Origin of the sequence: Enterobacter sp. SECR19-1250 (genome assembly GCF_013391025.1) — a bacterium.
In the GTDB taxonomy this organism is placed as follows: domain Bacteria; phylum Pseudomonadota; class Gammaproteobacteria; order Enterobacterales; family Enterobacteriaceae; genus Enterobacter; species Enterobacter cloacae.
The window spans coordinates 1-57671 of record NZ_JACASJ010000017.1 but is presented as its reverse complement, the minus strand read 5'-3'; the positions used below and the strand labels follow the sequence as shown (position 1 = coordinate 57671).

51 protein-coding genes and 1 pseudogene (1 of these 52 running past the window's edge) are annotated in these 57671 nt (G+C 56.4%); 26 read left to right on the top strand and 26 right to left on the bottom strand.

Annotated elements, in window-relative coordinates:
- The 4 genes in view from pgaA to pgaD are tightly spaced (at most 8 nt apart) and all read left to right on the top strand, a layout consistent with a single transcriptional unit that may run on beyond the window.
- Positions 1–2184: the 3' portion of a poly-beta-1,6 N-acetyl-D-glucosamine export porin PgaA gene (gene pgaA / locus HX884_RS06990; RefSeq protein WP_178327900.1), read on the top strand. 255 nt of this gene lie to the left of the window's left edge; the window shows 2184 of its 2439 coding nt (coding positions 256–2439); its start codon lies beyond the left edge, outside the window; the stop codon is at positions 2182–2184.
- Between the two features lie 8 nt (positions 2185–2192).
- Positions 2193–4130 (top strand): poly-beta-1,6-N-acetyl-D-glucosamine N-deacetylase PgaB, encoded by a 1938-nt coding sequence (pgaB, locus tag HX884_RS06985; RefSeq protein ID WP_178327899.1) that lies wholly within the window; start codon positions 2193–2195, stop codon positions 4128–4130.
- Positions 4123–5454 carry a poly-beta-1,6-N-acetyl-D-glucosamine synthase gene (pgaC, locus tag HX884_RS06980; protein ID WP_178327898.1) on the top strand — a complete coding sequence of 444 codons (1332 nt, stop codon included), beginning with the start codon at positions 4123–4125 and terminating at the stop codon, positions 5452–5454. The genes pgaB and pgaC overlap by 8 nt, the downstream gene beginning before the upstream one ends.
- On the top strand, positions 5451–5879 hold the full coding sequence (pgaD, locus tag HX884_RS06975) for a poly-beta-1,6-N-acetyl-D-glucosamine biosynthesis protein PgaD (RefSeq protein ID WP_038420574.1): 429 nt from the start codon (positions 5451–5453) through the stop codon (positions 5877–5879). Before pgaC ends, pgaD begins: the two co-directional genes overlap by 4 nt.
- A gap of 47 nt (positions 5880–5926) precedes the next feature.
- Here pgaD and gss read toward each other — a convergent pair whose 3' ends face one another.
- Positions 5927–7789 (bottom strand): bifunctional glutathionylspermidine amidase/synthase, encoded by a 1863-nt coding sequence (gene gss, locus HX884_RS06970; protein WP_029882959.1) that lies wholly within the window; start codon positions 7787–7789, stop codon positions 5927–5929.
- A 184-nt stretch (positions 7790–7973) separates the two neighbouring features.
- Here gss and yghU point away from each other — a divergent pair.
- Positions 7974–8552 (top strand): annotated as a pseudogene (yghU, locus tag HX884_RS06965) (glutathione-dependent disulfide-bond oxidoreductase); the annotation flags it as partial.
- A 267-nt stretch (positions 8553–8819) separates the two neighbouring features.
- Here the strand turns inward: yghU and HX884_RS06960 are convergent.
- Positions 8820–10367: a methyl-accepting chemotaxis protein gene (locus HX884_RS06960; protein ID WP_020689507.1), complete on the bottom strand. Its 1548-nt coding sequence runs from the start codon at positions 10365–10367 to the stop codon at positions 8820–8822.
- A 246-nt stretch (positions 10368–10613) separates the two neighbouring features.
- Between HX884_RS06960 and HX884_RS06955 the strand changes: the two genes are divergently transcribed.
- Complete coding sequence (locus HX884_RS06955) at positions 10614–11654, top strand: aldo/keto reductase (RefSeq protein WP_178327897.1); 1041 nt, start codon at positions 10614–10616, stop codon at positions 11652–11654.
- Between the two features lie 358 nt (positions 11655–12012).
- On the opposite strand, the gene HX884_RS06950 is transcribed toward HX884_RS06955, so the two are convergent.
- Positions 12013–12501: a TIGR00645 family protein gene (locus tag HX884_RS06950; protein WP_013098707.1), complete on the bottom strand. Its 489-nt coding sequence runs from the start codon at positions 12499–12501 to the stop codon at positions 12013–12015.
- 72 nt (positions 12502–12573) lie between these two features.
- Positions 12574–13077, bottom strand: coding sequence for an ESA_00282 family adhesion-associated protein (locus tag HX884_RS06945; RefSeq protein ID WP_013098708.1), 504 nt, complete (start codon positions 13075–13077; stop codon positions 12574–12576).
- Between the two features lie 104 nt (positions 13078–13181).
- Between HX884_RS06945 and HX884_RS06940 the strand changes: the two genes are divergently transcribed.
- Together HX884_RS06940 and HX884_RS06935 are read left to right on the top strand one after the other, a co-directional pair.
- Complete coding sequence (locus HX884_RS06940; RefSeq protein WP_020689505.1) at positions 13182–13586, top strand: hypothetical protein; 405 nt, start codon at positions 13182–13184, stop codon at positions 13584–13586.
- Position 13587: 1 nt separating this feature from the next.
- Entirely contained in the window at positions 13588–14037 is a 450-nt protein-coding gene (locus HX884_RS06935; protein WP_029883022.1) for a hypothetical protein, read from the top strand.
- A gap of 42 nt (positions 14038–14079) precedes the next feature.
- On the opposite strand, the gene exbD is transcribed toward HX884_RS06935, so the two are convergent.
- Positions 14080–14505 carry a TonB system transport protein ExbD gene (exbD, locus tag HX884_RS06930; protein ID WP_014833267.1) on the bottom strand — a complete coding sequence of 142 codons (426 nt, stop codon included), beginning with the start codon at positions 14503–14505 and terminating at the stop codon, positions 14080–14082.
- A 6-nt stretch (positions 14506–14511) separates the two neighbouring features.
- Positions 14512–15243, bottom strand: coding sequence for a tol-pal system-associated acyl-CoA thioesterase (gene exbB, locus HX884_RS06925; protein ID WP_013098712.1), 732 nt, complete (start codon positions 15241–15243; stop codon positions 14512–14514).
- A 251-nt stretch (positions 15244–15494) separates the two neighbouring features.
- Here exbB and metC point away from each other — a divergent pair, with 251 nt between their 5' ends.
- Positions 15495–16682: a cystathionine beta-lyase gene (gene metC, locus HX884_RS06920; RefSeq protein ID WP_129327844.1), complete on the top strand. Its 1188-nt coding sequence runs from the start codon at positions 15495–15497 to the stop codon at positions 16680–16682.
- 142 nt (positions 16683–16824) lie between these two features.
- The gene (yghB, locus tag HX884_RS06915; protein WP_014833270.1) at positions 16825–17484 is read left to right on the top strand and encodes a DedA family general envelope maintenance protein YghB; all 660 of its coding nucleotides are present in this window, start codon (positions 16825–16827) and stop codon (positions 17482–17484) included.
- Positions 17485–17529: 45 nt separating this feature from the next.
- On the opposite strand, the gene HX884_RS06910 is transcribed toward yghB, so the two are convergent.
- Positions 17530–18429, bottom strand: coding sequence for an AraC family transcriptional regulator (locus HX884_RS06910; RefSeq protein ID WP_023619917.1), 900 nt, complete (start codon positions 18427–18429; stop codon positions 17530–17532).
- A gap of 195 nt (positions 18430–18624) precedes the next feature.
- Here HX884_RS06910 and yqhD point away from each other — a divergent pair, with 195 nt between their 5' ends.
- Complete coding sequence (gene yqhD, locus HX884_RS06905; protein ID WP_013098716.1) at positions 18625–19788, top strand: alcohol dehydrogenase; 1164 nt, start codon at positions 18625–18627, stop codon at positions 19786–19788.
- A gap of 105 nt (positions 19789–19893) precedes the next feature.
- Positions 19894–20721 carry a 2,5-didehydrogluconate reductase DkgA gene (gene dkgA, locus HX884_RS06900; protein ID WP_013098717.1) on the top strand — a complete coding sequence of 276 codons (828 nt, stop codon included), beginning with the start codon at positions 19894–19896 and terminating at the stop codon, positions 20719–20721.
- Between the two features lie 96 nt (positions 20722–20817).
- Here the strand turns inward: dkgA and HX884_RS06895 are convergent, their stop codons facing one another.
- The gene (locus HX884_RS06895; protein WP_061771388.1) at positions 20818–22995 is read right to left on the bottom strand and encodes a YgiQ family radical SAM protein; all 2178 of its coding nucleotides are present in this window, start codon (positions 22993–22995) and stop codon (positions 20818–20820) included.
- 200 nt (positions 22996–23195) lie between these two features.
- Between HX884_RS06895 and HX884_RS06890 the strand changes: the two genes are divergently transcribed.
- Complete coding sequence (locus HX884_RS06890) at positions 23196–24671, top strand: TrkH family potassium uptake protein (protein WP_013098720.1); 1476 nt, start codon at positions 23196–23198, stop codon at positions 24669–24671.
- A 30-nt stretch (positions 24672–24701) separates the two neighbouring features.
- On the opposite strand, the gene ftsP is transcribed toward HX884_RS06890, so the two are convergent.
- The 4 genes from ftsP to HX884_RS06870 all read right to left on the bottom strand — a co-directional run bounded on the left by ftsP (position 24702) and on the right by HX884_RS06870 (position 29853).
- A complete protein-coding gene (gene ftsP, locus HX884_RS06885) occupies positions 24702–26114 on the bottom strand; it encodes a cell division protein FtsP (RefSeq protein WP_013098721.1) in 1413 nt (470 codons plus the stop codon).
- A gap of 58 nt (positions 26115–26172) precedes the next feature.
- Positions 26173–26910 (bottom strand): 1-acylglycerol-3-phosphate O-acyltransferase, encoded by a 738-nt coding sequence (gene plsC, locus HX884_RS06880; protein WP_013098722.1) that lies wholly within the window; start codon positions 26908–26910, stop codon positions 26173–26175.
- 164 nt (positions 26911–27074) lie between these two features.
- Positions 27075–29333: a DNA topoisomerase IV subunit A gene (gene parC, locus HX884_RS06875; protein ID WP_020689495.1), complete on the bottom strand. Its 2259-nt coding sequence runs from the start codon at positions 29331–29333 to the stop codon at positions 27075–27077.
- Between the two features lie 118 nt (positions 29334–29451).
- Entirely contained in the window at positions 29452–29853 is a 402-nt protein-coding gene (locus HX884_RS06870) for a YgiW/YdeI family stress tolerance OB fold protein (RefSeq protein WP_020689494.1), read from the bottom strand.
- Positions 29854–29992: 139 nt separating this feature from the next.
- Here HX884_RS06870 and qseB point away from each other — a divergent pair, with 139 nt between their 5' ends.
- The 5 genes from qseB (at position 29993) to lysM (ending at position 33544) form a co-directional block, all read left to right on the top strand.
- Positions 29993–30652: a quorum sensing response regulator transcription factor QseB gene (gene qseB / locus HX884_RS06865; RefSeq protein WP_020689493.1), complete on the top strand. Its 660-nt coding sequence runs from the start codon at positions 29993–29995 to the stop codon at positions 30650–30652.
- Positions 30649–31986 (top strand): quorum sensing histidine kinase QseC, encoded by a 1338-nt coding sequence (qseC, locus tag HX884_RS06860; RefSeq protein WP_178327896.1) that lies wholly within the window; start codon positions 30649–30651, stop codon positions 31984–31986. The genes qseB and qseC overlap by 4 nt, the downstream gene beginning before the upstream one ends.
- 105 nt (positions 31987–32091) lie before the next feature.
- The gene (locus HX884_RS06855; RefSeq protein WP_013098727.1) at positions 32092–32673 is read left to right on the top strand and encodes an NAD(P)H-dependent oxidoreductase; all 582 of its coding nucleotides are present in this window, start codon (positions 32092–32094) and stop codon (positions 32671–32673) included.
- Between the two features lie 30 nt (positions 32674–32703).
- Positions 32704–33018, top strand: coding sequence for a putative quinol monooxygenase (locus HX884_RS06850; protein WP_013098728.1), 315 nt, complete (start codon positions 32704–32706; stop codon positions 33016–33018).
- 85 nt (positions 33019–33103) lie between these two features.
- The gene (lysM, locus tag HX884_RS06845) at positions 33104–33544 is read left to right on the top strand and encodes a peptidoglycan-binding protein LysM (protein ID WP_013098729.1); all 441 of its coding nucleotides are present in this window, start codon (positions 33104–33106) and stop codon (positions 33542–33544) included.
- Positions 33545–33574: 30 nt separating this feature from the next.
- On the opposite strand, the gene HX884_RS06840 is transcribed toward lysM, so the two are convergent.
- From HX884_RS06840 to HX884_RS06830, 3 genes are read right to left on the bottom strand one after another with little or no spacing between them, the layout of a single operon-like run.
- Positions 33575–34762, bottom strand: a complete 1188-nt coding sequence (locus HX884_RS06840) for a glycoside hydrolase family 88 protein (protein WP_178327895.1) — start codon at positions 34760–34762, stop codon at positions 33575–33577.
- 17 nt (positions 34763–34779) lie between these two features.
- Positions 34780–36045, bottom strand: coding sequence for an oligosaccharide MFS transporter (locus HX884_RS06835; protein ID WP_178327894.1), 1266 nt, complete (start codon positions 36043–36045; stop codon positions 34780–34782).
- A gap of 32 nt (positions 36046–36077) precedes the next feature.
- The gene (locus HX884_RS06830; protein WP_178327893.1) at positions 36078–37880 is read right to left on the bottom strand and encodes a DUF2264 domain-containing protein; all 1803 of its coding nucleotides are present in this window, start codon (positions 37878–37880) and stop codon (positions 36078–36080) included.
- A gap of 166 nt (positions 37881–38046) precedes the next feature.
- Between HX884_RS06830 and HX884_RS06825 the strand changes: the two genes are divergently transcribed.
- On the top strand, positions 38047–38886 hold the full coding sequence (locus tag HX884_RS06825) for an AraC family transcriptional regulator (protein ID WP_058678713.1): 840 nt from the start codon (positions 38047–38049) through the stop codon (positions 38884–38886).
- Between the two features lie 23 nt (positions 38887–38909).
- Here HX884_RS06825 and HX884_RS06820 read toward each other — a convergent pair whose 3' ends face one another.
- The 5 genes from HX884_RS06820 to HX884_RS06800 are packed head-to-tail and all read right to left on the bottom strand — an operon-like array spanning position 38910 to position 43583.
- Positions 38910–39797: a MurR/RpiR family transcriptional regulator gene (locus HX884_RS06820; protein WP_178327892.1), complete on the bottom strand. Its 888-nt coding sequence runs from the start codon at positions 39795–39797 to the stop codon at positions 38910–38912.
- Positions 39794–40744, bottom strand: a complete 951-nt coding sequence (locus tag HX884_RS06815) for an iron-siderophore ABC transporter substrate-binding protein (protein WP_029883033.1) — start codon at positions 40742–40744, stop codon at positions 39794–39796. Before HX884_RS06815 ends, HX884_RS06820 begins: the two co-directional genes overlap by 4 nt.
- Before the next feature lie 9 nt (positions 40745–40753).
- Positions 40754–41794: an iron ABC transporter permease gene (locus HX884_RS06810; RefSeq protein WP_178327891.1), complete on the bottom strand. Its 1041-nt coding sequence runs from the start codon at positions 41792–41794 to the stop codon at positions 40754–40756.
- Positions 41791–42774, bottom strand: a complete 984-nt coding sequence (locus HX884_RS06805) for an iron ABC transporter permease (protein ID WP_038983470.1) — start codon at positions 42772–42774, stop codon at positions 41791–41793. Before HX884_RS06805 ends, HX884_RS06810 begins: the two co-directional genes overlap by 4 nt.
- Entirely contained in the window at positions 42771–43583 is an 813-nt protein-coding gene (locus tag HX884_RS06800; protein ID WP_058680866.1) for an ABC transporter ATP-binding protein, read from the bottom strand. Before HX884_RS06800 ends, HX884_RS06805 begins: the two co-directional genes overlap by 4 nt.
- A gap of 381 nt (positions 43584–43964) precedes the next feature.
- Here HX884_RS06800 and HX884_RS06795 point away from each other — a divergent pair, with 381 nt between their 5' ends.
- Positions 43965–46106 (top strand): TonB-dependent siderophore receptor, encoded by a 2142-nt coding sequence (locus HX884_RS06795; RefSeq protein WP_048971850.1) that lies wholly within the window; start codon positions 43965–43967, stop codon positions 46104–46106.
- A 102-nt stretch (positions 46107–46208) separates the two neighbouring features.
- Here the strand turns inward: HX884_RS06795 and parE are convergent, their stop codons facing one another.
- From parE to nudF, 5 genes are read right to left on the bottom strand one after another with little or no spacing between them, the layout of a single operon-like run.
- Positions 46209–48101, bottom strand: a complete 1893-nt coding sequence (gene parE, locus HX884_RS06790; RefSeq protein WP_178327890.1) for a DNA topoisomerase IV subunit B — start codon at positions 48099–48101, stop codon at positions 46209–46211.
- Between the two features lie 28 nt (positions 48102–48129).
- A complete protein-coding gene (gene yqiA, locus HX884_RS06785) occupies positions 48130–48711 on the bottom strand; it encodes an esterase YqiA (RefSeq protein ID WP_014833291.1) in 582 nt (193 codons plus the stop codon).
- The gene (gene cpdA / locus HX884_RS06780; RefSeq protein WP_013098742.1) at positions 48711–49538 is read right to left on the bottom strand and encodes a 3',5'-cyclic-AMP phosphodiesterase; all 828 of its coding nucleotides are present in this window, start codon (positions 49536–49538) and stop codon (positions 48711–48713) included. Before cpdA ends, yqiA begins: the two co-directional genes overlap by 1 nt.
- Before the next feature lie 27 nt (positions 49539–49565).
- Positions 49566–49988 carry a DUF1249 family protein gene (locus HX884_RS06775; RefSeq protein WP_003862516.1) on the bottom strand — a complete coding sequence of 141 codons (423 nt, stop codon included), beginning with the start codon at positions 49986–49988 and terminating at the stop codon, positions 49566–49568.
- Positions 49985–50617: an ADP-ribose diphosphatase gene (gene nudF / locus HX884_RS06770; RefSeq protein WP_013098743.1), complete on the bottom strand. Its 633-nt coding sequence runs from the start codon at positions 50615–50617 to the stop codon at positions 49985–49987. The genes HX884_RS06775 and nudF overlap by 4 nt, the downstream gene beginning before the upstream one ends.
- A gap of 203 nt (positions 50618–50820) precedes the next feature.
- Here nudF and tolC point away from each other — a divergent pair, with 203 nt between their 5' ends.
- The 3 genes from tolC to HX884_RS06755 all read left to right on the top strand — a co-directional run bounded on the left by tolC (position 50821) and on the right by HX884_RS06755 (position 54306).
- The gene (gene tolC / locus HX884_RS06765; protein ID WP_020689478.1) at positions 50821–52287 is read left to right on the top strand and encodes an outer membrane channel protein TolC; all 1467 of its coding nucleotides are present in this window, start codon (positions 50821–50823) and stop codon (positions 52285–52287) included.
- A 190-nt stretch (positions 52288–52477) separates the two neighbouring features.
- The gene (locus HX884_RS06760; RefSeq protein ID WP_013098745.1) at positions 52478–53143 is read left to right on the top strand and encodes a DUF1190 family protein; all 666 of its coding nucleotides are present in this window, start codon (positions 52478–52480) and stop codon (positions 53141–53143) included.
- Between the two features lie 2 nt (positions 53144–53145).
- Complete coding sequence (locus HX884_RS06755) at positions 53146–54306, top strand: glutathionylspermidine synthase family protein (RefSeq protein WP_178327889.1); 1161 nt, start codon at positions 53146–53148, stop codon at positions 54304–54306.
- A gap of 83 nt (positions 54307–54389) precedes the next feature.
- On the opposite strand, the gene ygiD is transcribed toward HX884_RS06755, so the two are convergent.
- The gene (gene ygiD, locus HX884_RS06750; RefSeq protein ID WP_058684386.1) at positions 54390–55178 is read right to left on the bottom strand and encodes a 4,5-DOPA dioxygenase extradiol; all 789 of its coding nucleotides are present in this window, start codon (positions 55176–55178) and stop codon (positions 54390–54392) included.
- A gap of 196 nt (positions 55179–55374) precedes the next feature.
- Here ygiD and zupT point away from each other — a divergent pair, with 196 nt between their 5' ends.
- From zupT to HX884_RS06735, 3 genes are all read left to right on the top strand, one after another.
- Positions 55375–56148, top strand: a complete 774-nt coding sequence (gene zupT, locus HX884_RS06745; RefSeq protein ID WP_013098748.1) for a zinc transporter ZupT — start codon at positions 55375–55377, stop codon at positions 56146–56148.
- A 424-nt stretch (positions 56149–56572) separates the two neighbouring features.
- The gene (locus tag HX884_RS06740) at positions 56573–57148 is read left to right on the top strand and encodes a fimbrial-like protein (RefSeq protein WP_178327888.1); all 576 of its coding nucleotides are present in this window, start codon (positions 56573–56575) and stop codon (positions 57146–57148) included.
- Between the two features lie 78 nt (positions 57149–57226).
- Positions 57227–57631: a FimD/PapC N-terminal domain-containing protein gene (locus HX884_RS06735; RefSeq protein WP_249166323.1), complete on the top strand. Its 405-nt coding sequence runs from the start codon at positions 57227–57229 to the stop codon at positions 57629–57631.
- The last annotated feature ends 40 nt before the right edge of the window (positions 57632–57671 follow it).

Genomic DNA, 57671 nt, shown 5'->3' with positions numbered 1-57671 from the left:
ATTGAGGTGTGGTTGCGTTATCACGTTTATATGCCCCTGCCCGCCCGGGGAGTGGCCGCAGCCGCGCAATCCAGGAGAAATCAAAAGCAGTGGCAATCTGCGCTCGCGCTCTGGAAGCAGGCCTGTAGCCTTGCACCGGAGAACGACGACTACCGTATCGGGTATATCAAAACCCTGGCCGATGCCCGCATGGATCGGCTGGCCCTGCAGGAAGCGCAAAAACGGGTAACAGCGCACCCCAGCCAGATAAACCTTGAGACGCTCGCCTATGTGTACTTACGCCAGGGGAAAAGCTGGGATCGTCTATTAGCGGACACCCGCGCCCTGAAGAGCGCCCCCGAGTATCACGTACTGCTCAGGGCGCTCGTCGACGCCCTGAACGATAACCGGGTCAGTACGCCTGCCCTGCGGCTGTCACAGGGGATTTCTCTGCCGCCCGCACAACGGCGCCAGCTTGAACTTAACGCCGCCGCCGAACAGGTACGCCTTGCCGATGCGCCTGGGCGGACGGAAAAAGAGCGCCTGCGTCTCGCGCAAGCCGCACTGAATCGCTATGACGCCCTGCTTGCCCGCTGGCAACACGACCCGCAGGCGGCAGAAGATATCATTCGCGCCCGCGTCGACCGCCTTGGCGCGCTGTATGCGCATGGTGATTACCCGCAGGCGATCGCTGAATATCGCGCGCTGACGTCAGCTCACCATCCGGTGCCGGGCTGGGCAATCGGCTGGGTGATCTCTGCGTATCTGCAGGAGCAAAACGCCGATGCAGCCCTGGCACTCCTGCAAAAGTACCCTGACTATGCGCGTAACCCGCAGGATGAAGAACATCAGCTTTTCTATGCATATCTGGACACCGGTCAGTATCAGGCCGCCCGTCACTATCTTGCGCAGATAACCCGCAACGTTCCCTGGGCTCGCTACGATTACGGCTCGCCAACCGCCCAGCCCAACGATCAATGGCTTATCGGCCAGTCGCTCACGTTTCAGTATTTGCTGGCAACCCATGCCCTGCCGCAAGCAGAAGCCGTGGCGCACCGTCTGGCTGCCACGGCACCCGGCAACCAGGGGCTACAGATTGATTATGCCGCCCTGCTTCAGGCTCGTGGCCTGCCACGGGCGGCAGAGCAAAAGCTCAAAATGGCGGAGGTACTGGAGCCGTCAAATACAGAGCTGGAGCAGCAGCAGGCTTACGTCGCGATGGATCTGCAGGAGTGGCGACAAATGGAACTTCTGACCGACGACGTGCTCGCCCGTGCGCCACGTGACCGCAGCGTCCAGCGCCTGGACAGGCTCAGGAATGTGCATCATATGTCTGAACTGCGTCTGAACGCAGGCAAGGGATTGCACTCCGACAACCCGGTCAGCGGGACACACGATCTGAACTGGGACGCCACGCTCTATGGCCCACCAGTCGCTGATAACTGGCGACTGTTTGGCGGCACCCGCTTTGCCGAGGGCAATTTTGACGAAGGCAAAGGCACCAGCCGCCATCTGGTCGGCGGCGTCGAATGGCGATCACGGGATATCTGGCTTGAAGCGGAGCTCTCCGGCAACCGTTATCACGGCACCCACACACCTGGCGCTCGCCTCTCCGGTCAGTACAGCCTGAACGATCGCTGGCAATCTGGCGGCAGCCTTGAACGGCTGTCACGCACCACGCCGTTGCGGGCGTTACGCAATGGGATCCGTGCAGACCGCGCAGAAGGCTGGGTGCGCTGGTATCAGAACGAGCGTCGTGAGTACCAGCTCAGCGCCGCCATCAGCCATTTTTCCGACCATAACCGCCGACAGGAGTACACCCTCACCGGCAAGGAGCGGCTCTGGCAAACGCCGACCCTGACGTTGGATCTTGAACCGGGCATCTCCGCCAGCGCGAATAGCCAGCGGGATACGCTCTATTACAACCCCGAGCGGGATCTGTCCGCGACGGCTGCGTTGTCCGTCGATCATCAGCTGTACCGCTATTACGACACCCTCTGGAGCCAGCAACTGGTCGCCGGAGCCGGAGGATACTGGCAGAAAAATCAGTCTGCTGGCGCCATCACCCTGCTCGGCTACGGGCAACGCGTTCAATGGAACAACGTCGTGGATACCGGCGTGATGTTGAACTGGGATAAGCGCCCTTACGACGGCAAACGAGAAAGCAATCTCGCCGTCACTTTCGATGCGACTTTACGGTTTTAAGGATGAATATGTTGAACATTCGTTTTCCTGTGGGCCTGCTCATCATCGGCTGGTTATGCCTCAGCGCGAGCGTCTGTGCCCAGGCTATTTCGTTTATTTCGCCCAACGAGAGACCTCAGCCGGAAGCCAGTAAACCCTGGCCGAAGAATCACTTTCTCGTGCTGGCCTATCACGATGTGGAAGATGACGCCGCCGATCAGCGCTATCTCTCCGTGCGGACCAGCGCCTTAAACGAGCAGATAAGCTGGCTTGTGCATAACGGGTATAACGCCATCAGCGTGCAGGATATTCTGGATGCCCACGACGGTAAAAAAACGCTGCCGCCAAAGGCCTTTCTGCTCAGTTTTGATGACGGCTACAGCAGTTTTTATACCCGCGTCTGGCCGTTGATCCAGGCCTGGAATGTGCCGGCGCTGTGGGCCCCGGTAGGCAGTTGGGTGGATACGCCAGCACATCAAAACGTGAATTTTGGCGGTTTGATGACACCCCGGGACCGTTTCGCGACGTGGGACATGGTGCGCGAGTTAAGCCAGTCCCCGCTGATTGAGATCGGCTCGCATACCTGGGCTTCGCATTACGGTATACCGGCCAATCCACAGGGAAGCCGCGAACCGGCTATTGCCAGCCGCTTTTACGATAACGCGACAGGGCGTTACGAAACTGACCAGCAGTTCAGCCAGCGCATCGGCGATGACGTGCGGAAAGTCACCGAAAAAATCGCGCAGGTGACGGGCAAAGCGCCGCGTGCCTGGGTGTGGCCCTACGGTGCTGCCAACGGCACGTCGCTCGCCATTGCCAGACAGCAGGGTTATCAGCTGGCCTTTACCCTTGAGGACGGGCTGGCAGATGTGCGTCACCTCGACAACATCCCGCGCCTGTTAATCTCCGGGAATCCCTCGCTTAAAGCCTTTGCCAGCAGCATCGCGCAGATTCAGGAGACCGACCCTGTGCGCGTGATGCATGTCGATCTGGATTACGTTTATGACCCCGATCCGGCTCAGCAGACCAAAAACATCAACACGCTGATCCAGCGGGTCTACGACATGAAAATCAGCCATGTTTTCCTGCAGGCATTTTCCGATCCCCTCGGCAACGGTACGATTAACGCGCTCTACTTCCCCAACCGTCGGCTGCCCGTGCGTGCCGATCTCTTTAACTTTGTCGCCTGGCAACTGCAAACCCGCGCGGGCGTAAAAGTCTACGCGTGGATGCCGGTTCTCTCGTTCGATCTCTCCCCTGCACTGCCGCGTGTGCAGCGTCGGGATCGGCAAACGGGCCAGGTACGCGTCGCCACCGAGCCCTATACCCGGCTTTCGCCGTGGGATCCGCAGGTTCGACAGCAGGTGACCGAAATCTATGAAGATCTGGCCCGCTATGCCAGCTTCAATGGGATCTTGTTCCATGACGATGCGGTGCTGACGGATCAGGATGATGCCGGGCAGCAGACAACGCGCCAGAAAAGCCAGACGCTAATCGGGTTTACCCACGCCCTGAGCCTGGCGGTGAAGCATATCCGCGGTCCGCAGATAAAAACCGCGCGCAATATGTTCGCCCTGCCGATCCTCGACCCGGCGAGCGAGGCGTGGTTTGCGCAGAATCTTGATGACTTCCTGGCGGAGTATGACTGGACGGTGCCGATGGCCATGCCGCTGATGGAGTCCGTCCCGGCAGACGAGAGCAACGCCTGGCTAACGCGCCTGGTTAAGACCATTGCCACTCGCCCCGGCGCGCTAAATAAAACCATTTTTGAGCTGCAGGCCCGTGACTGGGCGCAGACACCGCAACGCGCCGTACCCGATAGTCGCCTGGCGGAGTGGATGCGCGTGCTCCAGCTTAACGGCAGCAAACATTACGGTTACTACCCCGACGATTTCATCCATAACCAACCTGATCTTTCCCGTATCAGGCCTGAATTCTCTTCGTACTGGTATCCTGACAATGACTGATCGCCTTATCGCCTTCTCAATTTTATGCCTGGTATTTGGGTTGCCATTAGGCGTGGCCGCCCTCTTTACCGGCGAACTGATTCTGGATTTTGTCTTCTTCTGGCCCCTGTTCATGTCCGTATTCTGGATCACCGGGGGGCTCTATTTCTGGTTTCAGCTTGAACGACACTGGTCATGGAACAGAAAAACGCCCGCCCCGACGTTAGAGGGCGATCCGTTAATCTCGATCCTCATTCCCTGTTTCAATGAGGAACGCAACGCCCGGGAGACGATCGGTGCCGCGCTGGCCCAGCGTTACCCGAATATCGAGGTCACCGCCATCAACGATGGTTCTTCCGATAACACCGCGCAGGTGCTGCAACAGCTGGCGCAGGAGCAGCCGCGTCTGCGCGTCATTCATCTGGCGGAGAATCAGGGGAAAGCCGTGGCGCTGAAAGCGGGCGCAGCGGCGGCCCGGGGAGACCTTCTGGTCTGTATTGATGGCGATGCCCTGCTCGATCGCGATACCGCCGCTTATCTGGTTGCCCCGCTGATCCACTCCCCCCACGTGGGCGCCGTGACCGGGAACCCGCGTATTCGCACGCGCTCCACGTTGATTGGCCGCATTCAGGTGGGCGAATTCTCCTCCATCGTAGGGCTCATCAAACGCACGCAGCGGATCTATGGCCGGGTCTTTACCGTCTCTGGCGTCATCGCGGCCTTTCGCCGTCAGGCGCTGGCGGACGTGGGATACTGGAGCCCGGATATGATCACCGAAGATATCGACATCAGCTGGAAGCTTCAGCTTCGCCACTGGGATATTTTTTTCGAGCCGCGCGCGCTGTGCTGGATCCTGATGCCGGAGACGCTAAAAGGGCTGTGGAAACAGCGCCTGCGCTGGGCTCAGGGCGGCGCGGAGGTGTTTCTGGTCAATCTTCGCAAGATCGTGCGCTGGGAGCATCATCGCATGTGGCCGCTGTTTTTAGAGTACGCCCTGTCAACGCTGTGGGCGTTTGCGTATGCGGTGACGGTGCTGTTATTTATCATCAGCACCCTCACGCCGCTTCCTGCCAACCTGACCGTCACGAGCCTGTTCCCGCCGGAATTCACCGGGCTCCTGCTGGGGGTGATGTGCCTGCTGCAGTTCCTCGTCAGTTTGTATATCGAGCGACGCTATGAACGTAACGTGGCGAGTTCGCTTTTCTGGATCATCTGGTTTCCGATGGTGTACTGGATGATCGGCCTGTTCACCACCCTCGTCGCCTTCCCAAAGGTCATGCTTAAACGCCAGCGCTCACGCGCGCGCTGGATCAGTCCGGACAGAGGTAAAGGGAGCATTCAATGAACGAAAACACGTTAATCCTGACTGAACATCGGCTGGTGCCCCGGCTGTTTGATGCAGCGTTAACCCTGCTGGCCTGGGGAGGATTTCTCTTTTTCCTCTATGCCAACCTGTGGATGCAGATAACCAACGAGAGCGACTACCGCTGGGGCGTGATTATTGCCTCCTTTAAGACGGTGCTGATCTATTTACTGATCGCCGCGCTAAACGGCTGGCTGCTGATCCTGTGGTATCAATATAATCGCCGCCGCGCGCATGCAAGACGACATCACCGCCCTGCAACGCTTAAGCACGACGAGCTGGCCCGCAGCTTTAACGTGACGCCGCAAATCATCTCAGAGATGAGCCAGTACAATTTGCTGACGGTCTATCATGACCAGATCGGTCGCATTATTGATTTGAAAATCAGTCAGCAGGACGAGGAATAAACCTCAGGCATCCGCAGGTTATCCCTGCGGATGCTGATTCTGCACGGTTACTTATCCTTCACCACAATCAGCGGTTCAATATCGCTCTCTTTTTTCACCACCAGCGTTTCATCCCCACGCAGACAGGTTCCGCCGTAATTCCCGCCCACGGTAAAGGTACAGACCTGAATATATTTGCCGTCCACCTTCGGCAAACACCACAGTTGCTGGTAGATATTCTTGCGATCGACAAACTTGCCGCTGGATTTATCCAGCAGTTCATCCTGGGCGCTGATCAGATCGATATTGCTGCCGCAACGGCCGGCAATGGGTTTGACGGCATAACCGGTCTGCTTCAGCAGCGCGTTAACCTCAAAATCGGTATCGAGCAGGTAGCGGTGGTTCGGGAATAGCTGCCACAGCACCGGCAGGATCGCCTTATTGCCTGGGATCACCGTCCACAGCGGTTCAAACACCAGCACTTCCGGGCGCAGCAGGACGTCAATCAGCCGCACCTCGCCTGCCGGGTGGCCGGTGCGGATCGGCACGGCAGCGTATTCGGTTTCGCTGACCTCCCGGATCTGCTCGATTGCCGTCTCCCACGCCCAGGTTTTCCACACGCAGTTGACGTGGCGACCTTCATCGTCGATTAACTGCCCGGCAGCATCCCAGCTCAGCGCGCCCAGACCGTGCAGAATTTTGGTGTCAAACCCGGCCTGCAGCAGCGAGCGCTGAATAAAGAGCGCGTGGTAGTCTTCTTCGACATCGTTGTCCTGCATGATGTGCACGAACGGACGCGCATGGCTGTGTTTCCATGCGCCGGTCAGCTCTTCCAGCAGACCTTCTGCCGGGTTGTGCCCATTGCCGCGATAACCGTTTTTGACCCACTCTTCCAGAATTAACCCGCCCTCGGTGTGGCAGGAGGCAGAATCAGCGTTGTACTCGTAAACCTTAATGCCGCGCTCATCCATACAGAAATCCATACGACCGGTGATCATATGGTGGCGACGCCACTGCCAGGAGAGACGCAGGCGCGGCCAGAGGATTTTGGGGATGTCGAAAAGCGCCAGTAAATTGTCATCTTTCAGCACTTTGTCGGTGGCGTGCAGGTACATCAGATGCAGTTCATTGGTCGCTTTAATCAGCTCCTGCTCGGCGCTTTCAGTAATCGTGAAATAGTGGCAGGGATCGTTATTAATAACGTGGCCGTTGGCGCGGATGTAGGCCTGCTGCAGGGCGTCATTTTCGTTGAGCCATTTTCCGTCGTATTGACGTTTATTCTTCAACCGCGCACCGCTGATTTTCAGCAGTTCGCCGTCAGGTTCGGGCTGGGGAATACTGTGCTCCGTGTCGTCCGTCTGGATCATCCAGCCAAGGATTTCGGTATCGCTGAAGGTGTCATGAAGCGTGTAACAGCCGTTCTCAACGGTCATGCGCAGTTCGCGGGTCCACTGCTGTCCGAGCGGAAGCGGGGAGTGAATAACATTCTGCTCGGCAATGCGGACCTTGCCATCTAAAAGCTGGGTGATTACCGCGACGTGGCCGGTTTCATGAAACTCGCCGCCCTTTTGCCAGATGAGCAGCGCCCCGGCCTGCGGCGCGCGTTTCGAGCCGTTGGCAAAAGCCTGTAACGGCAGAATATTATCGTTCACCACCTGGCGCAAAAAACGCAGGGAGAAGATCTCCCACGCCATCCCGACGTCGGTAAACACAAAGCCATAGTTGAGGAACAGGAAACGGCGGGCGAACTCCACACACTGCCACTTGTGGCCCATGTATTCGTTGCCGATATAGCTGCGGAAATCCGCGTCTTGCGGGTACTTACGCGGGTCCAGACTGCCGTAATTTGAAGAGTAAATCGCCACGCCACCGGGCGCATAGCCTAACAACGTCCCGAATGGCGCATCACTGCTTAACTTTCCTTTACGCATGTATCCAACCTAAAACAGGCAGGCGGCAATTTTTTGGAAGGGTTGTCGTCGTCTGCACGTTGTAATTAACCTGACAGAGGTAGGGTTATCATACACCTCCCCTGACCTTTGCGCTCAGTTCGTTAAACGGTCTATTCATCTCCTGCTACACTGCCTCAACACATCACAAAAAAGGCAGGCCAACATGTCAGACGAAAATACCTATCAGCCACCCAAAGTGTGGGAATGGAAAAAGAACGGCGGCGGGGCGTTCGCCAACATCAACCGTCCTGTTTCTGGTGCCACGCATGAGAAAGATCTGCCCGTCGGTTCGCACCCGCTGCAGCTTTACTCCCTGGGCACGCCGAACGGCCAGAAAGTGACAATTATGCTCGAAGAGCTGCTGGCGCTGGGCGTAACGGGCGCGGAGTACGACGCGTGGCTGATCCGCATCGGTGAAGGCGATCAGTTCTCCAGTGGCTTTGTTGAGGTGAACCCGAACTCGAAAATACCGGCGCTTCGTGACCACTCCACCACCCCGCCAACGCGCGTATTTGAATCCGGAAACATCCTGCTCTATCTGGCAGAGAAGTTCGGGCATTTCCTGCCAAAAGATCCGGCTGGCCGCACGGAAACCCTGAACTGGCTGTTCTGGCTGCAGGGCGCGGCTCCGTTCCTCGGTGGCGGTTTCGGCCATTTCTACAACTATGCGCCGGTGAAGATCGAGTACGCGATTGACCGCTTCACGATGGAAGCCAAGCGCCTGTTCGACGTGCTGGATAAAACGCCGTGGTTCTGACTTTCGAACCGGTAGGTTGAGTTTAATGACAAACCCCGCTATCAAAAAATGAACCGCCTGTTTTGCCGGGTGGCGCTACGCTGACCCGGCCTACAATCGACAACAATATCAATAAATTGGCACTGTTCGTTGTAGGCCCGTGCAAGCGTAGCGCCGCCGGGCGAGGGGCACATCTCGCACGATATCAGCAGCCTGAACCCAGCGCTTACGCTGGGTTTCTTGTTTTCTCTGGTCAGGCAACCAACCGCAACATTATGCCGTGAGACGGAACTTCTGCACCGAACGCTGAAGCTCTTCGGTCTGCCGCTCAAGTGCCGCTGCCGCGGCGGAGACCTGCTCCACCAGCGAGGCGTTTTGCTGGGTTACACCGTCCATCTGCGTAATGGCAACCCCGACCTGGGAAATGCCTTTGCTTTGCTCCTCAGAGGCTGACGCAATCTGCTTCATGATGGTGGTCACTTCCGTTACATCGCGCAGAATCGCTTCCATGGTGGTCCCCGTGTCGTTCACCAGTTGAGCCCCCTGCTCGACGCGAGCGACGGAATCGGCAATCAGCCCTTCAATCTCTTTCGCCGCGTTGGCGCTGCGGCTGGCCAGATTACGCACCTCACCTGCCACCACGGCAAAGCCACGGCCTTGCTCACCCGCTCGCGCCGCTTCCACTGCTGCGTTGAGCGCCAGGATATTGGTCTGGAAGGCGATACTGTTAATCACGGTGGTGATTTCAGCAATTTTCTTCGAGCTGTCGGAAATACCGCTCATGGTGGTCACCACCTCCTCCACCAGCGAGCCACCGCGGCTGGCCGTGGTCGATGCCACATCCGCCAGCTGGCTTGCCTGACGTGCGCTTTCGGCGTTCAGCTTCACGGTGGCAGTGAGTTGCTCCATGCTGGCTGCTGTCTCTTCCAGCGCGGCAGCCTGCTCTTCGGTACGGGAGGAGAGATCGTTGTTACCGCTGGAGATCTCGGTCGCCCCGCGCCAGATATTTTCACTGCCCGCGCGGATCGTGCTGACCGCCTCGCGTAGGCTGTCCTGCATGGCACTCAGCAACGGCACCAGCTGTCCCACACAGTTACGACCAAACGGTTCAATGGGCTGGCTGAGATCGCCCTGCGCAATCTGGCGGAACTGCTGACGAATTCGGTCCAGCGGTTTCACCAGCATCGCCACCAGGTAACGGTCGCTAAAGAGCAGGATCAGCAGACCAATCACGGTGGCGGCAATAATCACCGTGCGGGTCATGCTGGTCAGGCCATCCACCACTACGCGGGTACTGTCGAGGGCCTTCGCAGCGGCGTTATTGAACTCCTCAGCGGCCGCACCAAACGCACGGCTCAGCTGTGGCGTGACGTTATTAGCCTGCTGGCGATAACCATCCAGCGCGCCCAGCTTCGCCTGCTGCATTTGTGGCGTAACGCCCTGCTCGAGCAGCGCCTGCCAGGTGCCGATCACCCGGGAGGAGACTTGTTCATCCATCGGACCCGGAGAGATTGCTTTCATCTCGGCCAGTTTTTTGCCCATGTTATCCAGCGCCTGCTGGGCGGAGGCCAGATCCGGCGTACCGCCAGCGGCTTTGACTTCCATCGCGCGGCTCAGTCGGGTGACAAAGCGGAAATACTGATCGTTGCCCTGGCTGAGTATGGTCATCTGTTTCACCAGCTGGCGATCGACTTCATTGCCATCCGAAACGCGAGAGAGGGACCAGGTGCTGTAGAGTCCAACGCCTGCCCACATTAAACAAAAGATCCCCAGGATCGTCAGCATGACGAAACGGATCGTGAAATTACGGAGCATGTTCATAAGTGTTCCTTGCCGTGAGGGTGAGTTCGCCCAGAGGCGAGTACTACTCTCGTTATCGGCAGGAACCGCGGAAATTATAACCTTTTGTAACTATTTTTCGTTAGCGTGGCTTCACAGGTACCACAGCACCGATTAACGCTTAGAGGCCTTTCCCGCCGCGACATCGCTTCACGAGCAGATTTATGGTTTGATAATCAAAGAATGAAAACGCTGTTTCGAAAATTCATCGATAAGAAAGGAGACATCATGTCCTGGCACCCTAACCCCGGCCGTTATGAAAATATGCAGTACCGCTACTGTGGCAAAAGCGGGCTGCGCCTGCCTGCGCTGTCGCTCGGCCTTTGGCATAGCTTCGGCCACGTTCAGCCGCTCGACACCCAGCGTGCGCTGCTGCGTAAAGCCTTCGACCTCGGTATCACCCATTTCGATCTTGCCAATAACTACGGCCCGCCTGCGGGGAGCGCGGAAGAGAACTTTGGTCGCCTGCTGCGGGAGGATTTTGCCGCCTGTCGCGACGAGCTGATTATCTCCACCAAAGCGGGTTACGACATGTGGCCGGGACCGTATGGCTCGGGCAGCTCGCGCAAATATCTTCTCGCCAGCCTCGACCAGAGCCTGAAGCGTATGGGTCTGGAATATGTGGATATTTTCTATTCCCATCGCGTGGATGAGAACACGCCGATGGAAGAGACCGCTGCCGCGCTGGCCCATGCGGTGCAGAGCGGTAAAGCGCTGTATGTCGGAATTTCGTCCTATTCAACGGCGCGCACGCAGAAAATGGCTGACCTGCTTCGCGAATGGAAAATTTCACTGCTCATCCATCAGCCGTCGTACAACCTGCTTAACCGCTGGGTGGATAAAACCGGCCTGCTGGAGACGCTAAAGCAAAACGGTACTGGCTGTATTGCGTTTACCCCACTGGCGCAGGGGTTGCTGACCGGAAAATACCTCAACGGTATTCCTGAAGGTTCGCGGATGCAGCGCGAGGGGAATAAAGTGCGCGGGCTGACGCAGAAGATGCTGACCGAAGCCAATCTGAACAGTCTGCGCTTGCTCAATGAGATGGCACAGGCACGTGGTCAGACAATGGCGCAGATGGCGCTAAGCTGGCTGCTGAAAGATGAGCGCGTAACGTCCGTGCTGATTGGTGCGAGCCGCCCGGAACAGCTGGAAGAGAATGTTCAGGCGCTGAAAAACCTGCGCTTTAGCGAAGAGGAGCTGATACGTATTGATAAGCATGTTGCGGATGGAGAGTTGAATCTGTGGCAGGCGTCGTCGGATAAATAGTGCGTTCTGTTGCCCTCTCCCACAGGGCGGAGGGTTCCCCAGTAATTTTTTTAACCATAAGCGATGAATGTTGCTTCAGGAAAATAAAAGACTTACAGCGACGCCCTGGTCCGGCTGTAAATCGCTGAGGCGTTTCCTGCAGGCCGGGTCGCCAGGGCGGCGGCGATTGAGCCACCCTGGCACGTTCACAGGTTATGTCGTAACAGAGTAGCAAGGAACATAAAGTGAACGGAATGACCTCCACAGCCGTATGTTCCCCCTCACCCCCGCCCTCTCCCAAAGGGAGAGGGAGCCGTCTGTGCAGGCATTATTTATGGGGATCCCTCAGCCCACAGGGAGAGGGTGGTTAAGAAGGAAATTACTTCTTGCTGATCTTATCCAGATACCCCATCACAAACGCCGAAAGCACAAACGTGAGATGGATAATGACATACCACATCAGTTTGTTGTCCGGGACATTCTTTGCGTCCATGAACACGCGTAACAGGTGGATGGAGGAGATCGCCACAATCGAGGCGGCCACTTTATTCTTCAGCGACGTGGCATCCATTTTGCCCAGCCAGCTCAGCTTTTCTTTACGCGCGTCGATATCAAGCTGGGAGACAAAATTCTCATAGCCAGAGAACATCACCATCACCAGTAAGCCCCCCACCAGCGTCATATCCACCAGTGACAGCAGCACCAGAATCAAATCTGCTTCGGCAATGGAAAAGATGTTCGGCAGAACATGCAAGATTTCCTGGAAGAACTTAATCGTGAGCGCAATCAGCGCCAGCGAAAGGCCAAAATAGACGGGTGCCAGTATCCAGCGCGAGGCGTACATAGCGTTTTCAAAGAAGCGTTCCATAAAGTCCTGTCTGCAAACGAAACCAGCACTCAGTATATCGCAACGGCGCTGACTGTTTGCAACAACTAACCATTACACGTTGTCAGGATCCACCTCAGGGCGCGCATACTCCGGCCAGACCAGCACCACCAGTTCCGGATAGGCTTCCAGGCTGAACTCGCGAAAGCACTGACGCAGGTTTAATACGTCTAAATCGGAATACGAGACCTTCTCACCATTCAGACAGCGCTTTTTGATATTGTCGTAATATTTATAGACCGCTGAATTCAGGTCACTGCAGCGACGCTGCGCTTCAAACAGGCCCGGCGTGTCATTAATTTCCGACATTTTCATCCGCTTTATTGTCGCGTGCAAAAAGTCGATATATTCATGGTTCACCCGCCAGTACCAAACCGGCGTCACCGAGTTCATCAAAACAGAGAAATGGTCTTCACCTTCCTCTTTAGTCATCAGTTCAGGCTGTGGGGTTTCACTGGTGTCTTTCGACTCTTTCGTTTTATTGAACTCCTGCATCAATAAAAGAACACCAGCGGTCAGTAATAGTAATGTAATGACCGTAAAAAAGATGCTGTTCATGGGTTGGCTCCATTTTTTTTGATTTTAAAATTGCCTCATGATATTGTCAACGAATCTCACGCCTTTATCTTCCCCACCTTGTTGAAATTAAAGGAAATTAAAAAATGTTGCCCGACTATCTCGTCCCGGCTAAGTACCACATCACGCCTGTGGAACAGCAACCGACGGAAGCAGAAAAAGAGGCTAATTTCACTCAGGGAAAAAGAAAGCTCGCTGATTTTGAACCAGACATATTAATTGGTGTTTCCCGTAGCGGCAAATCCCGTAATATGTTGCTGGAAGAGCACGATCGTCATATAAAGGATCGCTTATTTCGCGCCATCAAAATTGAAGCCTTGGTCCACCTGTTGAATGACCTGCAGGCAGAAGGCGAAATAGATGCCCAGAAACTAAGTCAAATAATGGCCGAAAAGACCAAAGAAATAAATGAAGCGGGCAATGAAATTTGGCTTAATCTAATTACGCGAGAAAAAAACAACCCTATTTTTTATAACCTGGGGGAAGATTAATGTGAAAGACGTTAAAGATAACGATGTTTATTTGACTTTAGATGAGAAAAAAAGTGACGAATTTATCTTAAAGCAAAATCTCGAGGCTTTGCGTAACACCAAAAACGCCGAGATGACGCGTATTACCCAGGATCTGGTTTCCATTCCGGCGACGCTGGTGCGCCTGAAATGGCAGAACCGCCGCGAGATTTATCCCTTACAGGTCAAGGAAGAGATTTACGGCGCCGTGATGAATGCCATCATCGAACAACGGCCCGAGCTGAAAGAGAAGCTTCTGGGGCGTCTGGAGGCCAATTATCAGTATCTGCTGGCCAGAGAAACCGCGACCCTGCGCCTGACGCGCAAACTGTCCGACGGCGAGTATCGTACCTCAAACGTCACCAGCGTCGCGCTTGACGAGGACGCGCTGGCAGCCCTCTCTCCCGCGTCGACGGATAACAAACACGAATAACCCGACAGGCATAAAAAAAGCCGGCTTTCGCCAGCTTCTTCGTTATTTCGCGGCCGCTTTCTCTTCGCCGACCAGCCCAATCTTCAGATAACCCGCCTGATGCAGCGTATCCATGACCTTCATCATGGTCTCGTAATCAACGGTTTTATCCGCACGGAAGAAGACCGTCGTGTCTTTCTTACCGCCAGTGAGCTGATCCAGCGCCGGGATGACAGAGTCAGCCGTCACCGGGTCGTTGCCGAGGAACATCGATTTATCTGCTTTCACCGACAGATAGATGGGCTTTTCCGGGCGCGGCTGCGGCTGGCTGGACGAGGCCGGCAGGTTTACCTTCACGTCGACCGTCGCCAGCGGCGCAGCAACCATGAAGATAATCAGCAGAACCAGCATAACGTCGATAAACGGCGTCACGTTGATTTCATGCATTTCGCCGTTATCGTCCAGATTTTCATTAAGACGCATTGCCATAATTCATTAACCTACGCGCAGTTTGGACGCCGCGTGCACCGGTTTAGCGGCACTGGCATTCAGATCAAGATCGCGGCTTTGCAGCAGCAGAACCTGCGCGGCGACGTCACCGAGGGTGGCTTTATAGCTGCCAATCATGCGCGCGAAGACGTTATAGATAACCACCGCAGGGATCGCCGCAACCAGACCGATAGCGGTCGCCAGCAGCGCTTCGGCGATACCCGGTGCAACTACCGCCAGGTTCGTCGTTTGGGTTTGCGCAATCCCGATAAAGCTGTTCATGATGCCCCAGACCGTACCGAACAGCCCCACGAACGGCGAGATGGCCCCGATGGTCGCCAGATATCCATTGCCCCGGCCCATATGGCGACCCACGGCGGCGACGCGACGCTCCAGACGGAAGCCGGTACGTTCTTTAATACCTTCGTTATCTTCACTGCCTGCGGAGAGTTCCAGCTCGTTTTGCGCTTCGTTAACTAACAGGGTGGTCAGGCTTTTCGCGTGGAAGGATGAGGTCATATCAGACGCCTGATCCAGAGAGCGGGCTTCAGCCAGCTGCTGTTGCTCACGCTTGAGGCGGCGCTTCTGAGAAATCAGCTCGGCGCTCTTGCCAAAGAAGATAGCCCACGTGATCACGGACGCCAGAATCAGGCCGATCATCACAATCTTAACCACGATGTCAGCATGATGATACATGCCCCAAACGGAGAGATCCGTCTGCATCAAATTATTACCCACTCTGTATCTCCAGGACGCAAATCACAAAATCTGAACGTAATAATATCAAAACATCGTCGAATTGATAGTCGTTCTCATTACTATTTACATAGTGCCGCAATTTTCGCTCATATTCCTTGCGCTTACGCAGTAAAAATTTCTTATGCGGTTTTTTGCTAATATTTTCTGCTTATTCGATAAGCATCCGGGTGCAGATTTTCACATTCGTGGTAGTCTGGACGTCCAGACGTATAAAAACAGGGTTAGCGAACATGACCAAGAAGCATCTTGATACCACGCTGGTACAGGCCGGGCGCAGCAAGAAATATACTCAGGGTTCGGTGAACAGCGTGATCCAACGGGCCTCCTCGCTGGTGTTTGATACCGTAGAGGACAAAAAAATCGCCACGCGTAACCGCGCCAAAGGCGGACTGTTTTACGGACGTCGTGGCACGCTAACCCACTTCTCACTGCAGGAAGCCATGTGCGAGCTGGAAGGCGGCGCAGGCTGCGCGCTGTTTCCGTGCGGTGCGGCGGCAGTCGCCAACACCATTCTGGCGTTCGTGGAACAGGGCGACCATATTCTGATGACCAACACCGCCTATGAACCGAGCCAGGATTTCTGTACCAAAATCCTCTCCCGACTCGGCGTAACCACGGGCTGGTTCGATCCGCTGATTGGCGAAGGCATCGCAGAGCTTATTCAGCCCAACACGCGCATTGTGTTCCTGGAATCTCCGGGTTCGATCACCATGGAAGTACACGACGTGCCGGCCATTGTGAAAGCCGTGCGCAGCAAAGCGCCAGAGGCGATTATCATGATCGACAACACCTGGGCGGCGGGCATGCTGTTTAAAGCGCTGGAATTCGACATTGATATCTCCATTCAGGCGGCGACCAAATATCTGATTGGCCACTCAGACGGGATGATCGGCACGGCCGTTTCTAACGCCCGCTGCTGGGATCAACTGCGGGAAAATGCCTACCTGATGGGGCAGATGGTCGATGCCGATACCGCCTACATGACCAGCCGAGGCATCCGCACGCTGGGGGTGCGCCTGCGTCAGCATCACGAAAGCAGCCTGAAGATAGCTGAGTGGCTGGCGCAGCACCCGCAGGTTGAGCGCGTCAACCATCCGGCACTGCCGGGCAGTAAAGGGCATGAATTCTGGCAACGAGACTTTACGGGCAGCAGCGGTTTGTTCTCATTCGTTCTAAAAAAACGGCTGAATAATGACGAGCTGGCAAGCTATCTGGATAATTTTACCCTCTTCAGCATGGCCTACTCCTGGGGCGGGTTTGAATCCCTGATCCTGCCTAATCAGCCGGAGCAGATTGCGGCCCTGCGCCCTGGCGGTGAAGTGGACTTCAGCGGCACCCTGATTCGCCTGCATATCGGTTTAGAAAACGCGGACGATTTAATTGCCGATTTAGCAGCAGGGTTTGCGCGTATCGTGTAGAGTGCTGGCAAACATGTACTCCATGGATGCTTTTGTGGACACCGCCACCAGAAAAGTCTGCATTAGTTGCGCCCGCGATCAACCCCATCGGGCAAATAAGGGAGTACAATAGTGCTATATCTGTTGTTCCACAGGAAAGTCCATGGCTGTTATTCAAGATATTATCGCGGCGCTCTGGCAACACGACTTCGCCGCACTGACCGATCCTCACGTTGTAGGTATCGTCTATTTCGTGATGTTCGCGACCCTGTTTCTGGAAAATGGATTACTGCCAGCCTCATTTTTACCCGGTGATAGCCTCCTTTTGCTTGCGGGGGCGTTAATCGGTAAAGGTGTCATGGACTTCACGCCGACCATGGTGATCCTCACCTCCGCGGCAAGCCTGGGCTGCTGGCTGAGCTATCTGCAGGGCCGCTGGCTCGGCAACACGCGCGTCGTGAAGGGCTGGCTGGCGCAGCTACCGCATAAATACCATCAGCGTGCGACCTGCATGTTTGACAGGCATGGCCTGCTGGCCTTGCTGGCCGGCCGTTTTCTGGCCTTTGTTCGCACCCTGCTGCCCACCATGGCAGGCATTTCCGGCCTGTCGAACCGCCGCTTCCAGTTCTTCAACTGGCTGAGCGCGTTGTTATGGGTGGGTGTCGTTACCACTCTCGGCTACGCGCTGAACATGATCCCGTTTGTGAAGCACCATGAAGACCAGGTAATGACCTTCCTGATGGTGCTGCCGATGTTCCTGCTGGTGGCTGGACTGGTGGGAACGATTGCGGTGGTGATTAAGAAGAAGTACTGCAGTGCATAAATAAAAGCCGGGTGGCGCTATCGCTTACCCGGCCTACGTTTGCCGTCAGACTCCCTGCATGGTTCGGATGCGTGACGCATCCTCTCCCGGCGTGACGCCGAAGTAGCGCTTAAACTCCCGACTAAACTGCGACGCACTCTCATACCCGACCCGCATCGCCGCCGCGCTGGCCTTCATGCCGTCGTGGATCATCAGCATCCGCGCCTTATGCAGCCGGTAGGTTTTGAGGTATTGCAGCGGCGAGGTGCTGGTCACCGACTTAAAGTTGTGGTGAAACGCCGAGACGCTCATGTTCGCTTCCGCCGCCAGCTGGTCAACGCTGAGGTTTTCCGTGTACTGGCTTTCGATGCGCTTGAGTACGCGGCTTATCAGGCTGAAGTGGGTCTGCCGACTGACCAGCGCCAGTAGTGCCCCGCCCCCCGGCCCCAGCAGCACATGATAGAGAATTTCGCGGATGATTTGCTTACCCAGAATACGCGCATCCAGCGGCCTCTCCATCACGTCCAGCAGACGCTCAATGGCACAGAGGATCTCCTCTGACAGCGTGGCAGAGTTAATGCCGCTCGCCGCCATCGACGGCTGGAAAAGCTCGTCTTCGCCAATGTCCATCAGCAACTCCTGAAGCTGAAGAATATCGACATTTACGCGGATCCCCGCCAGCGGTACCTCCTCTGTCGCGAAGGTTTCACATTCGAAGGGTAAAGGTACTGTCAGCAGCAGATATTCATTGGTGTCATAACGGAACACGCGTTCATTGATATAACCAATTTTATGGCCGGAAAAGAGAAAAACGATGCCCGGCTGATACATCACCGGCGTCCGCGTTCCCGGCTGCGTCCCGTAGAGCAGGCGAATATCCGGCAGCAGTTCACCTGGGTTATTTTGCTTATCAATCAGTCTTTTAATCTGCGAAGTGAGCTGAAGACAGATGGCTTCACGGTTCATTTAGCGTTACTCCGGGTACGGTTTGCGACCCTCACAGTCTGCGCATTTTCCTGACGTTTCTCCAGTGCTCTGTAGAAATGGGCAAGACATCGGCAGGAATGTGCATTGAGAGGATATCCCCGGGCAGCCACAATGTGCAGCATCAGGTAGCCATCCGCGCCGCCACGATTTTTCACCCACGATAGGGAACGAGCCATGAATAATTTTAATCTCCATACCCCAACCCGCATCCTGTTTGGTAAAGGCGCTATCGCCGATCTGCGTGCACAGATCCCCGCTGACGCCCGCGTGCTGATCACCTACGGTGGCGGCAGCGTGAAAAAAACCGGCGTGCTGGATCAGGTTTACAGCGCACTGGAAGGTCTGGACGTGCGCGAGTTTGGCGGTATCGAGCCAAACCCTTCTTATGAAACGCTGATGAACGCGGTGAAAATCGCCCGCGAAGAAAACATCACCTTCCTGCTGGCTGTCGGCGGGGGTTCCGTGCTGGACGGCACGAAGTTCATCGCCGCGGCAGCACACTACGCCGACGGTATCGACCCATGGCATATCCTGGAAACCCGCGGCAGCGACATTAAAAGCGCGATCCCGATGGGCTCCGTGCTGACCCTGCCAGCCACCGGTTCTGAATCCAACAAAGGCGCGGTGATCTCCCGTAAAACCACCGGAGACAAACAGGCCTTTATGAACGAGCACGTTCAGCCCGTATTCGCGATCCTCGATCCGGTGTACACCTACACCCTGCCCGCGCGTCAGGTCGCGAACGGCGTGGTCGACGCCTTTGTTCACACCGTTGAGCAGTACGTGACTTATCCGGTGGATGCCAAAATTCAGGATCGTTTTGCGGAAGGCATTCTGCTGACGCTGGTCGAAGAGGGTCCGAAGGCGCTGAAAGAGCCAGAAAACTACGACGTGCGTGCCAACGTGATGTGGGCTGCAACGCAGGCCCTGAACGGCCTGATTGGCGCAGGCGTGCCGCAGGACTGGGCAACCCACATGCTGGGCCATGAACTGACGGCAATGCACGGTCTGGATCACGCCCAGACGCTGGCGGTGGTTCTGCCGGCCCTGTGGAACGAAAAACGTGATACCAAACGCGCCAAACTGCTGCAGTACGCGGAACGCGTCTGGAACATCACCGAAGGTTCTGACGACGCGCGTATCGATGCGGCAATCGAAGCGACCCGCAACTTCTTTGAAGGCCTAGGCGTGCCGACGCGTCTGTCCGGCTATGGTCTGGATGGCAGTTCTATCCCTGCCCTGCTGGCTAAACTTGAAGAACACGGCATGACTCAACTGGGCGAACACGGCGACATTACGCTGGACGTTAGCCGTCGTATCTACGAGGCGGCGCGCTAAGCGTTTTTGGCATCCTGCCTTTCGTTTTTTGACATTTCGTCCAGACTTAATGCACACCCCATCGCCGGGGTCCCCCTCCGGCGATGCGCACCTGAAGGAGGAAAAATGGCAAACCAAACCGTAATCAAGCTGCAGGACGGCAACGTGATGCCCCAGTTGGGGCTAGGTGTATGGAAAGCCGGTAACGACGAGGTCGTCTCCGCCATTCATAAAGCACTGGAAGTCGGCTATCGGTCCATTGATACCGCCGCCGCCTACAAAAACGAGGACGGCGTGGGGAAAGCACTGGCCAGCGCCGGTATGTCCCGCGACGACCTTTTTATCACCACCAAACTGTGGAACGACGACCAAAAGCGCCCACGCGAAGCGCTGCAGGAGAGCCTGGAGAAACTCCAGCTCGATTTCGTCGATCTGTATCTGATGCACTGGCCGGTTCCGGCTATCGACCATTATGTTGATGCCTGGAAAGGGATGATTGAACTGCAAAAAGAGGGGCTGGTGAAAAGCATCGGCGTCTGTAACTTCCAGGTTCATCACCTGCAGCGTCTGATTGACGAAACGGGCGTTGTGCCGGTGATTAATCAGATTGAACTGCACCCGCTGATGCAGCAGCGCCAGCTTCACGCCTGGAACGCCACGCACAAAATCCAGACCGAATCCTGGAGCCCACTGGCTCAGGGCGGTGAAGGGGTGTTCGACCAGAAAATTATCCGCGATCTGGCGGATAAATATGGCAAAACCCCGGCGCAGATTGTCATTCGCTGGCACCTGGACAACGGCCTGGTGGTGATCCCGAAATCGGTCACGCCATCGCGCATCGCCGAGAACTTCGACGTCTGGGATTTCCGCCTGGATAAAGATGAGCTGGGCGAGATTGCGAAACTGGATCAGGGCAAGCGTTTAGGGCCCGATCCGGATCAGTTTGGCGGTTAATCCCCTCACCCTGCCCTCTCCCCGAAGGGGAGAGGGTGTTCAAGTTCCCTCTCCCCTTCGGGGAGAGGGTTAGGGTGAGGGGTGAGGGCACCATCGTTATCCGATCTTACGTTTTCCCGCTTTTTTCGTCCCCGTAGTCCCACCGTTCGAACGCTGATGCACAATCGGCGTATGCTTGGTCAGTGCCGGGCGCGTATGGCGGTTCTGGCGACGCGCTTCGCGCATCTCATCCAGCGTTGGTGCCGGCACCAGACAGTCGCGACGCGAGCCAATCAGATGCTTTTTCCCCATCTCTTCCAGCGCCTGGCGGATCAGCGGCCAGTTAGCCGGATCGTGGTAGCGCAGCAGCGCTTTGTGCAGACGACGCTGTTTATCCCCTTTCGGCACCACCACGTCTTCACTCTTGTAACCAATTTTACTCAGCGGGTTTTTGCCGGTGTAGTACATGGTTGTGGAGTTGGCGAGCGGTGACGGATAGAAGTTCTGCACCTGATCCAGACGGAAGCGACGTTGTTTCAGCCACAGCGCCAGGTTCACCATGTCTTCATCGCGCGTACCCGGGTGGGCGGAGATGAAGTACGGGATCAGGTACTGCTCTTTCCCTGCCTGCTTTGAGTAGGTATCGAACAGCTGTTTAAAGCGATCGTAGCTGCCCATCCCCGGCTTCATCATTTTCGACAGCGGGCCTTCTTCGGTGTGCTCCGGCGCAATCTTCAGATAGCCACCGACGTGGTGCGTCGCCAGCTCTTTGATGTAGCGCGGATCTTCCACAGCGATGTCGTAACGTACCCCGGAGGCAATCAGGATTTTCTTGATGCCCTTCAAATCACGCGCGCGGCGATAGAGGTTGATCGTCGGCTCGTGGTTGGTGTCCATATGTTCGCAAATGCTTGGATAGACACAGGAGAGACGGCGGCAGGTTTGCTCCGCGCGCGGCGATTTACAGCGCAGCATGTACATATTGGCCGTTGGGCCGCCGAGGTCGGAGATCACCCCGGTAAAGCCAGGCACGGTATCGCGAATGGCTTCGATCTCGTTGATGATCGAATCTTCAGAACGGCTCTGAATAATGCGCCCCTCGTGCTCGGTAATGGAGCAGAAGGAACAGCCGCCGAAGCAGCCGCGCATGATGTTGATCGAGAAGCGGATCATCTCATACGCCGGGATACGGGCGTTGCCGTACGCCGGGTGCGGCACGCGTTTGTACGGCAGCGCAAAGACGCTGTCCATCTCTTCGGTGGAGAGCGGGATCGCCGGTGGGTTGATCCAGATAAAACGCTCGCCGTGCTTCTGCATCAACGCACGCGCACAGCCGGGGTTGGTTTCATGGTGCAGAATACGGGACGCGTGGGCGTAGAGCACCTTATCGGCTTTCACCTTCTCGTAGGACGGCAGCAGCACATAGGTCTTTTCCCACGGTTTCGGGCGCGGCGGCTGCACGACGATAGCCTTCGCTTCCGCTTTCTTTGGCTCAACCGGTTTGTTATCGGCGCACGGCAGATCTTCGCCATACGGGTGCGGGATAGGATCGATTTTGCCCGGCATATCGATGATGCGGGAATCCACCCCGCGCCAGCCCGGCAGCGCTTCTTTCACCATGATGGCGGTGTTGCGCACGTCGCGGATGCTGCTTACCGGCTCGCCCTGCGACAGACGGTGCGCCACTTCTACCAGTGGACGCTCGCCGTTACCGTAAATCAGCATGTCGGCTTTGGAGTCCACCAGCACCGAGCGGCGCACGGTATCAGACCAGTAATCATAGTGCGCGGTACGACGCAGGCTCGCCTCGATGCCGCCCAGGATCACCGGCACATCTTTCCAGGCTTCTTTACAGCGCTGGGTGTAGACCAGCGTGGCGCGGTCAGGGCGTTTGCCCGCCACGTTATCCGGTGTGTACGCATCGTCATGGCGCAGCTTACGGTCGGCGGTATAACGGTTGATCATCGAGTCCATGTTGCCGGCGGTCACGCCGAAGAACAGGTTCGGTTTACCCAGACGCATAAAGTCGTCTTTGCTGTTCCAGTCTGGCTGGGAGATGATCCCCACGCGGAAGCCCTGCGCTTCAAGCATGCGGCCGCAGATGGCCATACCGAAGCTCGGGTGGTCAACGTAGGCATCGCCCGTGACCAGAATGATATCGCAGCTATCCCAGCCCAGTTGGTCCATCTCTTCCCGGGACATCGGCAGGAACGGCGCCGGTCCAAAGCAGGCCGCCCAGTACTGGGGCCACGAGAAAAGGTCACGATCCGGCTGGATCAGGGAAATTGCGCTCATAATGCTTCCGAAGAAAAAATAGACAAAAGGAGCCGGATTATACGCTGTTCATCCGCCAGATTTGAAGAAAAGGATGCAAGAGGCAGACAGATATTCACAGAAGTCGTTAAAATACAGCGCCCTGATTATTTTGGCTCATAATATTCACTCTAACTTCCGGTGATTTTCCCCCGGAACAGGTTCTTGCGCGGAGTTCTGTTGTGAAGTTCAACGATTCGTTACATGTCTCCCAGCTGCGGGTTGTGCTTCATCTCTGCGGGTTTCTGGTTCTTCTGTACAGCCTGTCTATGCTGCCGCCGATGGTTATCGCTCTGCTGAATAAAGAGCGAACCTATTTTGCTTTTTTGACCACCTTTTTGACTTTTTTCAGCCTCGGCGGCCTGGCCTGGCGGGCAACCCGTCACGCCGGTATACAGCTACGCACCCGCGACGGATTCGTGATTATCGTCCTGTTCTGGCTGCTGTTCTCATTAATCAGCGCCATGCCGCTCTGGATGGACGATGGCCTGCAACTCTCCTTTGCTGACGCACTTTTTGAAGGCGTTTCCGGGATCACCACCACGGGCGCAACGGTGATCGGCGACGTCAGCGCCCTGCCCAAATCGTACCTCTATTATCGCGCGCAGCTCAATTTCATTGGCGGGCTGGGCGTCATCGTGCTGGCCGTCGCGGTCCTGCCGCTGCTGGGCATCGGTGGCATGAAGCTGTACCAGTCAGAAATGCCCGGCCCGTTTAAAGAGGAGCGTCTGACGCCCCGACTCGCCGATACCGCACGCACCCTGTGGGTCACCTATCTGGCGCTGGGGATAACCTGCACGCTGGCGTACTGGCTGGCGGGGATGCCCTTTTTTGATGCCGTTTGTCACGGGCTCTCCACCGTATCCCTGGGCGGCTTTTCAACCCGCAGCGAGAGCATCGGTTTTTATGACAGCCACGCGATTGAGCTTGTCGCCGGCACCTTTTCGCTGCTTTCGGCGTTTAACTTTACCCTCTGGTATGTCGCCCTTGTCAGACGCACGCTGAAGCCGATTCGCCGCAGCCCGGAGGTGAGATTCTTTCTGGCCGCTGCCGCGGTGCTTATCGCCATTACCGCCTGGCAGGTCTGGCACGCGGGAATGTATAACCCTCTCGACAGCCTGGTGCACGCCTTCTTCCTGGCAAGCTCAATGATGACCGATAACGGCCTTTCAACGGCCGATTACGCCCACTGGCCTGCCCACACCATATTCCTGCTGCTGAGCGCCAGCTTCTTTGGTGGCTGCGTGGGTTCGACCTGCGGTGGGATTAAGGCCCTGCGTTTTCTGATGATGTTCAAGCAGAGTATTCAGGAGATGAATCAGCTGGCGCATCCGCGGGCGCTGCTGACCATCAAGGTTGGCAACAGCGTGGTGAATGAGCGCGTCCTGCGTTCAGTATGGAGCTTCTTCTTTCTCTACGTGATGATCACAGGCTTTTTCGTCTGGGCGCTCAATCTGATGGGCTATGACCTGTTTACATCATTTGCGACGGTGGCTGCCTGTATCAACAATATGGGGCTGGGCTTTGGCGAAACGGCATCAACCTTCGGGACGTTAAAGGAAGAGGCCAAGCTGTTGATGTGCGCGGCGATGATCTTAGGACGTCTGGAAATTTATCCGGTGTTGATCCTGTGCTCGCGCTTTTTCTGGCGGGCATAACGCATTCCCGGCGCACCGGGAATGCTGTGCTTACGGCGCCGGGTTAACCAGCATTTGCCCTACGGAGCCCCTGTCCATCATCTCCAGCGTCTGGCTGTGGAACAGGAACGGGAAGTGCGGCCAGGAAGGCTGGCCGTAGTAGACAAGCAGTTCAACCTGACCATCCACCCAGACGGTGTCTTTCCAGCCCCTGTCTTCCGGGAACGGCATCGCGCCGTTCACGTTGCGGATCAGGAATGACACGCCTTCAATATGGAACGACTGCGGCATGTCGGAGCGAACGGTCCAGCGCTCCCAGGTGCCCTGCTGGGCAGTAATGTCGATACGGTTAACGTCCCACAGCGCGCCGTTGATGCCCGGGTCGTCGCCGAGGCTGATATCACGGCTGCGCACCGGCGAACCGCTCATGATCTCCTGCGGCAGCAGGCGCATAGGCAGGCTGTCGGTCACCAGCGGCAGCAGGCCGGTTGGGCGCAGGGTCAGCACCAGCGTGGAGACCAGAATGCTCGACGGCTCAAAGAAGCCACGAATGCGATCCACAATGCTCGCCGCTTCGCCGCAGGTCACCGAGACTTCATCGCCGTTGGTCATATCCACGAGGATTTCACGGCGTTCACCCGGGGCAAGCGCCAGCTGTTTAACGGACACCGGCGCGGGTAAAAAGCCCTGGTCGCCAGAGATCACATGCAGCGGGCGGCCATCGCTCATCTGCAACAGATAGCGGCGCGAGTTAGAGGCGTTCAGCAGACGCAGGCGAACCCAGCCGCGCGAGACTTCGACATACGGACTTTGCGCGCCGTTGACCAGCAGCGTGTCGCCAACAAAGCCACCGCTGCCCGGCTCGCTGTATTCCGGTGTGCCAAAGTTATCCAGACGCTTGTCCTGGATAATGACCGGGAAATCATCCACGCCGTAGTGGTTTGGAATGGGCAGAGATTTACTGACCTCGTCTTCTATCAGCCACATCCCGGCCAGGCCGTTATAAACCTGCTGGGCAGTGCGGTTAGGGGTATTAGCGTGATACCACAGCGTCGCCGCGCTCTGACGGATCGGCAGCACGGGAGCCCAGTCGGCGTTAGGCGACATCATGCGCGCGGCCCCGCCAATCAACGGGCCGGGAACCTGCAACCCGCTGATGGTCATCGCCACATTTTCAGGCGTGCGGTTGCTGTAGATGAGCTTTACGTCATCGCCATTCCACACGCGGATGGTCGGCCCAAGGTAGCGCCCGTTAATGCCCCAGACTGGCGCGCGGGTTCCCTGGGTAAACGACCAGTGGCTTCGCTGTAGCGTCAGGAATAGCGGCTGCCCGCGACGGGATTCAATCAACGGCGGAATGGGCAGAGGCTGTTGCTGCCCGGCGGCGCTGGCTGTCAGCGGCATCGCACCCGCACAAAGGGCGATCCCTGAAGCCTGAATAAACTGACGCCGACTGAGTGACATATAAGCTCCATCTGAAACGACTAACAACGCGGGAATTCGTTTTCCCTTTAACGCCGGATTAGATCTTCCCGGCGGCTTCTCTCTCTGCGACTTCTTTGTCGAGCTGAGCAATATGCTGAACCATCAGTTCACGGCAGTGCGCTGCCAGCTCGCGGACCTGATCTTTACCGTATTTGCTGGTATCGACCGGCGGCAGCATCTCGACAATCACCAGCCCGTTATTCAGGCGGTTAAGATTAATCTTATTCGATGTATTGGAAACACACACGGGAATAATTGGAACGCCCGCCGCAATTGCGGCATGAAACGCCCCGGTTTTAAACGGCAGCAGACCGCGACCGCGGCTGCGCGTGCCTTCCGGGAACATCCAGATAGAAATGCGGCGCTTTTTGAAGTGGTTCACCACTTCCGCAATGGTACCGTGCGCTTTTGCGCGGTTATTACGGTCAATCAGCAAGTTACCCGTCAGCCAGTAGAGCTGGCCGAAAAAGGGGATCCACAGCAGGCTCTTCTTACCCACCGTCACGGTCGGCGGCAGCACGATGTTAGAGGCGGTCACCATATCGTAATTATTTTGATGGTTTGCGATATAGATGGCGTTACCGAAATTCTCCGCCCCTTCCGGCAGACGCTTTTCAACCTTCAGGCCAAACAGCGGCGCAAGACGACCAAACATGTGGCCGAAGGTGGCGACATGCTTCGGGTTACGCGGGCTGAACAGGCAATAGATGCAGCCGAAAACACAGACCAGAATGCAGTAGATAACGGTAAGAATAAGACGAACAATGTATAGCATAGCGACCTCTGAAGCCCTGACAGCTGACAATTATACTTCACCTGTGGCCAGGTAAGGACTTTATTACGAGCGCGTATTGTTAATCGCAACGCACGAATTAACAACGGTTTTACGGGAAATTTTATTGGATATCCCCCTCCGGAACAGAGGGGGATCGAAACGCGTTACTCTTCGCTGTCGCCCGCGCTGCTGCGTGCAGGAGAATCGATCTCCACGCGGTCGATACGCTGCAGGCCGCGCATCAGCGAACCGCGGCGTCCGCGCTCGCCCACCACCTTCTGCAACTCTTCCGGACGCAGCTTGATTTTACGCTTGCCGACATGAATGGTCAGCGTGCTCTGCGGCGGCAGAATGAAGAGATGCGCCAGGCCATCTTCACCTTTTGCGGCTTCCGCCGACGGGATGTTGATGATCTTATTGCCCTTCCCTTTTGACAACTCCGGCAGGTCGCTGACCGGGAACATCAGCATGCGCCCGGCAGATGTAATGGCCAGCAGCATGTCGCTCTCGTTCTCAACCACCAGCGGCGGCATAACGTGTGCGTTATCCGGCAGGCTGATCATGGCTTTACCGGCACGGTTACGTGACACGAGATCGTTAAAGGTACAGATAAAGCCGTAACCCGCATCAGAGGCCAACAGCAGTTTCTGGTCGTCGGCTTCCATCAGCATGTGGTCAACCGTCGCCCCCGGCGGCAGCGTCAGCTTGCCGGTCAGCGGTTCGCCCTGACCGCGCGCGGAAGGCAGCGTGATCGGATCGATGGCGTAACTGCGGCCCGTGGAGTCAATAAACGCCACCGGCTGGTTGCTCTTGCCTTTCACGGCCGCCTTGAAGCTGTCGCCCGCTTTGTAGCTCAGCCCCGGCGCGTCGATATCATGGCCTTTGGCGCTACGCACCCAGCCGCTCTGGGACAGGACGATGGTGACCGGCTCTGAAGGCTGCATGTCATGCTCGTTCATCGCCTTCGCTTCTTCGCGCTCATGCAGCGGAGAACGGCGGTCGTCGCCGAAGGCATCGGCATCGGCCTGCAACTCTTTCTTCAGCAGGGTGTTCATCTTGCGTTCGGACGCGAGGATCGCCTGCAGCTGATCGCGCTCTTTTTCCAGCTCGTTCTGCTCACCGCGGATCTTCATCTCTTCCAGCTTAGCGAGATGGCGCAGCTTCAGTTCGAGGATCGCTTCGGCCTGGGTTTCACTGATACCAAAGCGCGACATTAACGCGGGCTTCGGCTCGTCCTCGGTACGGATGATCTCAATGACTTCATCGATATTGAGGAACGCGACCAGCAAACCTTCGAGGATATGCAGGCGCTTAAGCACTTTCTCCAGACGGTGGTTCAGACGACGGCGCACCGTATCGCGACGGAAGGTCAGCCATTCGGAGAGGATCTCCAGCAGGTTTTTCACCGCCGGGCGTCCGTCCAGACCGATCATGTTCAGGTTGATGCGGTAGCTTTTTTCCAGGTCGGTGGTGGCGAACAGGTGGTTCATCACCTGCTCCATGTCCACGCGATTAGAGCGCGGCACGATCACCAGACGGGTTGGGTTTTCGTGGTCGGATTCATCGCGCAGGTCGTCCACCATCGGCAGCTTTTTATTGCGCATCTGGGAGGCGATCTGCTCCAGCACCTTGGCGCCAGAGACCTGATGCGGCAGCGCGGTGATCACCACGGCGCCGTCCTCTTTGGTCCACACCGCGCGCATGCGCACGGAGCCACGGCCGTTCTGGTAGATTTTGCGGATTTCGGCACGCGAGGTGATGATCTCAGCTTCGGTCGGGAAGTCCGGCCCCTGAACGATATCCAGCAGCTCGTCCAGCGAGGTTTTCGGCTGTTCAATCAGGGTGATGGCGGCTTTCGCCACTTCACGCAGGTTGTGTGGCGGGATGTCCGTCGCCATACCGACCGCGATACCGGTGGTGCCGTTCAGCAGGATATTCGGCAGACGCGCAGGCAGCATTTTCGGCTCCTGCAGCGTGCCGTCGAAGTTTGGCACCCAGTCCACCGTCCCCTGGCCGAGTTCGCCCAGCAGCACTTCGGCATATTTAGACAGGCGGGATTCGGTATAACGCATCGCCGCGAAGGATTTCGGATCGTCCGGTGCCCCCCAGTTCCCCTGACCGTCCACCAGCGGGTAACGATAAGAGAACGGCTGGGCCATCAGCACCATCGCTTCATAGCAGGCGCTGTCGCCGTGCGGATGGTATTTACCCAGTACGTCACCGACGGTACGGGCGGATTTCTTGAACTTGGCGGTGGCGTTCAGCCCCAGCTCGGACATCGCATAGACGATGCGACGCTGAACGGGCTTCAGGCCATCCCCGATAAACGGCAATGCCCTGTCCATGATGACGTACATGGAGTAGTTCAGGTAGGCGTTTTCCGTGAATTCATGTAGCGCGAGGCGCTCTGCCATATCGCTCATTACGTGTGATTCCTCAACTCAGAAACCGATGGGTTTCAGGCAATATTGCCGCAGATACTACCCTATCTGGCGAGTTGAGTCACAAAGAAAAAGGGCCGGATAAGCGGCCCTTTCTGGGTTATTTCGTCAGCTTGATAACCTGCTTCACGTCGATTTCAAATTCGTTCCAGTCTTTATCGACCTTACCCTGCAGCTCGACTTTATCTTGCGGGGACACGGTCACACCGTTCCAGCGCTTATGATCAATCTCAACCACCACCGTGCCGGTCTCGTCGCGGAAGGTGTAGCGGTCATCGGACAGGCGTTCGGTGATGTTCCCGCGCAGCTTCACCCAGGCGTCGTCCTTCAGGTCTTTGACTTTCGCGGCCGTTGTCAGGTTGGCGTTGTTATCAACAAAACCGCCTGCCTGCGTCTGAGTCTGGGGTTGGGTAGCTGATGGGCCCGTAAAACCGCCCTGAGCAGCGAAGACCGGTGCGGTGGTCATCATCATGATAGCAGCCATTGCAGCGAATTTTTTCATATTCATCTCTCCCTTTAATGTGGTGTCGCAATCCATTAAACAGGGTAATCCTTAACAACTTCTTAAGGGGAAAATTTATATTTTTTTACTGTACAGCAGGCGGATCCAGAGGGTTTACTGACGCCATCAAGGAGGGGATATGCGCATATTACTGGTAGAAGACGACAAGCTGATTGGTGATGGCATCAAAGCGGGCTTAAGCAAAATGGGCTTCAGCGTGGACTGGTTCACCGACGGAAAAACCGGCCAGGCGGCGCTCTGTTCTGCCCCTTACGATGCGGTGGTGCTTGACCTGACGCTACCGGAGATCGACGGTCTGGCGATCCTGCGCGCCTGGCGCGAAAGCGGGCGCAGCGAGCCGGTGCTTATCCTGACCGCGCGGGATGCGCTGAATCAGCGCGTCGAGGGGTTACGCCTGGGGGCCGATGATTACCTCTGCAAACCCTTCGCACTGATCGAAGTGGCCGCCCGCCTTGAGGCGCTGGTGCGTCGCAGCCACGGTCAGACGCGCAGCGAACTGCGTCACGGCAAAGTGACGCTCGACCCGACAAGCCTGGTCGCCACGCTGGAGGGGGAAACGCTGGCCCTCAAGCCCAAAGAGTTCGCCCTGCTGGAGTTACTGATGCGCAATGCGGGCCGCGTCCTGCCGCGTAAAGCGATCGAAGAGAAGCTCTATACGTGGGACGATGACGTCTCCAGTAACGCCGTGGAAGTTCACGTCCATCATCTGCGGCGTAAGCTGGGCAGCGAGTTTATCCGCACGGTTCATGGCATCGGCTATACCCTGGGTGACGCATGAAACTGAGCCTGAAACTCCGTCTGACGCTTCTTTTTCTGCTGCTGTCGCTGACGGCCTGGTTTGTCGCAAGCCTTGTCGCCTGGCAGCAGACGACCCACAAGCTCGATAAGCTGTTTGATACCCAGCAGATGCTGTTTGCTAAACGGCTGCTGACGATGGATCTGGATGAGATACGCGCTCCGGAGCGGATGCGCGAGATCCCCAAAAAAGTGAAGCACGGTCGCCTGGACGACGATGCTCTGGCCTTCGCCATTTACGCTACCGACGGCACGATGATCCTCAATGACGGGGAAAACGGCCGCGACATCCCGTATCACTATCGCCGCGATGGGTTTGATGACGGCAGGCTCAAAGACGACAACGATGACTGGCGTTTCTTATGGCTGACCTCGCCGGACGGGAAGTACCGCGTGGTGGTCGGTCAGGAGTGGGAATACCGGCAGGAGATGGCGCTGGATGTGGTCAGCTCGCAGCTGACGCCGTGGCTGGTGGCGCTACCGGTGATGCTGCTGTTGCTGATTGTCCTGCTGAGCCGGGAGCTTAAGCCATTGAAAAAACTGGCGCAGACGTTGCGCCTGCGCTCACCGGATGCCACCGACACTCTGCCGACACAGGGCGTGCCATCAGAAGTGCGCCCCCTTCTGGACTCCCTGAACCACCTCTTTACCCGAACCCAGGAGATGATGAGCCGCGAGCGCCGCTTTACCTCCGATGCCGCGCACGAATTACGTAGCCCGCTGGCGGCCCTGAAGGTGCAAACCGACGTGGCGCAACTCTCTCTGGACGACCCGCAGGCGCAGGAAAAAGCGCTCTCGCAGCTCCACGCGGGGATCGACCGGGCCTCCCGGCTGGTGGATCAACTCCTCACTCTCTCGCGTCTGGACTCTCTGGAAAATCTCGACGATGTCGAACCGATAAAGATGGCCGATTTACTGCAATCAGCGGTTCTGGACATCTGGCATCCGGCGCAGCAGGCGGGTATCGACGTTCGCCTGAACATCAACGCCCCACAGGCTGAACGCACGGGTCAGCCGCTGCTGTTGAGCCTGCTGGTGCGTAACCTGCTGGATAACGCCGTGCGTTACAGCCCGCGCGGTAGCGTGGTTGACGTTACGCTGGACGCCCATTGCTTCTCCGTACGCGACAACGGACCAGGGATCGCCCCCGAGGCGTTGGCCCGTATTGGCGAGCGTTTTTATCGTCCACCCGGCCAGGATGCCACGGGCAGCGGGCTGGGATTATCGATTGTAAAACGCATTGCTGCCCTGCACGGTATGCGCGTTTCACTGGATAATGCTGCGGAAGGCGGCGTTGATGTGAAGGTGTGCTGGTAAGGGATTATTGCATTTAACGCAAAAGACTTTGCACATTTTGCTCATTTTACCGTATCGCCCTCGCGCGTAGAATACTCGCCATACTCTCATCGACGAGGACAAATAATGAGCAACATTCTGATTATCAACGGTGCGAAAGAATTCGCCCACTCTAAAGGCCAGTTGAATGACACCCTGACCGAGGTCGCGGACGGCTTCCTGCGCGACGCCGGGCATGATGTTAAGGTTGTGCGCGCAGACAGCCATTACGACGTGAAAGCCGAAGTGCAGAACTTCCTGTGGGCTGACGTGGTTATCTGGCAGATGCCGGGCTGGTGGATGGGCGCACCGTGGACCGTGAAAAAATATATGGATGACGTGTTCACTGAGGGCCACGGTTCGCTGTATGCCAGCGACGGCCGTACCCGTTCAGACGCGTCTAAAAAATATGGCTCAGGCGGCCTGATTCAGGGTAAGAAATATATGCTCTCCCTGACCTGGAACGCCCCGCTGGACGCGTTCACCGATAAAGATCAGTTCTTTGAAGGCGTAGGGGTAGACGGCGCATACCTGCCGTTCCACAAGGCTAACCAGTTCCTCGGCATGGACCCGCTGCCGACCTTTATCGTCAACGACGTGATTAAAATGCCTGACGTCCCGCGCTATATCGCAGAATATCGCAAGCATCTGGCTGAAATTTTTGCTTAACTGGTAACCTGGAATTAGAAGGAGTTAATTATGCTTACCGTTATTGCTGAAATCCGTACCCGTCCTGGCCAACATCACCGCCAGGCGGTGCTGGATCAGTTCGCGAAAATTATCCCAACCGTACTGCAAGAAGAAGGCTGCCACGGCTATGCGCCGATGGTTGACGCCGCAACCAACGCCAGCTTCCAGGCCACCGCGCCGGACTCCATCATCATGGTTGAGCAGTGGGAAACCGTGGCGCATCTCGAAGCGCACCTGCAGACCGCACACATGAAAGCGTGGAGCGATGCGGTAAAAGGTGACGTGCTGGAAACCCACATCCGTATTCTGGAGCAAGGGGTGTAAAACCTGCCTTCCCTCTCCTTTCGGAGAGGGAAATATCTCTGACCTGCTATGCTTATTCTGACTTCATGATTAACAGGAGGAAGGAATGGGACTTTTTAACTTCGTAAAAGAAGCAGGCGAAAAGCTGTGGGACAACCTGACCGATCATAAAGGCCAGAGCGACAAAATCACCGAGCATCTCAAGAAACTCAACATTCCCGGCGCGGATAAAGTGCAGGTCAACGTTACCGACGGTAAAGCCAGCGTAACGGGCGACGGGCTGACCCAAGAGCAGAAAGAAAAAATCCAGGTCGCCGTCGGCAATATTGCGGGCGTCAGCGAGGTGGAAAACAACATCACCGCTACTGATGCCAAAGATGAAGCCACTTACTATACGGTGAAATCAGGCGACACCCTCAGCGCCATCTCCAAAACCGTGTACGGGGATGCCAACCAGTACAACAAGATTTTTGAGGCGAACCGCCCGATGCTCTCCAGCCCGGACAAGATTTATCCCGGCCAGACGCTGCGTATTCCTAAGGCGTAACCCACACGTCGGGGGCGTGCCCCCGACCTTTTACCAGTACGGCTTCCAACTCTGGGTGAACCGCACCAGCGCCTCAACGTAGAAGTAATCGCCCCAGCTCGCACACTCATCCACGCCTTTGTTGCTCGCCAGGTGATAGACAGCGTGCTTAAGCAGCCCGTTCCCCTTCTCGTCTTTGCCCATCAGATAGTGCTTTGTCAGTGACGACATAATCCCTTTAGCCCAGTCCAGATAACGTTCACGATCCGGATCCGTGACCGGCAACTGTTTTACCAGCTCCAGCAGCCCGCAGACGGCAATGGCCGCCGAGGAGGAATCCCGCAGCGCATCTGTCCCCAGCAGCGCCAGATCCCAGTGGCAGACATAATCCTCCGGCAGACGATTAAGAAAGTAGTTTGCCAGGCGTTTTGACAGCACAATCATCGTCTTATCGCCGGTATAGAGATAGCTCAGCATAAAACCGTAGATCCCCCACGCCTGCCCGCGGGACCAGCAGGAGTCGTCCGCGTATCCTTGCTGCGTGTTGCCGTAGCGAGGCGCGCCGGTAACCACATCCATGTAGTAGGTGTGGAACGTCGAGGCATCTTCACGAATCAGGTACCTGGCGGCCTGCATCACGTGGGCTTTTGCGGCGTCAGCAAAGCGCGCGTCGCCGGTTTGTTCCGTCGCCCAGTAGAGCAGCGGCAGATTCATGTTGCAGTCGATAATCATCCGCCCGGCCTGCTCCGGGTCTGACAGATCGCCCCAGGCCTGAATAATCTTCGCCTTCGGGTGAAAGCGCTCCAGCAGGGCTTCAGCCGCCAGCAGGGCGAACCCGCGCCCCTCGCGGTTGCCGGTCAGTCGCCAGGCCGCCACGCAGGAGAGCGTATACAGGAATCCCAAATCATGAGTGTTGGTATCATTACGCCCGGCGATGCGCAGGCCAAACGAGCGCACGTGTTTTTCAGCCATCTCGCGGAACGTTGTCTCACCGCTCATCTCCCACGCCAGCCATAGCTGCCCGGTCCAGAAGCTGGTGGTCCACTCCACGTTCTCCGTCAGCGGATAAACCCCGTTCTGGCAGGTTTCTGCCGGGAATCGGTCACCGAACGCCACCAAATGACGGCTAATCAGCTCAAGCACGTGACTGCGGGCAGAGCTGAGTTCATCACGTAATGTCCGCGATTCAACGGGGACAGGAATAGCCTGCAGGTGTTCCTCTTTGATACGACTTAACATGTTTCGGGTCCTTTAAATTACCGGGATGAGGGTTCTGCTGCGTTCAGCGAGCGGGTACCGCGCCATTTGCTCTGGCAGGCGGATAACGTAAAGGCAGAGATAAACGTAAAGGTCAGCGCCGTGGCTCCCATAATGATATAGGTGTGCTCAAAGCCGATGCGGTCATACAGATAGCCGGCAGGCGAAGAGACAACCACGTTGCCCACGTAGAGCATGGCCTGATAGCCCAGCAGATACATGGTGGCGTTAACGCGTTTATCGAAATGCTCAGCAATATATTTAAAGACCGAGACCAGCAGCAGACATATTTCCAGGCCATACAGCGGTTTCAGTACGGAAATTAACAGATGGGAATCGCACAGGCCGGAAATAATCAGTCGCGCACCGACCACCAGCCCGACAATTAACAGCCCACGCTTGGCACCAATACTATTCACCAACAGCGGGATCACCATATACATCACAAATTCCATACCCGACTGTACGGTTCCCAGATAACCGAACACCGCGTTACCCTGGTGAATATCATCAAAGAACGTGACGAAATAGCGTGAGAACTGCTGCTCGGCAATAAACATCATCCACGCCACGCCCGCCACATACAGGCAGAACGCCCAGAACTTGCGGTTACGCAGCAGGGCATAGACATCCGCAGGGGCGATTTTCTCTTTGGTCAGCACCTCGCTGGCATGAGCGGAGTTAGTGTTCACTTTCAGGCTCACAAGGACGATCAGCATGATGATGGATGCGACGCTGCCCAGAATAAAGTTATACGCTGGAGAGAGATTAAACAGCAGACCGGAGAACGAGGACGCCACGGCCCAGCCAAGCGATCCCCACATGCGAATTTGCCCGAACTCCATACCGTTTAAACGGCTAAAGCGGTCAGAATAGGATTCACACGCCGCCACGCCCGCGTACCAGGCAAAGCTTAAATAGAGCGCGCCAATGATAATCCCCACCAGAGTATTGGACATCAGCAGCGGCTGATAAACATAAATAAAGAACGGCGCCATCAGTGTGGACATGGCAACCACAAAATAGAGCAGGTATTTACTCATGCCGATCTTATCGAGAATATAGCCGTAGATCGGTTTAAGAATGACTGAGAAGATACCGTTGACCGCAAAGACAGTGCCAATTACCGAGCCGCTGAGATTCGCCTTTTGGCCGAGCCAGATGGCTAATAGCCCAATACTGGCAGACCAGGTAAAGAAATAGAGAAATATAAAGCTGCTGATTTTGTAATATTCGGTTCTGTTCGTTGTAGATGCACTTTTCATATCATCCTCGCCGACGTGTAGGGTCAGATTTTTTATAATGTGAACGACAGCTTACGTTCGCCTCCGGGTTCGCGGATCGCGACCTGGTCAGGGGTCATCTTCAGTTCAGGTGCCAATGCCGCGGGGGGTTTCTCGCTGGCCACGACGGCGCAACAGAGCCAGCTCTCTCCCTGAGGGAGATCGGTTTTTAACAGCGGAATGGATGCGCATTCCGGGAACATAATGCTGCTGTTCGGCGGCGTGACGATGCTGTCTGGCTCCCGGGCAATGGCCGGGGAGAGATCGACAATCACGCTGCTGCCGTTGCTGGCCGTCAGGTAACAGCCACGCTCATGAATGTGGTGTTCGGTTTTCATCACCGCAAAACCGCCCTCCACTGCCTGAAGGGTGCGAGCGCTGTTAATGCGGTGCAGACGCACGTGCCACTCGCCAAAGGGAATTTGCCAGGTTTCGACATGGACATCATGCCAGGGTGACCAGCGTGAATAGAGGTAGTTCTCATCCACCCGCACCTCCGCGCATTCGCGACGCCCACGGAAGTAGTTATCCCCCTCCGCCAGCAGTAACATCGAGTCGCAGGCGGCATGTTTCAGGCCAAAGCGTCCCCGTTCGAGGGTGAAGCCAAAGCGGCTTGAGTACGCAAATCTGGTGTATTTGGCTTCGGTGTTGACGTAGTTATTCAGCTCAAGCTGACCGGCAGTGAGCATCGTGACGTGCTGTGAGTTATCCGCATGCATCAGGATGTGCTGCGCTGGGTGGATCACGCGTTTTTCCGCCAGCGAGGGGAGCGGCTGCTCTTCTGCCTGCCAGAACGGGTGTGACTCCGGCAAGGCCAGAATCAGGTACGTTTTCAGCGCCCAGTACGGTGAGCCGGGGGCGTTATAATCCTCACACATCACCAGGTTGGGATAAGTAAAACCGAGGGTCAAAATACCGTCGCGATCGGTCATCGGCTGCCGCTGCCACCAGCGAAGATGGCGCAGCACAATGCCCTTCACGATGCCCGGCGAGAAGACATTCAGCCCGGAAAAGGCCACGGCGCTCCAGAAAGCGACCATCGCGAAGCGATAGGTGAGGCTCCGGCCAAACGGTACCGACGCGCCGTCGGCGGCAGACCAGTAAATAAAATCTTCGGCAAACTGACGGGCACGCTCGCGTAACACCTCCGCCCTTTTTTCATCACCGCCGAGGGTGGCATAAATCAGGCCGTAGAAGTGGAACGCCATTGAGATGTAGTAATCCTTCGGGCGGCCCGGGCCGTCAGAATACCAGCCGTCACCCAGATAATACGCCTCCATCATCGCAAACCGACGGTCGATGGCGCGCGGATCATGCGGCAGCCCGGCACATTTGAAGCCAAGCTGCACCATAATCGCGAAGTAGTTCCAGTTGCTGTCCGGCATCTGCGCATCGGTGATCTGGTTGAGCCACGCGTGCAGGTTCATTACCTCACGTTCGCTGAAGCGGCGGGTGAGCTTATCCCCCAGCAGCGCCAGCCCCAGGCCGTAAGCCGCCATCTCCACCAGACGCTGGTCGTACGGGCCGGTTTCCCCCCAATAGCCCGGGCTCTGCGGATCGGTGCCGAGCTTAATGGCGGTCAGGTACTTCTCACTAAACGGCTCGTCCCCGCCGCCCGCCATCAGCGGAAACAGCCCCCACAGCGCACGGGATAGCCCTTCCATCTGCGCAATCTCCGTGGGGTAGTGCGCACAGGTTTCTCCCAGCGAGAACCGGGAACAATCCTGCGGAAAGGACTTATCCAGCGCGCCCAGCAGGTCATGTAACGACGCCACTACCTCCTGGCGCGAAGACAATGGATTTGATTTTTTAGACATACGCTCGCCCTCGTCATCAACTGCGACGAAGGATAGTGAATCCGCAAGGGGGATAAATGTTAGCCACGTCACAGCCGTGAAGGCTAAATAAACCTCCAGTTGAGAAAATTTAAAAAGGTGGTTTATAACGAGAAGATAACGGCAGAAAATTGAGTTTTATTGCACTATGCGCGACACGCCCACCTCCGACCGGCTGGAACTGATCACTTTAAATGACACCGTCGTGTCATTCAGCCGTCTGTTTGCCAATACCGTGCGTTATCATCACTGGCATCAGTGTCTGGAGATTCTGTATGTAGAAGAAGGATTTGGCGTCGCCATTGTCGATAACCGTCACTACACCATGCGCCCCGGGCGGCTGTTTTTCTTTCCGCCGTTTACCCTGCATAAAGTGAGGGTGGATGAGCAGGCAGAAGCGATTTACCGACGTACCATTATTCATCTCGACCCTCACGCGGTGCTCACAGCCCTGCGCGATTTTCCCCACACGCAGCAGCGGCTGCAGAAACTTTCTGCCCGCGGCGCGGGAGCGTGGGTCGCCGATCTGGCGCACTGCCATCACCATGTCGATCATCTGCTCGGCTGTTACCCGTCGCCTTTAACCCGCGAGGGAATAGCCGCGCTGTTGATTGGTTTATTCGCCATGCTCCCGGACGATAATGCCCGTGCGCCGGGCAGTAGCCTTGGGCTCGCCAGCCAGGTGATGTTCTGGCTGGACGAACATTACCAGGAGAAATTTCGCCTGGATGCACTGGCAGAAACGCTGGGGAAATCCCGCAGCTACGTATCGCGAAAATTCCATGCGGAAACGGGCGAGAAGATCCACAACTATCTGAATACGCTAAGGCTGCGCAAGGCCTGCGAGCGCCTGCTGCACAGCGAGGCGAGCGTACGCGAGATTGCCACCCAGGTGGGATTTTCCGACGTGACGTGGTTTATCAGCGCGTTTAAGAAGGGAATTGGCGAGACGCCGTTGCAGTACCGGAAGAACCATGCTGACCGATGAACGGCGTGAGCGCCCGGCATGCTTTAACCGCTCTTCTTCCCCGGCTTTAACCCACGATGAAACTCGTTGATGCGCTTCATGGATTTGATGGTGCGCTGCGGCTCGGTGGAGGCGACGGACAAAATAATCATCTCCAGGCACAGCAGCACCGTACCGTGCAGCGGGATTTTGCCTTTTTCTCCGCCGCGTGGCACATGGATCACCACGCTGGCCTCTTTGCTGAAACGCGAGTCCAGGGCGTTGGTCAGCAAAATCGTCGGGATCCCCAGACGTTTGGCTTCCCGCAACGTGGTTTGTCCTTCCCGGTGTGCAGATTTTTGCGCCATCATCACCAGTACATCGCCGCGCTGGAGCGCAATCAACTGTTCGGCAAGGCCTATCCCGGTGCGGTTGAGCGGCATGGCGGGGAGCCCCATCCGGCTGAATAATCTGGCGGTGTACTCGGCCAGAATACCGGAGGCACCAATGCCGAAGATCGCCACCTGCCTGGCCTGTGCCAGCAGCGACACCGCCTGCGCCATCGCATAACGGTTGTGCGGTTGCGACAAGACCTCACAGGTGTGCTGATGCCCTTCCAGCACAAAATCGATGCTCGCGTTAACGTCGCTGGTGAGCGTGTTAACCGTCGAGGAGATCTTTTCGCTGGACGTCACCACCGGACCAAACCACTGCTCCAGCGTCTGCTTCAGATCGCGCAGCCCGGCAAAACCCAGCGCCTGGATCGCGCGGACCACGGTGGCGTCCGAGGTTTTTAGCAGCGTGGCGATTTCAATTGCCGTCTGCTCCATCACCGCTTCCCGGTTCTCGTTGATGTAGCGCGCCACCTGCAGCAGACGCGGCGTCAGATGATGTGCACGTGCGCGAAAGCGCTCCCCGTAAACATCCACTCGCCCTTTCTCTTTACGGATCACGGTGATACCTCCGGCAATGGCCGCCCGGCAATCTGCGACTGTACCTGCGCGGCCATCAGCCCTAAAGAGGCGAAGGAGTTCGAAATGGCCTCTTCGCGTGAAATCAGCACGTAGTGGCCGGTCCGACAGGCGTTCAGGAACTGGCACCAGCCCGGCATCACCGCCTCCATCGCCGCCAGCTCGTCCTGCGGTTTACCCCCGGTGTCGCCGCGCCAGGTGGCAAAGACAAAATCGGCGTCCAGCTCCGGCAGACGTTCGGCGCTGACGTCAATCCGTCCCCCTTCAGGAATACTCTCAATCAGCGGCGGGAAGGTAAATCCGGCGTCACGCAGCACGCGGCCTAAAGAGTGGTAGCTGTGCATGGCATTGATTTTTCCCTGGTTAGCCTGAATCACCGACACGGTGATTTTGCGCGTATCGATGGTCGCCTTCAGCGCCTTGATTTGCTCCTGATAGCGGCGCTCCAGGATTTTCAGCCGCGCCTGCGTACCGGTGAGCTGCGCCAGCTTGCGGTAGATCTCCGGTGCACCGCCGTCGAGATGGTCGATACTCACCGTCGGGGCAATCTTTTCCAGCTGTTCCACCGGCGTGTTGCGGGTCGGCTCGGTGATGATCAGATCGGGTTTGGCGGCGGCAATGGCTTCAATGTCGATATCCGCCGTGCCGATGAATTTGATGTCGGAATTATCGAAATCCACCCCCGTCAGCATGCCGCTGGCGCGCAGAAAATGGCTGCCGTCCGGGCGCGTGCGGCCGTGGCTGGCGACGGGCGGTACGCCAAGCTCAATCAGTGGAATGGTGATATCCAGGTCGTGCAGCGAGACGATCCGCTTCGGGTGAAGCGGCACCTCCACCTTACGCCCCAGATCGTCAGTGAACGTCTGCGTCGGCTCCGCCGCACTCACCGCAAACCCTATCAGCAACAGCATCGAAACAAGTACGCGCATCTTAGTCCTCTAAAATCTGTCCCGACGCTGCCAGAGCAGCAGCAGGAAAAACGGTCCGCCAATCAGTGAAATCACAATTCCCGCCGGTAACTGCAACGGCAGGAATGCCAGCCGCCCGACGGTATCCGCCAGCAGCACCAGCAGCGCACCCAGCACGGCACTGCCCATCAACAACGCGGTTTGCCCACCGCGCAGCATCAGACGCGCCATATGCGGCGCAATCAGCCCCACAAAACCAATACTCCCCACGCAGGAGACACAGGCCGCCGTTAACATCACCGGCGCGAGAACGCGCAGTAGGGCTAATCGTGCGGTGCGAACCCCGAGCCCCGTTGCGGCGTGGTTACCCAGCAATGCCACGTCAGCCGCGCGGGCGGTAAAGAGCAGTAGCGCAAACGCCGGGGCCGCCCAGGCTGCGGCGATACCGACCAGCGTCCAGTTTGCCGCGTGCAGGCTCCCTGCCAGCCACAGCATCGCCGTCTGCACATCGCGCACGTCGGCGGTGGTCATAAAGATCCCCATTGCCGCAGAGAAGGCCCATGACACGCCAATCCCAATCAGAATAAAACGCGGACGCGAGATATCGCGGGCCAGCGCCACCACCAGCAGCGCGGTAATGAGACCACCGGCCATCCCGACCAGCGGACGCCAGGCCGGCCCCAGCGCAGGGAACTGAAAAATCAGCAGCAGTACCGCCGCGCTGCAGCCCTCTTTCACGCCGATAAGCCCCGGATCGGCCAGGCCATTGCGGGTGATGGACTGCATCGCCGCCCCCGCCATGCCCAGCATCGCGCCGCTTAAAATGGCCATCAGCAGCCGTGGCAGGCGGATATCCATCACGATATAGCGCGCATCGGCCTCCAGGGGTTCTCCGGAGAACAGCGCGCGCCCGATGGCGGAAGTGGGAATGGGAAGCGAACCGTGCGTCAGGCCAAACCCCAGCAGGAGAATGCCCATTAGAGCGATAAGCGTAACGCGCGCCACTGCCGCCGGGCGTACCTGCCCGGAAAACGGCCCGACACGCCATGCACGCAGTCCGGCCCGGCTCATTTGAACATCCTTGATGCCATCAGGATAAAGAGAGGAGCACCCACCAGCGCGGTCATGATCCCGGTCGCCAGCTCATACGGCGTAAACAGCGTACGGGCCGCGATATCCGCCAGCAGTAACACCAGCGCCCCGCACAGGGCAGAAAGCGGCACCATCACGCGTAAGTCCACCGACACCAGACGGCGGATAAGCTGCGGCACGACCAGGCCAATAAAACCAATCGGCCCGGCAATGGAGACGGCTGCGCCGCAAAGCAGCGCAATCGCCAGCAGAGCCAAAAGGCGAGTTTTGAGCAGCGACACGCCCAGCCCCTGCGCCATCCGGTCGCCCAGGGCCAGCATATTGAGCGATGGCGACAGCCAGAGCGCCAGAGCGACCCCCACAGCGGCAACCCAGGATGCGCTGCGAACGATTTCCGCGTTAAGCCCGGCAAGATCTCCCGCCAGCCAGGTGCGCATGGCAAGCAGCGTCTGTTCATCCAGAATCAGCACCGTGGCGGTAATCGACGACGCAAACGCCGACATCGCCACGCCGCATAAGGTAATTTTCATTGGCGTGAGGCCGGTTCGCCCTGAAGAGGAGAACGTCAACACCAGCATAAACAGCGCGGCGGCACCCACAGCGGCAATCAGCGGGCGGCCAAACGGCAAGGTAAACCCGAGCGCGCTGGTCAGCACCACGGCCAGCGCCGCCCCCGCGTTAAGCCCCAGAATATGCGGCTCGCCCAGCGGGTTACGGATCACCGACTGTAACAACACGCCCGCCACGCCCAGCGCCGCCCCGGTGACCATGGCGGCAGCCAGCCGTATCAGGCGTAATCTGACAATCACGTTGTGATCGAAATTGCGCGGGTCGAAATGAAGCAAGGCCTGCACCACCGTCTGGGGAGCAATGACACGCGCACCGATACCCAGGTGGGCAATCGCGCCCATCACCAGCAGCAAGGCAAACAGCAGGAAAGCCAGTGACGTTCGCATCATAATTTTTCCGCCGCCTGGCGGAATGGCATAAAGAACGGCTTACCGGTCAGGGGATTAACCGACATATGGACATCGACATCAAACACCGCTTTGATGAGTTCCGGCGTGCAGACGTCGCCTTCATGCAATACCCCCTCGACTTTGCCCTGGCGTAAAAAAACCAGGGAATCGCCATAGTTAACGGCGAAGTTGAGATCGTGGAGCACCACCACCACCGTACGGTCATGCTGGCGGGTCAGGGTATGCAGCAGCTCGAGGATCTCCACCTGATAGCGAAGATCGAGAAAGGTTGTCGGTTCATCCAGCAGGATATAGGGCGTTTGCTGCGCCAGGGCCATTGCGATCCAGCAGCGCTGGCGCTGGCCGCCGGAGAGGCTTTCGACGGGCTGATGTGCAAACTCTGCCGTACCGGTCAGGTGCAGAGCCTCTTCAACGGCCTGCTCGTCTTCATCGCTCCACTGGCGCATAAAATTTTGCCAGGGAAAACGGCCGCGTGATACCAGCTCAAACACGGTCAGCCCTTCCGGCAGCAGCGGAGATTGCGGCAGGATCCCCAGCTGGCGGGCTACCGCTCTGGTTGGTTGCTCGTGAATGGCTTTGCCATCAAGCAGTGCGGCCCCGCCAAGTGGTTGCAGCAGACGCGCGATAGTGCTCAGCAGCGTGGATTTTCCACAGCCGTTCGCCCCTACCAGCACGGTCATTTTCTGCCGGGGGATCGCAAGGGAGATATCATCGACGATGATTTTTTTCTGGTAGCCCGCGGAGAGGTTCTCCAGAACCAGCCCCGGTTTATGGGTGTTGTGCGCCACGTGAATGCCAACTTAATAAAAAACGAACAAATAAAAATAAAACTCATTCTCTTTTGAGAGTTTGCCGCTGCGCCATGTAGTAGTCAAGGGGATAAACACCCTGATAAAGCCAGGGTTAAATAACAGGTACTACAGCGGCGCTTTTATTTTTTATTTAAGCGTTTTCAATGAATTATATGGAATCTACTTATATCAGGACGGGAGGTTTCAGGCTGTAGCCGATTTTTGCTTTTTTCCGTTTACTACTACATTGCCGCATGATTGAATGATTCTCAATTACATGTTCGATGCCACACGGCTAACGAGCAGACAATTAAGGGCAATGACTCATACATTCTTCCGCGCCCTTCATGCGCGGGATCTTTTGGGAAAACAGATGTAATGGCTACGTTCACACCTTCTCTCTCTGGGGTAAAAGGGCGCGCGCTCTTTTCACTGCTGTTTATGGCACCGCTGGTGCAGGCGGCCGACACCGCAACGGCTAACGACGGCGAAACGCTGACCGTCACCGCCGATCCCCATGCCGTGGCTGAGGCCACAAACGGCTATCAGCCGCTTAACACCTCCACCGCCACGCTAACCAACATGCCGATGCTGGATATTCCGCAGGTGGTGAATACCGTCAGTGATAAAGTGCTGGAAGATCAGCACGCTACTTCGCTTGATGAAGCCCTTTATAACGTCAGCAACGTGGTGCAGACCAACACCCTGGGCGGTACGCAGGATGCGTTTGTGCGCCGGGGATTTGGCGCGAACCGCGACGGGTCAATAATGACCAACGGTCTGCGCACCGTGCTGCCGCGCAGCTTTAATGCCGCGACCGAGCGCGTGGAGGTGCTGAAAGGGCCGGCCTCAACGCTGTATGGCATTCTCGATCCTGGCGGCCTGATCAACGTGGTTACCAAACGCCCGGAAACCCGCTTCGGCGGCTCAATTTCCGCTACCTCCTCAAGCTTTGGCGGCGGCACCGGGCAGGTTGATGTCACCGGCCCGATTGACGGCACGCGGCTGGCGTATCGCCTGACGGGCGAGTATCAGGATGAAGATTACTGGCGTAATTTTGGCAACGAGCGCAGCACCTTTATCGCCCCGTCGTTGACCTGGTTTGGTGATGATGCCACCGTGACCGTGCTCTATTCACATCGCGACTATAAGACGCCGTTCGATCGAGGAACCATTTTCGATCTCAGCACCAAACAACCGGTAAACGTGGATCGTAAAACCCGCTTTGACGAGCCGTTTAACGTTACCGACGGGCAGTCCGATCTGGCGCAGCTTAACGCCGAATATCGTCTCAACAGCCAGTGGACCGCGAAGTTTGACTACAGCTTTAGCCAGGATAAATACAGCGATAACCAGGCGCGCGTGATGGCCTATGACGCCAAAACGGGTAATCTGACCCGCCGCGTGGATGCAACCCAGGGCTCGACTCAGCGTATGCACAGTACGCGTGCGGATCTGCAGGGGAACGTAGATATCGCGGGCTTTTACAATGAGATCCTGACCGGTGTGTCGTATGAGAATTACGATCTGCTGCGTACGGACATGATGCGCTGTAAGAACGTTAAAGATTTCAATATCTACCATCCGACCTACGGCAATCTCAGCAAATGCACCACCGTCTCCGCCGCTGATAGCGACCAGACGCTCAAACAGGAAAGCTACTCCGCCTACGCGCAGGACGCCCTGTATCTCACCGATAAATGGATTGCCGTTGCCGGGCTGCGTTACCAGTATTACACCCAGTATGCGGGTAAGGGCCGCCCGTTCAATGTGAATACCGACAGCCGCGACGAACAGTGGACGCCGAAGCTGGGGCTGGTCTACAAGCTCACGCCATCCGTCTCACTGTTTGCTAACTATTCCCAGACGTTTATGCCGCAATCGTCCATTGCTAGCTACATTGGTGACCTGCCGCCGGAAACGTCTAATGCTTACGAAGTGGGGGCTAAATTTGACCTGTTCGATGGCATTACCGCCAACATCGCGCTGTTTGATATTCACAAGCGCAACGTGCTGTACAACGAAAGCGTGGGGGGTGAAACCATCGCCAAAACCGCTGGCCGCGTACGCTCGCAGGGTGTGGAGGTGGATCTTGCCGGATCGCTGACTGAGAATACCAATATTATCGCCAGCTACGGCTACACCGACGCCAAAGTGCTGGAGGATCCAGACTACGCGGGTAAGCCCCTGCCGAACGTGCCGCGTCATACCGGTTCTCTGTTCCTGACTTACGACATTCATAACGCGATCGGCGGGAATACCCTGACGCTTGGCGGCGGTGGGCACGGCGTGAGCCGTCGTTCAGCGACCAACGGTGCGGATTATTATTTGCCGGGATACTTTGTTGCCGATGCCTTTGTGGCCTACAAAATGAAGCTGAAGTATCCGGTGACGCTGCAGGTGAACGTGAAGAACCTGTTTGATAAAACCTACTACACCTCGTCCATTGCGACCAACAACCTGGGCAACCAGATTGGCGACCCGCGCGAAGTGCAGTTTACGGTGAAGATGGCGTTTTGATTTCAGTGCGGGGTGTTCCCCTCACCCTAACCCTCTCCCCAAAGGGGAGAGGGGAATTGAACACCCTCTCCCCTTTGGGGAGAGGGCTGGGGTGAGGGGACATCAGGCCTCAATATCCGCCATATCGCCTTTCTCCTGCAGCCAGTTGCGTCGGTCTTCCGAGCGTTTTTTGGCCAGCAGCATATCCATCATGGCGTTGGTTTGCTGTTCGTCTTCATCGCTGATGGTCAGCTGAACCAGACGACGGGTGTTAGGATCCAGCGTGGTTTCGCGCAGTTGCATTGGGTTCATCTCGCCCAGCCCTTTAAAGCGCTGAACGTTTGGTTTGCCCTTCTTGCGCTTGAGCTGCTCCAGCACGCCCGCTTTCTCTTCTTCCGTCAGCGCGTAGTACACCTCTTTGCCGAGATCGATACGGTAGAGCGGCGGCAGCGCGACGTAGACGTGGCCGTTTTTCACCAGCGTGCGGAAGTGCTTCACGAACAGTGCGCACAACAGCGTGGCGATGTGCAGACCATCGGAGTCCGCATCCGCGAGGATACAGATCTTGCCGTAGCGCAGCTGGCTAAGATCTTCGCTGTCCGGATCGATACCGATCGCAACAGAGATATCATGCACTTCCTGCGAGGCCAGCACTTCATCGGACGAGACTTCCCAGGTATTCAGGATCTTACCTTTAAGCGGCATGATCGCCTGGTATTCACGGTCGCGCGCCTGCTTGGCCGATCCCCCTGCCGAGTCCCCTTCCACCAGGAACAGCTCGGTACGGTTAAGATCCTGCGCGGTACAGTCCGCCAGCTTGCCCGGCAACGCAGGACCGCTGGTGAGCTTTTTACGCACCACTTTCTTCGCCGCACGCAGACGACGCTGCGCGCTGGAGATCGCCATTTCCGCCAGCATCTCTGCGGCCTGAACGTTCTGGTTCAGCCACAGGGTGAAGGCATCTTTGACCACGCCGGAAACAAAGGCCGCGCACTGACGCGAGGAGAGACGCTCTTTGGTTTGCCCGGCAAACTGCGGATCCTGCATCTTCACGGAAAGCACGTAGGCGCAGCGATCCCAGATATCTTCCGCCGACAGCTTCACGCCGCGCGGCAGAATGTTGCGGTATTCGCAGAATTCACGCATCGCATCCAGCAGACCCTGACGCAGCCCGTTAACGTGCGTACCGCCGAGCATAGTTGGGATCAGGTTGACGTAACTTTCGGTCAGCAGCTCACCGCCTTCCGGCAGCCACAGCAGCGCCCAGTCCACTGCTTCGGTGTCACCGGTGAAATTACCGACGAACGGTTTTTTCGGCAGCGTCGGCAGGCCGTTTACCGCTTCGCACAGGTAGTCGTTCAGACCGTCGGCATAGCACCAGCTCTGCTCGGTATTGTTGACGTTATCTTTAAACGTGATTTCCACGCCAGGGCACAGTACCGCTTTGGCTTTCAGCAGGTGCGTCAGGCGAGAAACGGAGAAACGTGGGCTGTCGAAGAAGCTTTCGTCAGGCCAGAAGTGGACGCTGGTGCCGGTGTTGCGTTTACCGCACGTGCCGACAACCTGCAGATCCTGCACTTTCTCGCCGTTTTCAAACGCGATGTTATACACCTGGCCGTCGCGGCGAACATTCACTTCCACGCGCTTAGACAGGGCGTTAACCACGGAGATCCCCACACCGTGCAAACCACCGGAGAACTGGTAGTTCTTGTTGGAGAACTTACCGCCCGCATGCAGTCGGCAGAGGATCAGCTCAACGGCCGGTACACCCTCTTCCGGGTGGATATCCACCGGCATGCCGCGACCGTCGTCGATAACTTCCAGCGACTGATCGGCATGCAGGATAACGTCGACGCGTTTGGCATGGCCTGCCAGCGCTTCGTCGACACTGTTATCAATAACTTCCTGGCCCAGATGGTTTGGGCGCGTCGTATCGGTGTACATCCCCGGGCGGCGGCGAACCGGCTCAAGCCCGGTGAGTACCTCAATGGCATCAGCGTTATAGGTTTGCGTCATGATTTAAACTAGCAATTCGCATTGATTGTCAGAGGCTGTGCAGTCCAAGAAAATCGACAATCTGGGTGAAATGATCTTCAAAGCCCGTGAAAGCATGGTTTCCGCCCTCTTCTATAGTCTGGCGGCAGGAGGCGTAATACGCCACTGCCTGGCGGTAATCCAGCACTTCATCACCCGTTTGTTGCAGCAGCCAGATCAGGTCCGGTGCTTCAAGCGGGTCGACCTGCATAACTTTGAGATCGTAAATATGGCGTGACTCTAGCACATATTGTTGGCCGGTGTAGGGGTTCTCGTTTTCGCCAAGAAAGTCCCGCAGCAGCTCAAACGGTCGAACCGCCGGGTTAACCACAACGGCGGGCAGCATAAAGCATTGCGAGAGCCATGTGGCGTAATACCCTCCCAGCGAGGAACCCACCACGCCGAAAGATTCGCCGCCGTGTTCCAGAACAATGGATTCCAGCATCTCCGCCGCCTCTGCCGGATAAGGCGGCAGCTGCGGGATAATCATCTCAACGTGCGGATGATGCTCGCTCAGCCACTGGCGTAACTGTGTCGCTTTGGCAGATCGCGGCGAGCTGTTGAACCCATGCAGGTAGAGGAGCGTAGACATCAATAGCCTTCTGAAGCGGTATCGGGGCGGAATTGCGCGCCTGCCAGACGGCAGACTTCCGTGGTCAGTGAACCATCCGCATGCAGTTCCAGCCAGCGCCAGCCCGGCGCGATGGTATCCAGGGTAAAGTTCGCGCAGTGCGGCTTAAACTGAACGCAGGTCGACGGCGTCGCCAGCAGACGACGGCCATTCCAGTCGAGATCCTGTTCCTGATGAATGTGTCCGCACAGCAGATTCTTCACGCGCGGGAATTTCGCCAGCACGCTATCCAGGGCGGCAGAATTGCGCAGACTGTGTTGATCGAGCCAGCTACAGCCCGCCGGAAGCGGATGATGATGAAGCAAAAGCAGCGTATGTCGCGCCGGTTCGGCGGCCAGTTTGGTCTCCAGCCAGTCGAGCTGAAACTCGCTTAACTCACCGTGCGGGACGCCAAACACCTGGCTGTCGAGCAGCAGGATCTGCCACTGCTCACCGGCAAACACACACTTCGCCGGAGAGATCCCCGCCTCCTGAAGAGAGCTGTACATCGCAGGCTGAAAGTCGTGGTTGCCCGGAAGCCAGACGCACGGCACGCTAAAGCTCGCGATGCCTTCAGCAAAATGCTGGTAGGCCGCGGAGGATTGATCCTGCGCCAGATCGCCCGTTGCAACGATCAGATCGCAGGCACGATTTTCAGCGTGAATAGCGCTAAGTACAGCCTGATAACTCTCCCAGGTGTTCACCCCCAGCAGCGTTTCATGCTTTTCGGCAAAAAGGTGAGTATCGGTGATTTGTAATATCCTGACTGGTGCCCCACCAGCAACAGTCAGGTTCAACAGGCTTTCCAAATGGTGTCCTTAGGTAGGTTTATGACGCTAACAAACCGGAATCGCCATTGCTCCATGTGCTAAACAATATCTTAGCCAGTCGGCTAAAAACTGGTTAATTTGATGCTTTTCGTCGCGTTGATGCAACTTTTTATTCGGGTAATCATACCGCGCTTTAAAACGAAAGATCTGCTGACTTGAACACACTTCAGCGACCATCGCGTCGTGGTAGAGCCGCACCGTCATTGACGGCAGGCTCCAGTAGCTAATGCTGGGTGCCGTTTGTTCGATTTCCACCAGCGTAGTGTAGCGCGTTGATTCTGTTATCGTTAATCGATACTGCGCGTTGCTCACCTGATAGCTTACCGTTTCGCCGGGTGCGTCGTTTCTCGGCAGCAGGCGGCGCAATTGTGCGAAATTGGTTTCGCACAGGCGCATCATTTCTGGGAAGTCAGGTGTATAACGCTTCATTTTTTCCACTCGTTTCGTAATGTCTGATAATGCAGTTGCAGCCATTGCAGGGCGATGACAGACGCTGCGTTGTCGATTTTCCCCTCTTCTACCCACTGGTAAGCCTGCTCCCGACTCACCACATGAACCCGAATATCTTCGTTTTCATCTGCCAGACCGTGGATCCCATCCGCGGTAGTGGCGTCCACTTCGCCCACCATGATGGACAAGCGCTCGCTGGTGCCTCCCGGACTGGCCAGATAGCTGAGCACCGGTTTTGTGCGACCAACGATCAGCCCCGCCTCTTCCAGCGCCTCGCGACGGGCAACGTCTTCAACCGACTCGCCCTCTTCGATCATGCCGGCGACCATCTCCAGCAACCACGGGCTTTCACTGACGTCATACGCCGCAATGCGAATCTGCTCAACCAGTACGACTTCATCACGCACTGGGTCAAAGGGTAGCAAGACTGCTGCATGCCCGCGCTCAAAAATTTCGCGCCTGATTTCGCCGCTCATCTCACCGTTAAACAGGCGATGCCTGAAACGGTAAAGTTCCATTGAAAAAAAACCGCTATAAAGCGTTTCTCGTGCAATAATTTCTACATCGTTTTTGGCGAATGTCACGGGCAACTTATCTGGTTTTTGCATGAGTCGAGTCCTGGTAGCAATGGTGATGAAATTATGAATTTCAAGGCTGTTTGGCTGCCGTTTGCAAGGCTATAAGGTAGATTGGTGCAAATTAACGCCACATGGCACATTACGCCAACCTTTTGGTGTGGATGATTCTGTTAGAATCGGCAATTATTTTTAATTAGATCAGCGCTAATACTGCTTCACAACAAGGAATGCAAATGAAGAAATTGCTCCCCATCCTTATCGGCCTGAGCCTGACGGGCTTCAGTGCAATGAGCCAGGCGGAAAACCTGTTACAGGTCTACCAGCAGGCACGTCTGGGCAACCCTGATTTACGTAAATCAGCGGCCGATCGTGATGCTGCGTTTGAAAAGATTAACGAAGCGCGTAGCCCACTGCTGCCGCAGTTAGGTTTAGGTGCAGATTATACCTACAGCAACGGTTTCCGCGACGCTAACGGCGTTAACTCCAATGCTACCAGCGCCTCACTGCAATTAACACAGACGCTGTTTGATATGTCCAAATGGCGCGCACTGACCCTGCAGGAAAAGAGCGCGGGTATCCAGGATGTGACCTATCAGACTGACCAGCAAACGCTGATCCTGAACACGGCGACTGCGTACTTCAACGTGCTGAGCGCGATTGACTCGCTCTCCTATACTGAAGCGCAGAAACAGGCAATTTACCGTCAGTTAGATCAAACCACCCAGCGTTTCAACGTGGGCCTGGTCGCCATCACTGACGTGCAGAACGCCCGTTCACAGTACGACAGCGTACTGGCCAACGAAGTGACCGCGCGTAACAACCTCGACAACGCGCTGGAATCTCTGCGTCAGGTCACCGGTAATTACTATCCAGAACTGGCTTCCCTGAACGTAGATAACTTCAAGACCGATAAGCCGCAGGCGGTGAATGCCCTGCTGAAAGAAGCAGAAAACCGCAACCTGACCTTACTGCAGGCGCGTCTGAGCCAGGACCTGGCCCGCGAGCAGATTCGTCAGGCGCAGGATGGCCACCTGCCAACCCTGAGCCTGAGCGCCTCCACCGGCGTGTCTGATACCAGCTACAGCGGTTCTAAAACCAACACCGCCCAGTATGACGACAGCAACCAGGGCCAGAACAAAGTCGGCCTGAGCTTCTCACTGCCGCTGTATCAGGGCGGTTTGGTGAATTCTCAGGTGAAACAGGCGCAGTACAACTTTGTTGGCGCAAGCGAGCAGCTGGAAAGCGCCCACCGCAACGTGGTGCAGACCGTGCGTTCTTCGTTCAACAACGTGAACGCTTCCATCAGCAGCATCAACGCGTATAAACAGGCCGTTGTGTCTGCCCAAAGCTCCCTGGATGCAATGGAAGCCGGTTACTCCGTCGGTACCCGTACCATTGTTGACGTGCTGGACGCGACCACCACGCTGTATAACGCGAAACAGCAGCTCTCCAGCGCGCGTTACCAGTACCTGATTAACCAGCTGAACATCAAGCAGGCGCTGGGTACGCTGAACGAGCAGGACCTGCTGGCGCTGAACAATGCGCTGGGTAAACCGGTCTCAACCTCGCCGGACAGCGTGGCACCGGAGAATCCGGAACAGGTTGCTGCGGTTGATAACTTCAACGCTAACAGCAGCGCGCCTGCTGCACAGCCAGCCGCTGCGCGTACCAACACCGGCAGCAATCCGTTCCGTCACTAAGAGTGTCATCAGGCCCACTGCGGCCTGATGCCCTCACCCCAGCCCTCTCCCACAGGGAGAGGGAGCATCTGAATCACATCCGAACGTAAGCCAACGTAAAGATCCCCCTGATTCCGCCCCTCTTCGCTTCATTTTCAACCACTCATCCTCTATCCTGAGCGTTATAACCACTGGGTCCTGGAAGACAAATATGAAACGGACAAAATCCATAAATCACGCTTCGTTCCGCAAAAGCTGGAACGCGCGTCACCTCACCCCTGTTGCGCTGGCGGTTACCGCTGTCTTTATGCTGGCAGGCTGTGAGAAAAGCGATGAAACGGTCTCTCTGTATCAAAACGCAGAGGACTGCTCAGCCGCAACCGGTAACGCGGCAGAATGTAAGACCGCCTATAACAACGCCCTGAAAGAAGCGGAACGTACCGCACCGAAATATGCCACACGCGAAGACTGCGTGGCAGAGTTCGGTGAAGGCCAGTGTCAACAGACACCGGCTCAGGCGGGAACGGCGCCAGAAAATCAGGCGCAGGCTCAGTCCAGCGGCAGCTTCTGGATGCCGCTGATGGCTGGCTATATGATGGGCCGCCTGATGGGCGGCGGTGCGGGTTACCAGCAGCAGCCGCTGTTTAGCTCGAAAAACCCGGCCAGCCCGGCCTACGGCCAATACACCGATGCCAGCGGCAAAGGCTATGGCGCAGCAACGCCTGGCCGCACCGTGACCGTACCGAAAACGGCGATGGCTCCGAAACCGGCTACCACCAGCACCATCACACGCGGCGGGTTCGGTGAATCTGTGGCGAAACAGACCAGCATGCAGCGCAGCGCGACGGGCACGTCTACTCGCTCAATGGGCGGCTGATCATGGAACGAGTCAGTATCACCGAGCGCCCGGACTGGCGCGAAAAAGCGACCGAATACGGTTTTAACTTCCACACCATGTATGGCGAGCCGTACTGGTGTGAAGACGCTTACTACAAATTGACGCTCGCTCAGGTGGAAAAACTGGAAGCGGTGACGGCAGAGCTCCATCAGATGTGCCTGAAGGTTGTCGAGAAAGTGATCGACAGCGACGAGCTGATGGCTAAATTCCGCATTCCGAAGCACACCTGGGGCTTTGTGCGCCAGTCGTGGAAAACCAACCAGCCCTCGCTCTATTCTCGCCTTGATCTGGCGTGGGACGGCGTGGGTGAACCTAAGCTTCTTGAAAATAACGCCGATACGCCAACCTCTCTGTATGAAGCGGCCTTCTTCCAGTGGATCTGGCTGGAAGACCAGATGAACGCCGGAAACTTGCCGGAAGAGAGCGACCAGTTCAATAGCCTGCAGGAAAAGTTGATTGAGCGTTTCGCCGAGCTGCGTGAACAGCACGGTTTCAACCTGCTGCATCTCGCCTGCTGCCGTGACACGGAAGAAGATCGTGGAACGGTTCAGTATCTGCAGGATTGTGCTGCCGAAGCGGAAGTCGCCACCGAGTTTCTCTATATAGAAGATATCGGTCTGGGTGAGAAAGGTCAGTTTACTGACCTGCAGGATCAGGTGATCAGCAACCTGTTCAAACTCTACCCGTGGGAATATATGCTGCGTGAGATGTTCTCCACCAAGCTGGAAGACGCTGGCGTGCGCTGGCTGGAACCGGCATGGAAGAGCATCATCTCCAACAAAGCCCTGCTGCCGATGCTGTGGGAAATGTTCCCGAACCACCCGAACCTGCTGCCGGCATACTTTGCGGAAGATGATTATCCGCAAATGGAAAAATATGTCGTGAAGCCAATCTTCTCCCGCGAGGGGGCAAACGTCTCCATTATCGAAAACGGTAAAACGCTGGAAGCGGTTGAAGGGCCTTACGGCGAAGAAGGAATGATCGTCCAGGCATTTTATCAGCTGCCGAAATTTGGCGACAGCTATACGCTGATTGGCAGCTGGCTCATCAACGATCAGCCTGCCGGGATTGGCATCCGCGAAGATCGCGCGCTGATCACGCAGGATCTGTCACGGTTCTATCCGCACATCTTCGTCGAATAAGGCTTGCCCGGTGGCGCTACGCTTACCGGGCCTACACGCGAGATGTAGGCCGGGTAAGGCGAAGCCGCCACCCGGCATGTTTTTTACCCCACCTGCACCGACAGCATACTCAAACTCCCCATCTCAATACCGTCGACCGGGATTGTCACCGGTTCCTGACCATCCCACGCGCCAAGAACGTACAGCAGCGGCAGGAAGTGTTCCGGCGTTGGGTTAGAGAGCGAACCGCCTTCGTGATCCAGATAGTTCACCAGCGGATGCTGCTCAACCGGGCCATGCCAGGTCAGATTGTCTTTGACGTAATCGTTAAAGGACGTTGCCCATGGGTAAGGTGTATTTTCACCGTGCCAGCGCGCCGTGCGCAGGTTGTGTACCACGTTACCGCTTGCCACCAGCATAATGCCTTCATCACGAAGCGTAGCCAGCTTGCGGCCCATCTCCATGTGCCAGGCTGCCGGTTTAGTGCTGTCGATACTCAACTGCACCATCGGGATGTCGGCGTCCGGGTACATTTTTATCAGCACGCCCCATGAGCCGTGGTCAAAGCCCCAGGCCTCTTTATCCAGCGCGACCGGGACAGGTGCCAGCAAATCCACCAGCTTCTGTGCCAACTCGGGCGAGCCGGGGGCCGGATAATGCGTGTCGTACAACGCCTGCGGGAAACCGCCAAAATCATGGATTGTTTTTGGCGCCTCCATGGCAGTTACGCCAGTGCCACGGGTGAACCAATGTGCAGACACCACCACAATCGCCTTCGGACGCGGCAACGTCTCGCCCAGGTGACGCCATGTGCGGGTGTAGACGTTGTCTTCCAGAACGTTCATTGGGCTACCGTGGCCTAAAAACAGTGCTGGCATACGTGAAGAAGTCATGGTGATATCCTTACAGAAGGTGTCAATTTGATGGTGCTACATTACGCTTAACACGACAAAGATGAACGCAGATAAGCGTGAAGATCATCATCAGGAAATTTGAATGTAAGGAATATGTAAAACAGAGGTTCCCCTCTCGCTTTGGCCAACGTGAATTATTAGTATTAATGAGAATCATTATCACAAGGAGCATTGCATGTCCGTCCCCTTGATCCTGACCATCCTGGCGGGTGCCGCCACCTTTATCGGTGCGATCCTCGGTGTGCTTGGTCAAAAGCCGTCTAACCGCGTGCTGGCCTTTTCACTGGGATTTGCTGCCGGCATTATGCTGCTCATCTCTCTAATGGAGATGCTGCCTGCCGCACTGGGCACAGAAGGCATGTCTCCGGTACTGGGTTACGGCATGTTTGTTTTTGGTCTGCTGGGCTATTTTGCCCTCGATCGCATGCTGCCCCATGCACATCCGCAGGATTTGATGCAAAAAAGCGTCGCGCCGGTGCCGCAAAAGATTAAACGTACTGCCATCCTCCTGACGCTCGGCATCAGCCTGCACAACTTCCCGGAGGGTGTCGCGACCTATGTCACCGCCAGCAGCAACCTGGAGATGGGTCTGGGTATCGCCCTGGCGGTGGCCTTACACAATATTCCTGAAGGGCTGGCCGTTGCCGGGCCGGTTTATGCCGCCACGGGATCAAAACGCACCGCCGTGTTCTGGGCCGGGATATCGGGAATGGCAGAAATTCTCGGGGGCGTACTGGCGTGGCTGATACTGGGAAGCCTGGTTTCACCGGTGGTGATGGCCGCCATTATGGCCGCGGTTGCGGGGATTATGGTGGCGCTGTCGGTTGATGAACTGATGCCGCTGGCGAAAGAGATCGATCCTAACAACAATCCGAGTTATGGGGTGTTGTGCGGAATGTCTGTAATGGGATTAAGCCTGGTGTTGTTACAAACGGCGGGTATTGGTTGAACGGTTGCGCTTCCTTATTTGAGGGAGCGCAATTTCTTTTCATGTCAGTGAATACCAACTATCAGTATTAATGATATAAAGTCCGGCACCATACTTTCTAATCGCCATAGAATTCACTTAAGAAATATTATTTATAACTATTCCCCGTAAAATAATTACCGCTTCGTGTATTTAAAAAAACTCAAAAGATTGATGTCAACCACTATTTAAACCGAGCATTCTGGCTGTTGAGTAACAGCATTTTTCCCATTTATAACTTCAAATGATTTATTAATAGTCTCTAAACTCCCCATTTAGAAATGCTCACGAGATGAACCATATTGCGACTGGTATATTTCGACCGCTTTAATGAAATAAAAGTGTTGCAATATTAATTCATTAAAATTATTGCGCCATCCACTCCTAGATAAAGGATTATATCTTCATGTTTAACAAGACTATTCTGGCAGTTGCGACAACTGCATTGCTTTCTGGTCTGTCATTTACTGCTATGGCAGCAGATAACCAGGGCTCGGGGAAGATCACGTTCACCGGTGAAGTTATCAGTGCGCCTTGCTCTATCACCCCGGGAGATGAAAATCAGACGATTGAATTAGGAGAAGTCGCGGATAGCGTGCTGAACAGCGGTAAAAACTCGCTGCCGGTTGACGTGAATATCCACCTGCAGGATTGCATTCTCTCTTCTATCACCGGACAAACCACCACCACGATCGACAAAGTGAAGGTCACCTTTGCCTCCGCAAGTACCGATTCGACCGACACCAGCCTGATGAAAAATACGCTTGACGGCAACATCGGCGGTGCAACAGGTGTGGGCGTTCGCTTGCTGGATAGCGGCAGCAATAAAGTCACGCTGGGTACGCCGATTGAAGTGTCATTCCCTACCACAAATGCCTATCAGGAACTGAACTTCAAAGCCCGCATGGAACCGGTAGCTGGCAGCCAGGCTACCCCGGGTAACGTTCAGGCCCAGGCGAACTATATCCTTGAATACAAGTAATTTGATTGCCGTCTGAAAACGTAGCCGATGAAGGACTCATCGGCTTTTATGCCTTCTTTTTAAAAGCGAAACGGATTTATGCTAAAACACTCAGCGCATCAACTCTCCCGCCTCTCTGCTTTTATAAAGTATTCGCTGAGTGCCACACTTTACTCAGCTTTATTCGTGTTGCCTGTCTCCGCGGTTGAATTCAACACAGATATGATTGACGTTGAAGACCGAAGTAATATTGATATTTCCCAGTTTGAGAAAAAAGGCCACATCGCGCCGGGTAGCTATCTCGTCCGCATTCAGGTCAATAAAAACACGTTGCCTCAATCTGCAACAATGGAGTGGATCGCAACGGAAAACGAAAGCGGTTCGCAAATTTGTGTGAATGCCGGGCAGTTATCCGCTTTCGGGCTGAGCCCCGATTTTATTTCACGGCTCCATTATTCTCAGGACGGACGTTGCCTTGATCTTTCTGCTGACTTTGTTGAATAAATCGAACTTTTGCTGAGTTGAAGGATCAGATCACGCATCT

Coding starts and splice junctions, on each gene's coding strand:
- pgaB (WP_178327899.1), top strand. CDS start 2,193: ATGTTGAACATTCGTTTTCCTGTGGGCCTGCTCATCATCGGCTGGTTA.
- pgaC (WP_178327898.1), top strand. CDS start 4,123: ATGACTGATCGCCTTATCGCCTTCTCAATTTTATGCCTGGTATTTGGG.
- pgaD (WP_038420574.1), top strand. CDS start 5,451: ATGAACGAAAACACGTTAATCCTGACTGAACATCGGCTGGTGCCCCGG.
- gss (WP_029882959.1), bottom strand. CDS start 7,789: ATGCGTAAAGGAAAGTTAAGCAGTGATGCGCCATTCGGGACGTTGTTA.
- HX884_RS06960 (WP_020689507.1), bottom strand. CDS start 10,367: ATGAACATGCTCCGTAATTTCACGATCCGTTTCGTCATGCTGACGATC.
- HX884_RS06955 (WP_178327897.1), top strand. CDS start 10,614: ATGTCCTGGCACCCTAACCCCGGCCGTTATGAAAATATGCAGTACCGC.
- HX884_RS06950 (WP_013098707.1), bottom strand. CDS start 12,501: ATGGAACGCTTCTTTGAAAACGCTATGTACGCCTCGCGCTGGATACTG.
- HX884_RS06945 (WP_013098708.1), bottom strand. CDS start 13,077: ATGAACAGCATCTTTTTTACGGTCATTACATTACTATTACTGACCGCT.
- HX884_RS06940 (WP_020689505.1), top strand. CDS start 13,182: ATGTTGCCCGACTATCTCGTCCCGGCTAAGTACCACATCACGCCTGTG.
- exbD (WP_014833267.1), bottom strand. CDS start 14,505: ATGGCAATGCGTCTTAATGAAAATCTGGACGATAACGGCGAAATGCAT.
- metC (WP_129327844.1), top strand. CDS start 15,495: ATGACCAAGAAGCATCTTGATACCACGCTGGTACAGGCCGGGCGCAGC.
- yghB (WP_014833270.1), top strand. CDS start 16,825: ATGGCTGTTATTCAAGATATTATCGCGGCGCTCTGGCAACACGACTTC.
- HX884_RS06910 (WP_023619917.1), bottom strand. CDS start 18,429: ATGAACCGTGAAGCCATCTGTCTTCAGCTCACTTCGCAGATTAAAAGA.
- yqhD (WP_013098716.1), top strand. CDS start 18,625: ATGAATAATTTTAATCTCCATACCCCAACCCGCATCCTGTTTGGTAAA.
- dkgA (WP_013098717.1), top strand. CDS start 19,894: ATGGCAAACCAAACCGTAATCAAGCTGCAGGACGGCAACGTGATGCCC.
- HX884_RS06895 (WP_061771388.1), bottom strand. CDS start 22,995: ATGAGCGCAATTTCCCTGATCCAGCCGGATCGTGACCTTTTCTCGTGG.
- ftsP (WP_013098721.1), bottom strand. CDS start 26,114: ATGTCACTCAGTCGGCGTCAGTTTATTCAGGCTTCAGGGATCGCCCTT.
- plsC (WP_013098722.1), bottom strand. CDS start 26,910: ATGCTATACATTGTTCGTCTTATTCTTACCGTTATCTACTGCATTCTG.
- parC (WP_020689495.1), bottom strand. CDS start 29,333: ATGAGCGATATGGCAGAGCGCCTCGCGCTACATGAATTCACGGAAAAC.
- HX884_RS06870 (WP_020689494.1), bottom strand. CDS start 29,853: ATGAAAAAATTCGCTGCAATGGCTGCTATCATGATGATGACCACCGCA.
- qseB (WP_020689493.1), top strand. CDS start 29,993: ATGCGCATATTACTGGTAGAAGACGACAAGCTGATTGGTGATGGCATC.
- qseC (WP_178327896.1), top strand. CDS start 30,649: ATGAAACTGAGCCTGAAACTCCGTCTGACGCTTCTTTTTCTGCTGCTG.
- HX884_RS06855 (WP_013098727.1), top strand. CDS start 32,092: ATGAGCAACATTCTGATTATCAACGGTGCGAAAGAATTCGCCCACTCT.
- HX884_RS06850 (WP_013098728.1), top strand. CDS start 32,704: ATGCTTACCGTTATTGCTGAAATCCGTACCCGTCCTGGCCAACATCAC.
- lysM (WP_013098729.1), top strand. CDS start 33,104: ATGGGACTTTTTAACTTCGTAAAAGAAGCAGGCGAAAAGCTGTGGGAC.
- HX884_RS06840 (WP_178327895.1), bottom strand. CDS start 34,762: ATGTTAAGTCGTATCAAAGAGGAACACCTGCAGGCTATTCCTGTCCCC.
- HX884_RS06835 (WP_178327894.1), bottom strand. CDS start 36,045: ATGAAAAGTGCATCTACAACGAACAGAACCGAATATTACAAAATCAGC.
- HX884_RS06830 (WP_178327893.1), bottom strand. CDS start 37,880: ATGTCTAAAAAATCAAATCCATTGTCTTCGCGCCAGGAGGTAGTGGCG.
- HX884_RS06825 (WP_058678713.1), top strand. CDS start 38,047: ATGCGCGACACGCCCACCTCCGACCGGCTGGAACTGATCACTTTAAAT.
- HX884_RS06815 (WP_029883033.1), bottom strand. CDS start 40,744: ATGCGCGTACTTGTTTCGATGCTGTTGCTGATAGGGTTTGCGGTGAGT.
- HX884_RS06810 (WP_178327891.1), bottom strand. CDS start 41,794: ATGAGCCGGGCCGGACTGCGTGCATGGCGTGTCGGGCCGTTTTCCGGG.
- HX884_RS06805 (WP_038983470.1), bottom strand. CDS start 42,774: ATGATGCGAACGTCACTGGCTTTCCTGCTGTTTGCCTTGCTGCTGGTG.
- HX884_RS06795 (WP_048971850.1), top strand. CDS start 43,965: ATGGCTACGTTCACACCTTCTCTCTCTGGGGTAAAAGGGCGCGCGCTC.
- parE (WP_178327890.1), bottom strand. CDS start 48,101: ATGACGCAAACCTATAACGCTGATGCCATTGAGGTACTCACCGGGCTT.
- yqiA (WP_014833291.1), bottom strand. CDS start 48,711: ATGTCTACGCTCCTCTACCTGCATGGGTTCAACAGCTCGCCGCGATCT.
- HX884_RS06775 (WP_003862516.1), bottom strand. CDS start 49,988: ATGAAGCGTTATACACCTGACTTCCCAGAAATGATGCGCCTGTGCGAA.
- nudF (WP_013098743.1), bottom strand. CDS start 50,617: ATGCAAAAACCAGATAAGTTGCCCGTGACATTCGCCAAAAACGATGTA.
- tolC (WP_020689478.1), top strand. CDS start 50,821: ATGAAGAAATTGCTCCCCATCCTTATCGGCCTGAGCCTGACGGGCTTC.
- HX884_RS06760 (WP_013098745.1), top strand. CDS start 52,478: ATGAAACGGACAAAATCCATAAATCACGCTTCGTTCCGCAAAAGCTGG.
- HX884_RS06755 (WP_178327889.1), top strand. CDS start 53,146: ATGGAACGAGTCAGTATCACCGAGCGCCCGGACTGGCGCGAAAAAGCG.
- ygiD (WP_058684386.1), bottom strand. CDS start 55,178: ATGACTTCTTCACGTATGCCAGCACTGTTTTTAGGCCACGGTAGCCCA.
- zupT (WP_013098748.1), top strand. CDS start 55,375: ATGTCCGTCCCCTTGATCCTGACCATCCTGGCGGGTGCCGCCACCTTT.
- HX884_RS06740 (WP_178327888.1), top strand. CDS start 56,573: ATGTTTAACAAGACTATTCTGGCAGTTGCGACAACTGCATTGCTTTCT.
- HX884_RS06735 (WP_249166323.1), top strand. CDS start 57,227: ATGCTAAAACACTCAGCGCATCAACTCTCCCGCCTCTCTGCTTTTATA.